The sequence below is a fragment of the Cupriavidus sp. C1SS-2L genome (assembly GCF_057073735.1).
On record NZ_CP172709.1, the window covers coordinates 2717174 to 2774844 of the forward strand.

The following is a 57671-nucleotide window of genomic DNA, read 5'->3' on the forward strand; positions in this document are numbered from 1 at the left end:
CTCCTCCGGTTTCCCTCTCCAGCCGCTGGCGCGATGTCCCCAACGGTCACGGCAAAGCCCCCTGGGATCATTCACCGGACCGCCCCTCTGCCTAGAATCGGCACACATACCGGCACGGCGCATCGCGCCAAGCCTCCTCGATTTGCCGAATCCTGCAGGAGCCTGCATTGCCTCTCACCCGTGCCCTCGAACACGCGGCTTCCCCCGAACAGGTGGGACTGTCCACCCGGCGGTTGCAGTCGATCTCATCGGTGATCCATGCCGATGTCGACCGGCGCAAGATCCCCGGCGCAGTCGTGCTTGTGGCGCGCAAGGGCCGGATCGCCTGGTCCGAGGCGTTTGGCTTCGAGCAAGCCGATACGCCGTCGCGCCCGATGCAGCGCCATTCGGTCTTCCGCATTGCCGCGATGACGCGGCCCATTGTCGGCGTGGCGGCGCTGATATTGATGGAAGAAGGCCGGCTGTCCCTGAACGACCCGGTCGAACGCTACATCCCCGAGTTCGCCAGCCTCCAGGTCGGCGTCGAGTCGGTCGATGCGAATACCGGCGAACGCCGCCTCGCACTCGAACCCGTGCGCCGCGCCATGACCGTTCACGACCTGTTCCGGCACACGTCCGGCCTGACTTACGGGCAGTTCGGCGATTCGCTGGTGCAGCGTCAGTATCGCGAAAGCGGCCTCATGGACCCTGCACAGACCAATGCGGAGATGGTCGCGAAGCTGGCGGCCATCCCGCTGCAATGCCAGCCGGGCGAGGTATTCGAATATGGCATGTCCACCGACGTGCTGGGCCGCATCATCGAGATTGTCTCGGGCATGGACCTCGCCCGCTTCGTCGCGGAGCGCGTGACGCAGCCGCTGCGCATGCATGCCACGGGCTTCCACCTGATCAGGCAGGACGGTGCCGGGCTGGCACTGCCATCCGGCGCATCCGGAAAATCCACCGCGCTGTTCGACTACGACGAACACCACCCGCCGCGCTGGCATTCCGGTGGCGCCGGCCTGCTGTCCACGGCCGGCGACTATGCGCGCTTCTGCCAGATGCTGCTCAATGGCGGGGCGCTCGATGGCGTGCGCCTGCTTTCACGCAAGACCGTCGAACTGATGCTTGGCAACCACCTTCCGCAGTCCACGCGATTTGGCGGTTCGACAACCGGGCTCGGCATCAACGCGCCATTGCCTGATCTCGGCCAGGGCCATGGCCTGGCAGTGGGCGTACGCACCGCATCGGGCTTGAGCCCGGTACCCGGTTCCATCGGCGATTTTTACTGGGGCGGCGCGCTCGGGACCTATTTCTGGGCGGATCCGCAAGAGCAGCTGATCGCCATCCTGATGCTTCAGGAAAACGACCTGGCGACGCGCACCGGATACCGGTCCCTCTTGCGCAACATCGTATATGCCGCGCTGGAAGACTGAGCGGCGACGCTTTGCGGCGACTGGCAGTGCAGCACGCACACGGCGCCACGTACCAATTTTGGAGGAGCAAGCATGAAGACCATGAACCGGCGCTGGATCCTCAGGCAGCGCCCCGTCGGCGATATCGGCGACAACGATCTGCAGCTCGTGGAAGCACCGCTGCCTCGACCGGGCGACGGCGAGATCCTGGTGCGCAACATCTATCTCATGGTGGCACCGACCAACCGCGTGTGGATGAGCGAGATCGACCAGTACATGGCCCCGGTGGCACTTGGCGAGGTGATGCGCGGCGTCACCATGGGCGTGGTGACCGAGTCCCATCACCCGGACTTCAAGGCCGGTGACATCGTCGAAGGTGGCATGGCGTGGGAGGAGTATTCGGTCACGAAGACGGCCCGGCGTGTCCCGGTGGAGTACGGCCTGCCGCTGCATGCCTATGCGAGCGTGCTGGGCAACTCCGGCATGACCGCCTATTTCGGCATGCTTGACATTGCCCGGCCCAAGGCTGGCGAGACCATCGTGGTGTCGGCCGCCGCAGGCGGCGTCGGCTCGATCGCCGGCCAGATCGGCAAGATACTCGGCTGCCGGGTAGTCGGCGTTGCCGGCGGCCAGAACAAGTGCCGGCTCGTCAGGGAAGAGTTCGGCCTGGATGCCTGTGTCGACTACAAGGCCGGCAACGTGCTCGCCGATCTTCGCGCCGCCTGTCCGGACGGCATCGACGTCGATTTCGAGAACGTGGGCGGCGAAACCATGGATGCCGTGCTGGCGCTGATCAACCCGGGAGCGCGTATCGCGATGTGCGGGATGATCTCCACCTACAACGCGAGCGGCGACTGGTGGAGCCCGAAGATGTTCCGCAATGTCATCATGAAACGCGCCCGCATCGAAGGCTTCCTCATTGCCGACTACCGTTCTCGGTTCCACGAAGCCGTGGAAGTCATGGCGAAATGGGTCAGGGACGGCCAGCTCAAGTATCGGGTCGACATTGTCGAAGGCATCGAGCAGGCACCGGCCGCGCTGAACCGCTTGTTTACCGGCAAGAACATCGGCAAGCAGCTTGTGCGCCTGGCGCCGGAATCCGTCATCGGCTAAATGCCGCGACTCTCACCTGTCAATCTCCATGACTCAATCTGACTCCCGACCGCGCCTTCAGGATTTCGAGGGCAAGACGGCAATCATCACCGGCGCCGCGTCCGGCATCGGCCTGGCATTGGCCGAGGCACTGGCAGCGCGCGGTGCCGACCTTGCGCTGGCCGACATTGACGCACGCGGGCTTGACGCCGCGCGCAAGCGCCTCGCACCGACCGGCCGGCGCATCTGCACGCGCGTGCTGGACGTTTCCTCCGATGCGGACGTGCGCGACGCGGCGGCGGAGTTCGAAGCGACGCTCGGACGCATCCATCTGGTCTTCAATAACGCTGGCATCGATATGAGCGGCGAACTGGCGTCTCTGTCCGAGCAGGACTGGACGCGCGCGTTCGGCATCAATGTGTTTGGCGTCATTCACGGTATCCGCCATTTCCTGCCGCTGCTGCGCCGGCACGGCGAGCCCGCGCATTTCGTCAGCACGGCATCGGGCGCAGGCTTATGGGTGAACGGCGACTTCCCCATGGGCGCCTACGCGGCCACGAAATACAGCGTGGTGGCCCTCTCCGAGGCACTCGAGCAGGAGCTTCGCGGCACCGGCATTGGTGTATCCGTGCTTTGTCCTGGTCCGGTGAAGACGCCGATCGCCGAACGCTCGAACCATGCCAGCGAATCGTTCAGGGCCGCAGTGGCCACTGGCACGGCGCCAGAGCTGGTGGCCAGCCACACGCTGGAGGCGATGCGCGCGGGCGAGTTTTACATTTTCACGCCAACGCGCATGCGGCCGCGCCTGGAGGCGCGATTCGCGCGGATTCTCGATGCGCTGGAGCGCGCGCCCGCCGTCACAACCGGAATGGCCGCGACATGATCCACCTCATCTTCCTCAGCATGCGGCGCGCCGACGTGGACCGCCGGGAGTACCTGCGCGACTGGCGCGACGTTCAGGCGCCGCTGGTAGCCGGCCTGCCGGGTGTCCGGCGCTACGTTCAGAGCACCGTCCGCGCCGTCCCCGGCCAGGTCGCGCGCTACGATACCGTGGACGAGATCTGGGTCGATGATGCCGCCGCGCTCGATGCGCTGCTGCATAGCGCCGACTATGCCAGGTCGACGCTGGCAGGCGCCGGCAACCTGGTCGACCCGGAGCATTGCGTGCGTTTGCAGACAACGGATCACGTCGTGCACGCCGGCGCATCGATCGCCCGCGAGGAATCGTTGCCGAAGCGGATGACCTTTTTCCGGCGCAAGTCGAATCTCAGCCGGGAAGACATGCTGCGCTACTGGCGCGGCACGCACGGGCCGCTGGCTGCATCGGTGCCGGGACTACGCCGCTATGTGCAGAGTGCGATGCTGCCCGCTGTCGATGATCAAGGCCCAACCCACTTCGACGGCGCGGCGCAGATCTGGTTCGAAGATGATGCCTCGCTGCAGGCTGCAGTGTGCTCCCCACTCTTCCGCGAGTCAGTCAAGCCGGACGAAGCGAACTTCATCGATACTGACTCCGCCGTAACGCTCTCGATCGAAGCAGAGCACCGCATTGTCTGGCCGCAGATGGCCTGAGCAACGCCGTGCTACATGCGCTGCTCGGGGCTCGCCGCTAGCAGAGGTTGCCGCGGCACGGGCCGCGCCGGCTGCATGCCCTCGCTGCGCCATGCGCTGGGGCTGCAGCCAAAATGATCGCGGAACCAGCGCGAGAACGCGCTCTGCATCGAAAACCCGAGCAACACGGCCACGTAGCTGACCGGGCGCTCCAAGTGCCGCAGATACTGCAGCGCCAGCGTGGCACGGACCTCATCGAGAATGCTGCTGAAACTCGCGCCTTCCTGCAGCAGCTTGCGATGGACCGTGCGCCGGTCGACGCCAAGCTGGCTGGCGACGCGTTCCACGCTGCAGTTGCCCGAAGGGAGCAAGGACAGCACCATCCGCCGGACGTTTTCGGTCATGGACAGGGTCGCACGCGCCGACAGTGAATCCAGATAGGCATGCGCGTACTGCGCCAGCTCCGGGCGCGCGGCGCGCGGCATGGCGTCCATGTCCTTCAGCTCGCAAACGATGCCGTTGAAGTCGCAACCGAAATCGACGGCCCGACCGAACACGCGCAGATGGGATGCCAGGCTCCTTGGGGCCTCATGCGAAAGGCAGATCCGCCGCGCGCGCCATCCTGGCCCGATCAGTTCCTGAAGCATCCGGTAAAGCGACACCACGACCATCTCGTCGGCCTGGCGCGTCGAGCCGGCGTGCTCCACGATCAGCGACACGCGGATCACAAGCGCGCCCTCGCGTTCTTCCACGCCGAGGAACAGCGCCTCGCTGTGCAGCGTGATATAGCGCACCATCGCCCCCAGCGCATCGCGCAACGTCGGCGAGTCCCGCACTGCCATGCCGAGCGGCCCCAGTACCGACAATTGACGGCCCTCCCCCATGCGCAGGCCGAAGTCTTCGGCATCGGAATCGGCTGCGGACATTTCGAGCAGCCGGCAGACCGCGTTGGCGGAGACCAGGTTGTCGCCGGCGTCCAGGCAGGTTCTGGGCAGCCCGACTTCTGCCAGGATCCGCAATGGATCCAGCCCCACCGAGCGGGCCACCTCGGTATAGCGGGACAGCGTGGCACTGCGGACTAAACGGCTCATGGGCCTCCTTGCACGGGCGGCGGCTGCAAGGCATTGCAGCCTTCGGTTGTCGCGGGAATCAGGCGCGGCGCATCAGGCTGTAGCTCTGCGCGCTGGGGCCAACATCGGGCATGCCGGCCAGGAACAGCGCAAGCGGGACAACGTCCGCAGGATCCTTGAACCATTCGCCGGGCGGCACCGGAACATCGCGCGTCATGTCCGTCCGGACCGGACCCGGTATCAGCTCATTGACGCTGATGTTTTCCTCCTGCAGTTCCGTCGCCAGCGACTGCGTCAGCATCCACAGGCCGCTCTTGGAGCATGAGTACGCCGAGAACCCCGGGGCAGGCCGCTTGCGCTGGCCCGAACCGATCATGATGATCTTGCCGGCCCCGCGGCGGCGCAGATGGGCAATGGCGGCGTGGGCGGTGTGGTACGCACCGGTCAGGTTGATATCGATGGTCTTGCGCCAGAGCGCTGGATCGCCGTCAGCGATCCTGCGCTGCTCGAGCGCGACACCGGCATTGGCCACCACGATATCGACACCGCCGAAGGTATCGCTGGCTCGCTGGAACAGCGTCTTGACGCTCTCGTAGTCCGCCACGTCTGCAGTTTGGGCAATGGCCCTGCCACCCGCTTCGCGGATCATCGCAGCGGTCTGCGCGATGTCGGCCTCGCCACGGCCGCTGCATACCACCGCAGCACCGGCGCTGGCATAGGCCATTGCGATGGCGCGGCCGATGCCGCGGCCTGCGCCGGTGATTACGGCAACCTTGTCCTTGAGCAGGTTGGGGTCGATCTGGCTCATTGTCAGTGTCTCAGTCTGGTTTGCGTTGCAATGGGGAAGCATGAAGGGGCGTGCCGCTCAGAACGGGCGATCCCCGATCACCGTGGCACGGTCCATCCGGCGATGGCATGGCGGGTAGTCCATGACCGCGTAATGCTGGGTCGAGCGGTTGTCCCAGATCGCCACGCTGTTCGGCGTCCAGCGCCAGCGCACCTGGTACTCGGGAATGTAGGCCTGCGTAATCAGGTAGCGCAGCAGGTCGGCCGCGCCCGGGTTGAAGTCCTGCCCGAAGCGCACGTGCTCCGGCGTATGGAAGTTCGTGAAGTGGGTGGTGAAGCCGTTTACGAACAGCACCTTCTCGCCGGTGTCGGGATGCGTCCGGACCACAGGGTGCTCGGCGTCCGGAAACTGGGCCCTCAGGGCATGGCGTTTTTCGATCGGCATGGCCGCGCCGAAGCTGGCTTCGATGCTGTGGCGCGCGCGCAGTCCTGCGATCTGGTCCTTGATGTGCTGCGGCAGGTTCTCGTAGGCAAGCACCATATTGCTCCACATGGTGTCGCCGCCGACCGGCGGGCATTCGCGGCAGCGCAGGATGCTGGCGAGCGGCGGGGCCTCGCGCCAGGTCGCATCGGTGTGCCAGGAATTCTCGTAACGCGGAGTGGGCTCTTCGGGGCTCTTGTAGATGCGGACCAGCCCAGGGTGTTCGGGATCGCTGCCCGCGACCGGATGGTCTTCCAGTTCGCCAAAGCGGCGCGCAAAGGCGACGTGCTCGCCGGCGGTTATGTCCTGCCCGCGCACGAACAGGACACGATGTTTGAGCAGCGCTTCACGAATGCCGGCGAACAAGCCGTCATCGTGGATGGCATCGGCAAGGCTGACGCCGACCAGTTCAGCGCCGATGGAACAGGTAAGTGACTCGACACGCATTGCGACTCCGAAAGATTGTAGGTAGAGGCCGAAGCAAAAGGGTCGATGCAAGTATTGAAGAGCCGGCGCGCGATGCGTTGACATTCCGGGGCAGTGACTTTACATTTTGGGGCACCTGGGGGAACTCCTATGTCGACGCTGCTGCAACACGTGAACCTGACGGAGTTTGTTGACGTGGCCCGCCAACTCGGCCTGGACCCTTACCGTCAACTGCGGCAAGCAGGTATCCGGCCGACGGCGCTGGTCGACCCGGAAATGCGCGTGCCTGCGAAGTCGGTCATGCAGTTGCTGGAGGATTCGGCACAGCTTGCGGGCCTGGAGGACCTCGGGCTACGCGTCGCGGAAGCGCGTGAACTGACCACTCTGGGCCCGCTGTGGACGGTGATGCGCGAGGGCGCCACCCTGCGCAACGCGCTGGGGGCGATGGCGCGCTACCTGCATTTGCTCAACGAAGCACTCGATCTGCGCCTCGAGGAAGTCGGGGACACCGCGGTGGTCAGGCTTGAATTCCTGGTGTCCGTGGACGGTTCCATGCGGCAATCGACCGAGTTCATCATCTGCCTGTGGTTCCGGCTGTTCAAGCTGCTGTCGGGCGATGCATGGAAGCCGCGCAGCGTCTGCTTCACCCACGCCGCGCCGGCGAGCCTTGCCACGCATCGGCGCGTGTTCGGCGTACCGGTGCGATTCCACCAGGATTTCGATGGCATCCTGCTGTCCGCCGCGGATCTCGACGTGGCGGGCACGACGTCGGACACGGCGCTGGGCCGCCATGCGCGCGAATTTCTCGATACCAAGCTGGCACAGTCCGATTCCACCATGCCGGACAAGGTACGGAAACTGGTATTCGCGCTGCTGCCCACCGGCGAGTGCGGGGCCGAACAGGTGGCCCGGCAGCTTGGCATCGACCGCAAGACCATGCATCGCCATCTGGCAGCCTATGGTCAGAACTACCTGTCCGTCGTCGATGCGGTCAGGGTCGAGCTCGTCACGAGATACCTGAAGAACAACGAACGACCGTTGTCGGACGTGGCGATCCTGATGGGGTTTTCCTCGCTCAGCGCCTTCTCCAGGTGGTTTGCCACGCGCTACGGCTGCAGCGTGTCGGCATGGCGCCGCCAGCGGACAGCACCGGAAATCAGGCGCTAGGCGCCGCGCATCGCGCCTGGCCTGCTGACACAGTCCGGCCCCAGCTCCGTGAGCGCCGGGCAGCCGAGCAGGCCCAGCGTGCGATCGATCTCGGCACGCAGGATTGCCAGCGCGTGCGCAACCCCGGTCCTGCCGCCAGCCGCAAGGCCATACAGCGTCGCACGGCCCGACATTGCCGCATCGGCCCCGAGCGCGCGCGCCTTGACGAAATCGCCGCCGCGCCGCAGGCCGCTGTCGACGATCAGCGTCATGTCCGGGCCGACCGCAGCGCGGATCTCAGGAAGCACCTCGATCGGCGCCACGCAGCTGTCGAGTTGCCGCCCGCCGTGGTTGGTGATGACCAGCGCGTCGACACCAAGCGCGCGGGCGCGCAACGCATCGTCAGGCCGCACGATGCCCTTGAGGATGAGCTTGCGCGGCCACAAATCGCGCAGCCACTGCACGTCCTGCCAGTTCAGCGAGGGATCCATCTGCCGGGACAGGAAGGTGGCCGCATTGCGCGCATCGTCCTGGCCCGGTGGAAGGATGTCGCCGAGATTGCGGAAGTGCGGCATGCCGTGCGGCACCAGCACGTCCCACCACCACTTTGGCCGCAGGGCAACGTTGATCAGGTTGGCAACATCCAGCTTCATCGGGGCGCGATAGTTGCGCCGGTCCCACTCGCGGTTGCCAAGCACCGGCACGTCCGTCGTCACGACGATGGCTTCCGAGCCCGCCGCCTCGGCACGCCTGACGATCCCGGCGAGATTCTCGTGGTCCTTGAACGGATAGATCTGCATCCAGTGCCGTACGCCCGTTTCGGCAACGCGTTCGAGCGCAACCGTCGACACCATGCTCTGGCACATCGGGATGCCCGCATCACGCGCGGCATGCGCGAGCGCCAGGTCACCCTCGTGTGTGAGCAGTCCGTTGAAGCCGGTTGGCGCAATCACCGCCGGCATTTCAATGCGCTGGCCAAACAGCGTGCAGCCGGGATCGCGCACCGAGACGTCAACCAGCGTGCGCGGCGTGAAGGCGATGGCGTCATAACTGGCGCGGTTGCGGTGCAGCGTCAGTTCATCGTCCGCCCCGCCCTCCAGGTATTCCAGGCAAAAGTTGGGCAGCCGCGCTGACGCCATCGCGCGCAGCTCGGCAATGTTCTGGGCACGCCGCACCTCGCGGCCGCGATAGAGTCTGCGTTTCAGTGTCATGGGCACGAGTCGGTCCGGTTGGCGCACCGTGGTTGGGGCCTTCCGATTATCCGAAGCGCGCCGCCTCCTTCGCCCCCTGCGTGAAGGAGGGGGCGAAACTACCCGAAAGAGCGGGCACGAATGGACGGGACTACTCGAGACCTTCCAGCAGCCCCAGCAGCTGCGCGCGCCGTACGGCGTGCTTGCGCGTGCCGGCGCTGAGCTTGCCGAACAGGTTCTTCACATGCCACTTGGCCGTGACCTCGCCCACGCCGATGGCCTGCGCGATCTCCTTGTTGGAGAGATTGCGCGCCAGCAGTTCCAGGACTTCACGTTCCTTGGGCGTCAGCACCGTGCTGGCCACGGCGCGCGGCTCCGTCACCGCACGTTCGGCGCGGCGCGGCGTGCGCGCGACCGGCAGCGGCTGGCCGGCGCCCGGCTCCGTGGTCTCTTCCTCCACCAGGCGTCTGGCCCAGTCGGCCAGTGCCGGATGCGCGTCAGCAAAGGTGCGGGCCAGGCCATAGGTCTGCGCAAGATTCATGGCTTCCAGCATGAGCGTGCGGCTGTCCTCGCCCGCGCGATGACGCACGAACGCTTCCAGCGCCATGATCTCGATGCGCTTGCGCCCGAGCTTCATGGCCTCCGCCGCAGGCGCCGCGCGGCGCAGCGCATCGAGCGCAGACGACCAGTCCTGGGCCGCGATTGCCGCATTGGCGTGTGCCACGGCCTGCATCAGCACCACGTCGCGGCGCCACAGCGGGCCGTGGTCCGCCTCTGCCCCGGCAACGAGCTCATCAAGACGGACGATCAGGGCCCGGCACGTCTCGGCGCGGAAGCGTCCGGCGTGCATGCGCACCTGGTCCGCCAGGCTCGCCATGCAAAGCCGCGGCGTCCGGCGCGCAACGCCGACCGCATACAACGCTTCGAGCAGGTCCAGTGCGCGGTGCTCGACGCCCTGCAGGGCCGCCACGCGCGCCGCAGTCAGGTATGCCAGCAACGACGTCTCGGCCGTGCCCGACCGCTCCAGCACGTCGAGCCGGTTGGCGAGCAGCGCAGCGGCTTCGTCGACGCGTCCGTTCTCGTAGACCGCCGCAGCCAGCAGCGACGCGAGCATGCAGGAAAGCGGATGGCGGCGGCCGAGATCAGCTTCCGCGCTTGCCAGCGTAGGCCTCAGGATCGCTTGGCTCAGCATCATCTGCCCTTCCCGCAGGTAGCTGAGCCCGGTCACGAACTCGCCCCAGCGCGCCGCGTAGCGATGTCCTTCGCCCAGGTCGCCGCGTGGCGCGAGCTGCAGATGGCGCCGCGCATTGCCGGTCTGACCATGCAGGATCGCGGCCATTGCCATGCGGTTGGCATGCATCTGCGCGAGGCGTGGGTCGTGCGTGGCGGGCTGCTGCTGCCATGGCTCGAGCAGCGCCAGGCAACGGTCCGGCTGGTCCGCGTAGTAGGCCGCGATGCTCAGGATCAGCGCGCATTCATAGCGCAGCACAGTATCGTCGCCTGCCCCTTCGAGCATACGCGCGACCAGCGCCTCGGCCTCCGCATGGCGCTCGCCCAGCGCGAGCACCCACGCAGCGGCCAGGCGCAGGCCCGGGTAGCGGTCCAGTTCCGCGTCAGGCAGGCGTTCCAGCCATTCGAGCACGGTACCCAGCCGCCCCTGCATCACGGCGTCGTATAGCGAGCGTCCTGCCAGCTCGTAGGCCAGTGCATGCTGGCCCGCCGCGTGCGCGTGACGCGCGGCTTCCTCGGTGATCCCGCGCTCGGCAAGCCAGTGCAGCGCTCGCGCATGCAGTTCGGCCTGCTCATTGCGGGGCACCTCGGCCAGGCGAGCCTGCAGCGCGCCGCGCGCGAGCGCGTGGAGCCGGCACCAGTCGCTGCCGTCGCTGGAAACGAAGATCGGTGTTTCGCGGATCAGCCGCGCTAGATGTCCCGGCGCCTGCTCGTCGCCAGTCAGCGCGCGGCACAGGTCCGGATGGACGTGGTCGACGACGGCAATGCGCGTCAGGAACGCGACGTCGTCGGGCGTGAGCTTGGCAATCAGGCCACCGACCAGGTGCTCGCCCTCATCGGCCGGGCGGGCCGCCATGGTATCCACGACGCTGCGCGGATCGGCGCCCCGCTCCATGGCCGCCAGCACGAGTTGCAGGCCCAGCGGCCATCCGTCGGTCAACTCGTGCAGGCGCGCACAACGGTCGGCATCGACGCGGTCGCCGAAGCGGTTGCGCACCAGGGTCAGGGTCTCATCGAAGCGGAAACGCAGCGCTTGCGCGCCAATGCCGGCGCATTGGCCATACGCCGTGAGTTCGGCGACGGCGGTGTCGAACCCGCCGCGTGCCGCGACCACGATGCGCAGATTGGGCGGCGCGTTGTGCAGCAGGTAGAGCAATGCCGCAACGCCGTCCTGCGAGAGACGTTCGGCTTCGTCGACGATCAGCACGAGATCCAGCGAGGTCTGGGCCACCTCGGCAAGCCAGGCCGTGAGCCCTTCTGTGCTGCCGGGCGCCGCGGCCGCGCCTTCGAGCAGCGTGCGACCAAAGCCGGGCCGCGCGCCGCCGGCGCGGACAGCAAGCACCAGGCATTGCAGGAAATGCAGCGGATCGTCGTGCGTGTCAGCGGAAATCCAGGCCACGGCCGCACCGTGCGCCAGGTACTCGCGGCGCCATTGCGCCAGCAGCAGCGTCTTGCCGAAACCCGGCGGCGCCTGCACGACAATCGCGGGCCGGTCGCGCAGCGCCTCGCTGTCAAGGCTCAGGCGCGCGCGCGCAAGCAGGTGCCGCGGTGCACGCGGCGGCATGGTCTTGAGCGCAAGCTCGGAAAACGCGGCACCGGCGCCATGGTTCACGGAGGTCATCTGGCAGGTACTGGTTGGCTGGGGTGCGACGCTCGCCGGGGCCTGCGTGCCGGGCTGCGCGCGCGGCAATGCAGCGTCCGTGGCTTCGCGCTGCCGTTGGGGGCGGCGTGCCTGGCTCGGAATCTGGTGTCTCATTATAGGCACACGGCGCGCTTGGCGGGCAATCGCCCCCTCCTCCACGGAGGGGGCGTATCGGGCGTACCGGGGCTAGCATCCGTCCAGGTCGAAACGGAACCTGGGGGCATTCGATGCAGTACATGGACGTGTGCGCGCTGAAGCAGGGACGTAAGCGGGTCGGGGTGCCGGCATGAGCCGTCCTTGTCGCGATGCCGACGCCATCACGTGCCACCACCTGCTGGTGCCGCTCGACGAAGCGGACGCCTGCATGGCCACGGTCATCGGCGCCATCGAGCTGGCACGCATCGCCGCGGCACGGATCACGTTCGTCCATGTGCCGCCGCAGTCCGCAGTGCCGCGCGCCTCTATGGTTCGCGGCCGCGAACTGCTCGCCAAGGCCGAGTCAGTGGCGCGGGCACAAGGGGTCCCATGCGCGTCGGCTGGCCTGCTCGATGGCGACGCGCAAGCCGCCATCCCCGCAACCGCGCGAGAGGTTGGCTGTGACCTGGTCTTCATCGGCCCTCGTGGGCAAGAAGCGATGACAAGATCGCTCGTGCAGGCGGTGCTCGCGGCCGGTCTTCCGGTATTCGCCATGCCGGATCATGCTCCGGCAATGCCAGAGTCCGCCATCCGCGCGATCCGCGACGAGCACCGCGCTCTTAGTGCCGTACTGCGCGCCTGGCTGGACATGCTCACGGCTGCGAACGACCGCGACGCCGGTGCGGATGTGGTCGTGATGCGCGACATGATCCGGTTTATCGAGACCTTCCCGCTCGCTCGCCACCACCCGCGCAAGCAGGCCTGCCTCTACGACAGGTTGCGCCGGCGCACGGCCCGGGCCGACGCCGAGCTGGACGAACTGGAACGCCAGCATGAACGCGATGCGCAATGGGCCGGCGCGCTCGCCGAGGCCATTGAGCGGTTTGCAACAGGTGGCCCGCTTGCCGAGCTGCTGGGCAAGGTCGATCACTACACGCAGTTTGTCTGGGCGCGCATGGGACGCGAGGAAGGCGTCATCCTGCCGGCGGCGCAGCGCTACCTGACTGAAGCGGACTGGGACAAGGTCAACGCCGCGTACGGCTCAGCGAATCGCTGCAACGTGCCCGACGATGAGGATCGCGCGTTCGGCCCACTGCTTGCGTACCTTGCCGACTTTCCGGATGCCGACTGCGTAGCGCGCATCTGCGCGCAGGCAGAAGACGTATCGATGCGACACAGCTAAGCGCAGCCACGCGCATCGCGTCGTGGCCTTTGAATCAAAGACCGTCAAACGGGCGCCAATGAATGCGCCATTCACCATCAGGAGGAGACCATGCAATTTCTCGACGATTCGCTGCACCCGGAGAACCAGGACAAAGTGGTGATCACCGTAGCCCCGTATGGCCCTGAGTGGATGCCGCAGGACTTCCCGGAAGACATTCCGGTGACCATGGAAGAACAGGTGCAGAAGGCCGTGGATTGCTACAACGCGGGCGCCACCGTGCTGCACCTGCATGTTCGCGAACTCGACGGCAAGGGTTCCAAGCGCCTGTCCAAGTTCAATGAGCTGATCGCCGGCGTGCGCGCTGCCGTTCCGGACATGATCATCCAGGTCGGCGGCTCGATCTCGTTCGCGCCGGAAGACGAAGGCGAAGCCGCCAAGTGGCTGTCGGATGACACCCGCCATATGCTGGCCGAACTCACGCCGAAGCCAGACCAGGTGACGGTGGCGATCAACACCACCCAGATGAACATCATGGAGCTGCTCTATCCCGAGTACCTGAAGGGTACCTCGCTGGAGCAGCCCGCCTACCAGGCCGCCTACCGCGAAATGACCGTGCCAGCCGGCCCGGGCTGGGTCGAAGAGCACCTGCGCCGCTTGAGCAACGCCGGCATCCAGCCGCATTTCCAGCTCACCGGCATCCATGCAATGGAGACGCTGGAACGCCTGGTGCGCGCCGGCCACTACAAAGGCCCGCTGAACCTGACGTGGATCGGCATCGGCGGCGGCTTCGACGGCCCCAACCCGTTCAACTTCTTCAACTTCGTGCATCGCGCGCCGGACGGTTGCACGCTGACCGCCGAATCGCTGCTGAAGAACGTGCTGCCGTTCAACATGATGGCGATGGCCATGGGCCTGCACCCGCGCTGCGGCATCGAGGACACCATCATCGACCAGCATGGCAACCGCATGACTTCGGTGCAGCAGATCGAACAATGCGTGCGCGTGGCGAATGAACTGGGCCGCGAGATCGCCTCGGGCAAGGAAGCGCGCGAGATCTACCGCATCGGCACGTGGTACGACAGCGCCGAAGAAACGCTGGCCGCCCACGGCATGGCGCCCAACCGCCGGGCCGGCATCCGGAACCTGCCGCTGCGCGCTGCGTGATGCGCCAGGCCGCCCGTACTGCAGCGACCTGGCTGCGGCCAGGGCGGCCGCCTATCCAGTCCCTGACGGAGTCCGACATGTCCAATCACCCCGCCCTCTTCGCTTTCCGCAAGGCCGCCGCCGCAGTCATCCTGGCCGCCGCAATGCCTGCTGCCATGGCCTGGACCAGCAAACCGGTGCGCATGCTGGTGCCAGCGCCCGCCGGCGGCACCATGGACGTCATCGCGCGCGTGCTGGCCGAACAGCTCACAGTCGACCTGGGCCAGCCCGTGGTCGTCGACAACAAGCCAGGCGCCGGTGGCGGCATCGCCATCAATACCCTGCTGGCGGCGCCGGCTGACGGCCAGACCATCCTGGTCACCCTCACCAATGTCTTCACGGAAGTGCCCCAGGTAATGAAGGTTTCCTTCGATCCGGTGAAGGACGTGAAGCCCGTGGCCGCCGTCAGCAAGGTGACCATGGTGCTGGTCGGGTCGCCTGACCTGCCGGCCAAGGATCTGCCAGCCCTGATTCGCTACGTCAAGGCCAACCCCGGCAAGCTCAGCTTTGCGTCGCCCAGCGCCGGGACGGTGGGCCACTATGCCGGCATGATCATGAACCAGAAGGCGGGCATCGACCTGCAGCACGTGCCATTTGCCGGCTCTCCGCCAGCCTTGACCCAGGTAATGGGCGGGCAGATCGCCGTGATGTATGACGGCATGGTGACCTCATTGCCGATGATCAAGGCCGGCAAGCTGCGGCCCTACGCGCTTGCGGCGAAGCAGCGTTCGCCACTGTTGCCGCAGGTTCCGACCTTTGCGGAACTAGGCTATCCGGATATCGACTTCAGCAACTGGGGCGGTGTCTTCGTCTCCGCCAGGGTGCCTGCCGACGTCAGCCAGAAAATCCAGGCCGCGGTCTACAAGGCGGCATCCAAACCCCACGTGCAGGAACGGTTCGCGGCGCTCGGCATGGAGCCGGTGCCGGTCCAGGGCCTGCCGGAACTCAGTCAGGCACTGCGCACGGAATACGAGCGCAATGCCGGCATCGTCAAGACCTACCACATTCAGCCATGAGGTCCGCCCTTGCGGGCACCGGACCGGCATGAACTTTCTCCAGGAGACCTAAATGGCAAAAGCAATCCGCTTCTACGAAACCGGCAGCGCCGACGTCCTCAAGCTCGAGACCGTCGAAGTCGGTGATCCCGGCCCGGGCCAGGCCCGTGTGCGACACACCTATATCGCGGTCAATTTCATCGACATCTACTTCCGCACCGGCCACTATCCGCTGCAACTGCCCAACGGGCTGGGCTCCGATGCGGTTGGCGTGGTCGAGGCCGTCGGCCCGGGCGTGACCGATATCCGTGTCGGTGACCGGGTCGGTTACCTGCTTGGGCCGCAGGGCGCATACTCGGATGTACGCGTGATGCCTGCGGAAGTCCTGATCCCGCTGCCCGATGGCGTGTCCGACCGCACGGCCTCGACGCTCATCATGAAAGGCATGACGGCGCAGTACCTGTTCCGCCAGGTGTACCCGCTCAAGGGTGGCGAGACCATCCTCTATCACGCCGCAGCGGGCGGCGTCGGACTGATCGCATGCCAGTGGGCACGCGCGCTTGGCGTGACCATGATCGGCACGGTCAGCTCCGACGAAAAGGCCGAGGTCGCCAGGGCCAATGGCTGCACGCACACCATCGTCACGTCGCGCGAGAACATCGTCGAACGCGTGATGGAGATCACCGACGGCAAGAAGGTGCCGGTCGTCTTCGACTCGATCGGCAAGTCGACGCTGGACGCATCGCTGTCCTGCCTGCAGGTACGTGGCACCCTCGTCAGCAACGGCACGACTTCGGGTCCGGTGGAAATCGACAGCCGCACGCTGGCGGCCAAGGGGTCGCTGTGGGTCACGCGTCCGGCCATGGTGCACTACGCCACGCCGCGCTCGCACATGCTGGATATGGCGAAGGAAGTGTTCGACATGGTGCTGGCCGGCAAGATCACGAGCGAGCCCCGGCAGAGCTTCGCGCTGGCCGATGCCGCCGAGGCCCATCGCGCGCTCGAATCGAGGAAGACCAGCGGCGCTACCGTGCTGGTGCCGTAACCGTTGCGGGCTGGCGCGGGCACCGCCGCCAGTGCGCCAGCCGCATCACGATCAACGGGGCGACGTGTTTATGGCACGATCGCCCCAAAGCCATTGCTGGATATCGGAGAAATCATGGACCTGAAGTTGAAAGGCAAGCGTGCAATCGTGACCGGCGGCAGCCGCGGCATTGGCAAGACGATTGCGCTGCAACTCGCACAGGAAGGCGTGGATGTCGTGCTCGCTGCGCGCGGGAAAGACGCGCTGGAAGCGACCGCAGCGGAACTTGCGACGCTGACCGGCCGCCGGATTGTGCCGCTCTCGGTCGACACTGCCGACAAGGCTTCTGTCGACGCCATGGTGGAGCAAGCGATCGAAGCGCTGGGCGGCATCGACATCCTGGTCAACGCCGCGGCGCTGCCGGGCGGCATCTCGCCGGCCACGCAACTGGATCAGATCGTCGATGCGCAGGCACTCGAAGATATCGATATCAAGGTCATCGGCTATCTGCGCACCGCTCGGGCGCTGGCACCACATCTGGCCAGCAATGGCTGGGGCCGCATCATCAATATCGGTGGCCTGGCGATCTACCATACGGGCCGGCCCGTCGCCACGCTGCGCAATGTCGGCGTGGCGGCCATCACCAAGAACCTCGCTGATGAACTCGGCCCGAAGGGCATCAATGTCACGGCGGTCCATCCCGGACCGACACGCACCGAGAAGACCGATGCGGCAACCGAGGCGTGGGCGGCGACGAAGAGCAGCCTCGGCCGCATGGTCGATGCCAGCGAGGTTGCCTGCGTGGTGACTTTCCTCGCTTCACCGCTGAGCGTGGCCATCAACGGCGAGGCCATCCCGGTCGGCGGCGGAACCCCGGGCATCATCCACTACTGAACGTGCCCTGAACTGCTGACAGCAGCCTTGCCGCGCTGGCCCGCTTCAGAAGGGGCCAGGCCGGCGAGGCTGCCAGTTGCGCTGTACTCAGTGAGCCTGATCTTCCTGGAGCCGCTGGCGCAGCACCGCGCGCAGGTCCTCGCCATAGCCGGTAAGCGTGCCGCCATCCACGGCCAGCAACTGGCCAGTGATCATGTCCGCACGGTCGCTGGCAAGGAACGATACCGCTTCGCCGATTTCCTCGGGCTTGCAGAACCTGCCCAGCGGCACCGTGCGCCGGATCAGCGCCTCGCGCTTTTCCGCGCTCGCATACGCTTCGATGGCGGGCGTCAGGATACCGCCGGGGCACACCGCATTGACGTTGATGCGCTGGTCCGCAAGCTCCCATGCTAGATGCTGCGTCAGGCCCGTGACCGCGTGCTTGGATGCGGTGTAATCCACGCTGCTGAAGTAGGCCATCCGAATGCCGGCAATGGAGTCGATATTGACGATCTTGCCCTTGCCCTGCGCCTTCATGGCAGGGATGACCGCCTGGCAGCAGAACAGGATGCCCTTGGCGTTCACCCCCATCACGCGGTCCCAGTTCTCTTCCGTGACGTCGCACGCCAGCGCGGAGGCGCCGCCGACGCCTGCGTTGTTGACCAGGATGTCGATGGTGCCGAACGCCTCCAGCGTCTGGCGTGCCATGGCTTCCGTATCGGCCTTCTTGCTGATGTCGGCGCGGATGGCGATTGCACGTTTGCCATCCGGATCAATGCTCGAAGCAACGCGTGTCGCAGCGTCAACGTTCAGATCCACCACGGCAATCCTGGCTCCTTCACGTGCCAGCACGCGCGCAATGCCTTCCCCACCACCCTGCCCGCCACCCGTAATGATGGCAACCTTGTCCTTCAGCTCCATGCTCATCTCCTTGCGATCTTGCGTCGGATGTCGATACCGTTGGCCTTGGCCAATCTCATCAAGTATCCAGCAACAGCGCGGAGCGTTTTGACAATCCGGGGCACCAGATTGACATTTCGGGGCGGCAAGGGAAATCACGAACCTCCGGCGAAACAGCGGCGCCTGCCAAGAACGACAACACCGCCCCTGCCAACGAAGACAAAACCTTACGGATATCTCCGAACAATCGACTCCGCAATACAAACCGGCCTCTGCCCCCCTTCCCGCTCGACAATCATCTCTACCTTGGTTTGCGCCCCGCCGCCTTCCAGCGCTTCATACGACAGCAGCTTGAACTGCGCCCGCAGCCGGCTGTTCACCGGCACCGGCGCAGGGAAACGTACCTTGTCGAGCCCGTAGTTCACGCCCGAGCGGGTCTCATTGACACGATAGGCAAGATTGGTGAACTCGGGCAGCAGGCTCAGCGTCAGGAAGCCGTGCGCGATCGGCGTGCCGAACGGACCGGCCTTGGCGCGCTCCACGTCGACATGGATCCACTGATGGTCGCCCGTAGCGTCGGCAAACTGATTGATACGGCCTTGCTCGACACTCACCCAATCGCTCGTACCGATGATTTCGCCCACCAGAGGCTGCAGGTCGCTGATCTTTTCGTAGACTTTCATGCTCGTTCTCACTCCGTGGTCAGGGATTGCTGCAACGCCTGGGCGACCAGCGATTCATGCAGGTCGGCGTTGCCGAAGAGCGCATCGGCTACCACCGCGCGCTTGAAGTAGTGACCGACCGTGTATTCCTCGGTCATGCCGATGCCGCCGTGCAGCTGGATACCCTGGCCGCATACGTACTTGGCGGCGCGGCCAATCAGGGCCTTGGCCTGCGACATCGTGCGTTGCACCGTTTCCGGCGTGCCGGTTTCGACGGCGGCCAGCAGCGCGTACAGCATCGAGCGCGCGACTTCCATTTCGGCGGCCATGTCGGCCATGCGATGCTGCAGGGCCTGGAAGCTGCCGATGGGAACGCCGAACTGCTGGCGCACCTTCAGGTATTCGGACGTGATCTCGATGGTCTTTTCCATCGCGCCTACGATTTCCGCGCACAAGGCGGTGGTTCCGTGCAGCAGGCCCTGCTGCAGTGCGGCCAGACCGGTTCCCGGCTCGCCGAGCAGGGCATCAGCCTTGACGGCAACGCCGTCGAACGTCACTTCAGCAGCCCACGTACCGTCATGCAGCGGCAGGGCGCGGCGCTTGACGCCCGGTGCATCGGCGTCCACCACGAACAGGCGCAGTTCGCCACCATCATGGGCGCTGGCCGGCTCGGCGATCGGCGTCATGGCCGAGACGATGAACGCGTCGGCTTCGGTGCCGCCGAGCACGAGGGTCTTGACGCCGTTCAGCACGTAGCCGCCCGGCGCGGCGTCGGCATGCGTGGATACCGGCGCGGGCAGGCCGCGGGAGCCGGCTTCGCTGTACGCCAGCGCAATCTTGCGCGAGCCTTCCGCCACGGCCGGTAGCAGCGCATCGCGCTGGGCGGGCGTGGCGGCGGCCAGCAGCGTCTGTGCGGCAGCGACTGCGCAGCCGAGGTACGGCTCGATGACGAGGCCGCGGCCGAGCTGGCCCGCGATCAGCACGGTGTCGAGCAGCGTACCGCCGAGGCCGCCCTGCTCTTCCGGCAGCGCGGCGGCAAGCCAGCCGTTGTTGGCGAAGGTATTCCAGTGCTTCGCGTCGCAGCGCGAACCGGCCTTGACCAGCGCGGTGCGAGCCTCGAAGTCATAGTCCTTCTCGACGAAGCGGGCCACGCTGTCCTGCAGCATCTGCTGCTCGGAAGTGAGATTGAAGTTCATGATCGTTATGTGCCAGGAGACGCGCGTCGCGGCGTCAGAGTTGGAACAGGGCGCGGGCGATGATGCCGCGCTGGACTTCGCTGGTGCCGCCGTAAATGGTCGAGGCTCGGCGGAAGAACAGTTCGTTGGCCATGCCGCGCGCCACGTGCTGCATCGGCAGCGGTTCGCCGCTGGTATCGCCCTCGGGCGCGGCGTATGCCACCGGGCCGTAGTCGCCAAGCGCTTCCACGACAAAGGAGCTGATGCGCTGCTGCAGTTCCGTGCCGCGGACCTTCAGCATCGAACCCAGCGCATGCGCGGCGGGACTGTGGTCCTCGGCCTGCTCCAGCGCGGCCACGCGCTGCACCAGCATGGCAATGGCGTTCAGCTCGGCTTCGAAGCGGGCGACCTGCTGCGCGATATGCGGCCGCTCGATCAGTGCGCAGCCTTTGGCGTCGCGTTGCCGCGCCAGGCTGCCGAGCTGGCGCATATAGCGCCGCAGCATCGGCAAGTCGGCTGCGGCGGCGTGTTCGTTGTTCAGCAGGAACTTGGTGATCTTCCAGCCGTCGCCTTCGGCGCCGACGAGGTTCTTCACCGGCACGCGCACGTTGTCGAAGAAGGTCTCGTTCAGGTGATGGCAACCGTCGATCGTGTGGATCGAACGCACGGTGATGCCCGGCGTCTTCATGTCCACCAGCAGGAAGCTGATGCCGGCCTGCTTCTTGACTTCGGTGTTGGTGCGCACCAGCAGGAAGATCCAGTCGGCGCGGTGACCGTGGCTGGTCCAGATCTTCTGGCCATTGACCACGTACTCGTCGCCGTCGCGCACGGCCGCCGTGCGCAGCGACGCCAGGTCGGAGCCCGAGCCCGGCTCGGAAAAGCCCTGGCACCAGGTACGCGTGCCGCCGAAGATATGCGGCAGGTGCTCGGCCTTTTGCTCGGGTGTGGCGAACTCGTTTAGCACCGGTCCGAGCAGCTTCTGTGCGCCGACGTCCTGCGTCGGCGCGCCGGCCAACGTGCATTCTTCATCGAACGCCAGGCGCTCGAGCACATTCCATCCGGTACCGCCATGCGCTGTCGGCCAGTACGGCGCCCCCCAGCCCTGTTCGTTGAGGATGCGCTGCCAGCGCGACAGTTCCTCGCGCGGCGAGCGCGTGCCGATACGCGGACGGCCGGCCAGGTCGGCCGGCAGCTTGTCGCGCAGGAAGGCGCGCACGCTTTCGCGGAACGCCTCCAGGCTGAGGTCAGGCTGAAAATCCATGTCTCTTCCTTGTCATCCAACATGGTGGCCAGCCGCCCCCCAGCGGCCGGCCACCAGCTACTACCCCCGTGGCAATGCTCAGACCGGGTCCCAGGCGAACGCGTCGCGCGAGAGATCCAGCGGGAACAGCGAGGGACGGAACATCGGGATCGCGCGCTCCAGGCAACTCTCCACGGTCCAGCCCTGGTCGTTGTGGGCGGTGCGGATCGGGCGCGGCTGCGACATCAGGTAGATCTCGTTGCTGCGCACGCCGAAGATCTGGCCGTTGACATCCTTGGCCTGGTCGGTCAGCAGCGCCAGCGTGAACGGGGCGATCTTGCCCGGCTCCATGCGCATATGGATCTTCATGCGCTCCACGGCCTCCGGCGTGTTGGCCGGGATGCTGCCGACCATGCGCGTGAACGCGAACGGCGCGATGCAGTTCGAACGCACGTTGAACTTCTTCATGTCGAGCGCGATCGACTTAGACAGGCCGACGATGCCCATCTTCGCGGCGGCGTAGTTGGCCTGGCCCACGTTGCCGATCAGGCCCGACGTCGACGTCATGTGCACGTAGGCACCGCTTTCCTGCGCCTTGAAGTGCGGGGCGACGGCGCGCGACACGTTCCAGGTGCCCTTCAGGTGCACGCGGATCACGGAGTCGAATTCTTCCTCGCTCATCTTGTGGAACATGACGTCGCGCAGGTTGCCGGCGTTGTTCACCACGCCGTCGATGCGGCCGTACAGGTCCATGGCCTGCTGGGCGATCTTCTGGGCCGATTCCCAGTCCGCCACGCTGTCGGTGTTGGCCGCGGCTTCGCCGCCGAGCGCCTTGATCTCGTCCACGGTCTGCTGCGCGGGACCGGCGCTGCCGCCCGAGCCGTCGATGGCCACGCCGAGATCGTTCACGATCACGCGCGCGCCCTGGCGCGCCGCTTCCATGGCGATACCCTTGCCGACACCGGCGCCTGCGCCGGTCACAATGACAACCTTTCCTTCTAGCAAGCTCATGCTGTGTCTCCACTACTGTCAAAGAATTCTTCAGGAACCGGATTTCACAAGGCAGCGTCCGGACAGCACGGCCGGTGCCCCGCTGGCAGCGGCACCGGCGCGATGCCGGCCGCCACGGCGCCCGCGAGGTCATGCACGCCAGGCCGGGCGAACTGACCTGCGCCCGGCACGATGCAGCCGTACAGCGAGCCGTCATCGAGCAGCGGCGCCAGCGCCATCAATGCTCTGGTCGGTGCGATTGCCACCTGCACGCCGTTCACCACCGTCTGCCTTGCAATCTCCGCGCTGTCTTCAAACGCCGCGGACGCAATGGCCCTGGCGCTGCAACGGGCCACGGCATAAGTGGCAATGGCCGACGACTCACCGTCTTCCAGCATCAGCAGTACGTGATCGCCCGCGCGCACACCGAGCCGCTGCTGCATGTACCCGGCCAGCGCAAGGCTGGCGTCAAGCAGGTCGCGGTAGGTGGCGTTGCCCGTCGCGATGGTGTCCGGCTCCGCTTCCGCCTGCGCTTCCAGCTGGCGGAACAGCGCACAGCCGGTGACGCAGGCTGCGGGCGAATCGCCGGCTGGCAGGTGAACGGGGAGCGAAGAGTGGCTGGACATGACGCGATGGAACTCCGGGAATCCGGTACGGCTGCCTTGTTGAGTCCATCATCGCGGGCGGTGCGGTTGGGGGGTACTCCCCGACGCGGGTGGATGGCAGGAGTGGAACTTATGGCGGGACTTATTGCTGCTCTTGTAATGGACAAGCAAGGCCACGCCGTTGTGCGTATGCCATCCGTTCAGGCAGCCAACACACTTCCCCTCTCCTGCGTCGCAATATCCCGCAACCGCGCCGCCGCCCGCCCACGACCATTCACGCCCAACTTCGCGTAGATATTCTTCAGGTGCCACTTCACCGTTTCCGGCGACACGTTGAGCACGCTGGCGATCTTCTTGTTCGACATCGCCTGCGCGAGCAGACCGAGGATCTCGCGCTCGCGCTCGCTCAGCACGGCAATCGGTGCCGCTTCGTCCGCCGGACGCGAAATCGCAGCGCCGGATGCCACCGCGGCGGCCTGCAGCCGCCGTGCATAGAACGCCAGCACCGGCTCGTCGATGCCTTCCCCGGCAAGCTCCAGGAACACCTGCGGCGCCCCGCCCGTGACATCGAGCAGCGTGCGGATCAGGCCGGCCCCGTGACCCATGCGCAGCGCGCTCAGGAAGGCCGGCCGCGCGCCGCGCGTGTTGCCCGTGGCATGTCGCGCCAGCGCGAGTTGCAGCCATAGCGCGGCAATGCGCAGCGGCTTGGCGCCGGCTTCGCGGGCGAGCAAGGCTTCGAGGCGCGCGGCTGCGGTGGCGTAGTCCTGCGTATAGAGCGACATCTCGACCTCGGCCCGTGCCGCGGCCAATGCAATGTGCCGCGCCACCGTGCCGGTTTCGCCCGCATAGCGCTGGGCCAGTTGCTGTACCTGGCGGAACACCGTGTTGGCACGCTCCGTCTCGGCTTGCTGCAGGTGCCGGCGCAGCCGCAGCGTGAGGGCCTCGGTCTGCAGACGATCGAGGTTATTGCGTGCGGCGTAGGCTTCGAGCCGGTCCAGGCAGGCACTGGCCTGCGTACGCCTGCCCGCGAGCCAGTGCGCGTTCGACAGCAGCGTGAGCGCGCGCAGGACCACGTCCGGCAGGGACACGCGTTCCAGCATGCCGATGCGCGGCTCCAGCAACTGGCAGGCCCCTTCGTGATCGTTCAGTTCATACAGGATGTCGGCCAGCAGGCCTGCGGCCATGCAAGTGAGGCCAAGGAACGTCGCGCCCTGCCGCTCGGACTCGCGCAGCACTTCGCGCGCACTGCGGCCCGCGCGCTCGATCTCGCCTTCCATCACCAGGCTCATGGCCGTGATGTAGCGGCCGAACAGGCTGCTGCGCGGCACGCTGCTGCGGCGCTCGGTGTCGTCCTGCAGGCGGCGCGCCTCGTCGAACTCGCCGCGCAGGATGAAGAGCCACGACAGCACATTGCGGCGCGCGGTCCACCACAGGTCATCCGCCTCTGGCGGAATCGCCCACAAAGCCGGCAGCATGCCGAGCACGGTGTCGGGATCGTCGACCTGTACGGCGTGGCCCGCGCGCAGCAGGCAGACGACGTACTGGTGCACGGCGTTGCTGCGGTCGCACAGCGGATCCAGGCGCTCCAGGCTCCGGCCCAGGCCGTCGACATCGCGCATATAGAGCTGCAGGAACGAAACCAGAGCGAGAAGCCCGAAGCGGTTCTGCAACTGCTCACGGGGCAGCCGGCGCACCAGCCCCAGCAGCTGGGGCAGCTCGCCGCGCTTGAGCAGCGCATGCCCGCATCCCTCGACCATGGTCGCGGCGGCGTCGGCATCGCCGGCGCGCACCGCGTGGTAGACGGCATCATCAAGGTGGCCACGCCGGTCGAACCAGCGCCACGCCGCAGCATGGAGTTCGCGCGCCGTGCCATGCGCACAGGGCTCGTCGTTCGCCCGGCTGGCGTCGGCCATATCGTTCGGCGTTTCGGCAGTGTCTGGGTCTGACATGTCGACCGCATCGGCCGCATCGTCCTTGTCTGTTTCCAGCCTGGCCAGCAGCGTTTCACGCAGCAGCGGATGGATGCGGTACCACACATCACGGTCGTGCGTGTCCACCTGCGTGATGAACAGGTTATCCGCTTCAAGCCGCGCCAGGCGGTCGCCGATGCGCGATGGCGTCTCGGTCTCGCCCGGCATGGCCGTGCACAGGTCCGCGCAGAAGCGGTGGCAGGTAGACATGCGGGTGAGCAGCGCAAGGTCGTCCGGCGCCAGCAGGCCCAGGACCTCGCGCTCGAAAAACGCCGCGAAGGTGCGCGGATCCCGCACCTTCGTGAGCGGATAGTCGGCGCTGCGGCGTGCACGCAGGTCCACCGCGAACAGTTGCAGCCCGGCCACCCAGCCATCGGTCAGCGCATGCAGCGCGGCGGCGTCGCGCGGGGCGATGGTGCCAAGCTGCTCTTCCAGGAAGCGCGCGGATTCCTCGGCCGTGAAGCGCAGGTCGCGCATGTCGATCTCGGTCAGCAGGCCTTGCGCGCGCAGTGCCTCCAGCGCCAGCGGCAGTGCGCTGCGCGAGCTGAACGCCAGATGCAGATGCGGGGGCGCGTAGTCGAGCAAACGCTGCAGCGCGCGGTAAATGCGTGCGTCGGTGATGTGGTGCAGGTCGTCGATCATCAGCACCAGCTCGCGTTCACGCGGGCCGAGCGCCTGCACGAGCGCGATCACCCATTGCTCGATGGCGTCGTCGTCCTCCGCGCCACCGACCTGCATGGCGGCATCGCGCGCCATGGCGGGATCGATCTCGGCGAGGCTCGCGAGCAGGCAGTCAAAAAAGCGCGTCGGCTCGTTGTCCTCGGCGGCCAGCGACAGCCAGCTCACATCGAAGCCGAGCGAGATCAGCGCCTTGCGCCACGCCATAAGCGTGCTGGTCTTGCCCGCCCCGGCCTGGCCCTGGATCACCACGCAGCGCTGGCGGCGCGCGTCGAGCAATCGGTTCATCAGGCCCTCGCGCGGCAGCAGCTTGCGCGCGTGCCGGGGCGGCAGCAACTTCGCGCTCGCCACCGGCTGCAGCGGACGCATCGGCCCGGGGCGCGTATCGAGTGCCGGCACGAGCGAGAGGAAGGGCTGTGCCGGCAATGCGGAGAATTGCCTTGGCAGCCCCGGTTCTGCGGACGGTAACGTGGCCACCGAGTCGAATTCGGTACCCGTGAAAGCCTCGAACGAACGGCCGGCAGACTTACCCGCGAAAGTGGACGGAGCAAATGCTGCCTGCGCGGTGAGGGCGCGCGGCACAGCCCCCTGCCCTTGCGCATAGCCTGCGTCGCCTGCGCTGCGAATCCATTGGAACGGTCCGCGCGCATGCTCGCCGATCACGGCCAGCACTTGTGGAATTCCTGCAGGCAGGCCGTCCGCATCGCGCAGCAGGCTCTGCACCGCACGCATCCATGCCGCCTGTCCGGCGGCGAAGCTGACGGTCCAGGGCTGACCGGCGATGACGTCCCGCACCTCGGGGTCGTTGTGCGAGACCGGGTTGTCCGCAAGGATCAGCAGTGGACGCCCCGCAGGTTGATGCTCCGCCAGCGCGTGGAGAAAGCCTTGCCAGCCGGACGCCCGCCCGGCCTGAAACGCCGTCGCCGTCCCGCTATGGATGACCTTGAGCGCCGTCATGAATGAGGCGGCCAGCGTACGGCGGTAGGTGGCGCTGTTGCGCGCGGCGGCGTCCAATGCCGGAGCCATGCCGGCAGGACCGGGATCGGCCTCGAGCGCCACAACGATGGCATGTTCCGGCTCGGCAATATAGAGACCGACGATCTCGGCGGCACGCACAGTGACGCCACCAGAGGCCGGCTGTTTATCCGCAAGGGCCACGCCCCGCCGGGGCGGCAGCCCGCTCGCACGCCAGTGGCGCGAGACGCTGGCGGGGCTGACGCCGAGTTCGGCGGCAAGCTGGCGCGTACTGAGCGCCCCCGGGCCGCCGTCGCGGGCCAGCGCCACCAGGCGGGCCACGTCGGTGCGCACGGGCGGCGCGCCGCGCGGCAGGTCCTGCTCGATGCCCGCCAGCCGCGATGCGGCATACCGGTCACGCCATCGCGCGACTTGCACGCGGCCGACGCCGACCTGCGCGGCGATGTCCTTGTTTTGCCAGCCGGCGGCAGCCAGCAGGATCATCCGCGCGCGCTGCGCCAGGCGCAGGTTGCCCGCAGTGGCGGCGGACAAGGCCTCCAGTTCGGTCCGTTCTGTCTCACTCAGGACGATGCGGGATGCGATGCGCATAGTGGTTCCCCTTGCTGGCGGATCGGAGACCGTACGAGCAGTCGGACAAACCGTGGCAGGGTCCGGTCGCAAACGCTGCGACGCAGTCGCCACCGGCAATCGCCCGGCAAATGGCTGTCTCCGATTTTTCTATTGACTACGAAACTACGTATGATGCTACCATACCTCGTAGACAATCGGCGGTTGGGACTTACCCGGCGCCCCGGGTGCGGTTCCCGTGGCAGAACGGATATCCACCATCGCGGAGGACCTCCGACGCCACAATCAGGCGCTTCGACGCTTCCGCCAACGGGCACGCCCCCGCCGCCGCCAACCCTTTTCGATAGTCGTCATGCCGCAGCACTCAACGCCCCCGATGGAAGGACTGATGGACCTGCTCCACGAAGTCCGGCAGTTCAGCCGCGACCTGCAGCAGTCCGCCAGGCGTTCGACATCGGGCGAGGCTTATCCGCAGGCGCTCCGGGCGCTGGTCGACAGCCGCATGCAGGCGGCCGATCCGCATGCGCGCATCGTCTGCTATGCCTCGGCGGTGGAACTCGGGGTGCCGGTGGATCTTCCGACCGAGCATTGCCGGCAGGCCATGGCAGGCGGCCTCGGCTTTCCGTTGCGCGTGCTGTTCTGGGCCGCGCACCGGCGCATGCAAGGCGGACGGCAGCGGCCGGGTGCCTGGCCAAGCCCGAACTGACAGCGCATGCGGCAAGCACGAGCACGCTGACCGGCGGCGACAGACCGAAGAAACCGGCACAGGAGACACAACACAATGACCCTTCCCAACCGCAAGCCCGTACACACGCGCCACATCACGTGCAACGGCTACCTGCGCGATGACGGCCTGCTGGACGTCGAAGCGGAACTCGAGGACATCTCGCCAGACGGCACCGACCTGCTGTTCAAGATCGTGCCGCCCGGCGGCGTGATCCATCACATGCGCGTGACGGTGACGGTGAGCATCGACGACATGGTGATCCGCGACGTCTGCGCGCGCACGCTGACCGGGCCGACCGACTTCTGCCGCGAAATCGAAAGCGCCTATGACGCGCTCAAGGGCCTCACGCTGCGTCGTGGTTTCCGGCAGGCCGTGAAGGCACGCGTGGGCGGCGTGGGCGGTTGCACGCACCTGACCGAACTACTGGGTCCGCTGGCCACCACGGCCATACAAAGCGGCTTCGCGGTCGGCCGTGCGCTGCGCAACGGCCGTCGCCCGGCGGACGAACAAGGCCCCATGCAAAAGCCGGCCGTCATCGGCACATGCCACACCTATCGCCCCGAAAGCGTGGTGGTGGACGTCCTGTGGCCGCCGCACCGGCGCGTCGCCAGCGAAGAACCGACCGGCGCGACCGGCTGACAAGGCGCCTCGCCAACCCCTATTGCGCAAGCCTGTCCAGACAGATTCGCCAGGCCTGCACTCGCCCGAGGACTGGCCGTACGCGACAGGCTCCCCTTACCCAAACCAACCTTTCGACCCAAGGAATCACCCATGAGCATCAAAGGCAAGGCATATATCGTCGGGGCCTACGAACACCCGACCCGCAAGGCGCCGGACAAGTCGGTCGCGCAGCTGCACGCGGAAAGCGCCAAGGGCGCGCTGGAAGACGCCGGCCTCACGCTGGCCGACGTCGACGGCTACTTCTGCGCCGGCGACGCGCCGGGCCTCGGCGTGCTCAATATGGTCGACTACCTCGGTCTCAAGCTGCGCCATGTCGATTCCACCGAGACCGGCGGCTCGTCGTATCTCGTGCATGTGTCGCACGCCGCGCAGGCCATTGCCGCAGGCAAGTGCAACGTCGCGCTGATCACACTGGCCGGCCGCCCGCGCTCCGAAGGCTCCAGCGGCACCAAGCCGCGCGCCTGGGGTGCGGGCGTTCCCGACCAGGCCTTCGAGGCGCCCTTCAGCCCGATGACCGTCAACTCGTACGCCATGGTCGCCATGCGCCATATGTACGAATACGGCACCACGGCCGAACAGCTCGCCTGGATCAAGGTCGCCGCATCGCACCACGCGCAGCACAACCCGAACGCGATGCTGCGTGATGTCGTGACGGTGGAAGACGTGCTGAACGCGCCGATGATCTCGGACCCGCTGCGCAAGCTCGACTGCTGCGTGGTGTCCGACGGCGGCGGCGCCCTGATCGTCGCGCGCCCGGAAATCGCCGCGAAGCTCAACCGTCCGAAGATCAAGGTGCTGGGCGCCGGCGAATATGTGAAGGGCCAGATGGGCGGTCATGTCGACCTGACGTGGTCCGGCGCGAAATTCTCTGGCGCAGCGGCGTTCGCCGAAGCTGGCGTGACGCCGGCCGACATCAAATACGCCTCGATCTACGACAGCTTCACGATCACCGTGCTGATGCAGCTGGAAGATCTCGGCTTCTGCAAGAAGGGCGAAGGCGGCAAGTTCGTGATGGACGGCAATCTGATCTCAGGCGTCGGCAAGCTGCCGTTCAACACCGATGGCGGTGGCCTGTGCAACAACCACCCGGCCAACCGCGGCGGCATCACCAAGGTGATCGAAGCGGTGCGCCAGCTGCGTGGCGAGGCGCATCCGGCGGTGCAGGTGAAGAACTGCGACATCGCCCTGGCCCAGGGTACCGGCGGCCTGCTCGGCTCGCGCCACGGCAGCGCCACCCTGATCCTCGAGCGCGAGTAAGGCGCACCAGGCATCCCATACCGAATCACCGAGACCTCATCATGAGCACTCCTTTCACCCCGCAAGTCCTGACGGCGCCTGAAGAGCTGCCCGACAACACCGAGTTCTGGAACGCCGCCCGCGAAGGCCGCCTGCTCGTTCGCCACTGCAACGACTGCGGCAAGCCGCACTGGTATCCGCGCACGCTGTGCCCGTTCTGCATGGGCGAGACCACGTGGAAAGCCTCGGCCGGCCGCGGCACCGTCTATTCGTACAGCGTCACGCGCCGTGCCGGCCCGACGCCGTTCTGCATGGCCTACGTCACGCTCGACGAAGGCGTCACGATGATGACGCGCATTGTCGACTGCGATCTCGACACCGTGCATATCGGACAGCGGGTCGAGCTGACCTTCACGCCGACTGATAACGGGCCGCCAGTGCCGACGTTCCGGCCGCTCTGACGGCATGACAAGCCGCACCCGGTGCCGGCCATGGTCCGGCGCCGGCTTTGCGGCCACTACACCGCTACACCATAGGATCCAACAAGACAATCCACCGCCATGAACACCACACCCACTGCTATTCCGGACTGCCTGCTCAATCCCCGCTCGGTCGCCATCATCGGCGCATCCGATGAGCCGACCCGCATCGGCGGCCGCCCGATTTCGTCGATGCTGGCCAAGGGCTATGCCGGCCGCATCATGCCCGTCAATCCGAACCGGTCCACGGTGCAGGGCCTGCCGGCCTATGCATCGGTTGCCGACCTGCCGGAAGTCCCCGACGTCGCCATCATCGCCGTCCCTGCCCAGCACGCGCTGCAGGCAGTCAAGGCCCTGGCCGAGCGTGGCACCAAGGCCGCGATCCTGTTCACCGCCGGCTTTGCCGAAGTCAGCGAGGAAGGCGCCGCCATGCAGGCCGAAATGGTCGCCATCGCACGCCGCGGCGGCATGCGCCTGCTGGGTCCGAATACGCTGGGCATGGTCAACATGCACAACGGCTTCGTCGGCAGCTTCTCGACGTTCTCGTCGCTGGGCGTCTCGCGCCCGGGCCGCGTTGGCATCGTCAGCCAGTCCGGCGCCTATGGCAGCCACCTGGTCAGCTCGGCGATGGAAGCGGGCGTCTATCCGTCGAGCATCGTCATGACCGGCAACGAAGCCGACCTGAACGTCAGCGACATCGTGCGCCTGTTCGCCGCCGACCCGATGACCGACGTGATCGCAGTCTATGCAGAAGGCATCAGCGATGGCCCGGGCCTGGTTGATGCGCTGAAGGCTGCCCATGCCGCCGGCAAGCCGGTGGTGATGATGAAGGTGGGCCGCAGCGAAGTGGGTGGCGCGGCCGCGCGCTCGCATACCGCTTCCATCGCAGGCGACGACGCGGTGGTCAGCGCGGTGCTGGATGAGCTTGGCGTGGTGCGCGTGCGCACCACCGAGGAAATGCTCGACATCCTGCGCCTGGCCTCGCGCCGCGTGTTCCCCGCCGACAATACGCTGGGCGTGGTGACCATCAGCGGCGGCGCTGGCGTGATCATTTCCGATGCCGCCGAAGACCTCGGCATCCCCATGCCCGAGATGCCGGCCGCGGCCCAGGCCCGCATGCTGGAAAAGCTGCCGATCTGCGCGCCGCGCAACCCGGTGGACGTGACCGCCCAGTTCATCAACGACACGACCCTGGTCACGCCGTTTACCGAGGCCATGATGGGCGAAGGCGGCTACGGCACGCTGCTCGCGTTCTTCAGCTATGCGGCCTCTTACCACACCGTGGCAGACACGCTGCTGCAGCAACTCGCCGACGTGCGCAAGCGCTACCCGGACCGCCTCTACGTGATGGTGGGGCGCGGTGACCCGACCGTCCTGGCACGCTACGAGGAAGCCGGCTTCACGGTATTCGGCGACCCGAGCCGCGCCGTAGCCGCCATCGCCGCGATGGGCCGCTTCGGCCGCGCCCTTGCCGGCAAGACCACTGCGCCGGCACCCCAGGTCCCCGCCGTCACCTTGCCCTCGGCAACGCCCACCGAGGCCGAAGCCAAGGCGCTGCTCGCCGAAGCCGGTATTCCGAGCGCACCGGAACGTGCCTGCGCCGATGAAGAAGCCGCGGTACGCGCCGCGCGCGAGATCGGCTTCCCGCTCGTGCTCAAGATCCTGTCGCCGGACATCCTGCACAAGTCGGAGATCGGCGGCGTGCTGCTGAACGTGAACAGCGAAGGTGCTGTGCGCGAAGGCTTCGCGCTGCTGCTCGAACGCGCGCGCAAGGCCGTGCCCGATGCGCGCATCGAAGGCGTGCTGGTGGCAAAACAGCTCGTTGGCGGCGTGGAATGCATTATGGGCATCAACCGTGATCCGGTGTTCGGGCCGATCGCCATGTTTGGTCTTGGCGGTGTGTTTGTGGAAATCCTCAAGGACGTGGTGTTCCATCGCTGCCCGTTCGGGCCGGATGTTGCCGAAGAGATGATTCGTTCGATCAAGGGAGCGCCGCTGCTGCTGGGCGCTCGCGGGCGGCCGGTTACGGATATTCCTGCGCTGGCGCGTACGCTGTCGCAGCTCTCCGCCTTTGCTGTGGCCGCCGGGCCGCGGTTGCAGTCGATTGATCTGAATCCGGTGCTGGCGATGCCGGAGGGTCAAGGGGCTTATGCGGTGGATGCGGTGATTGAGGTTGGGGAATAAGGTATGGGGGTGGCGTTGATCGGCCCATCGTGCTTGGCCGGCGCCGCCTTTTTTTGCCGGCCTTGCCGACGGGTTCTGGTTGAGACCGGGTTATCGCTCTTGGCCAGCGCCGCTGTTTCGCCGGCGTAGCCGGCGACCTACTCTTTTGTCCAAGCGACAAAAGAGATAGGTAGAAAAACGTGTCGTTGCCGCTGGCATCAATGCCACGGCGGCAGTGGTTCCAACGGCTTTGGACGCCTGTCACGGTGGTCGGCCGTTCGAACCTGCTAACGCTATGTGAGTCAGAACCTGTGCCTGCGCGGCACGGCTTTTGGACAATCCCCAAGTCGGACTCGGGTACAGCGTTTCAACCAGGTCAGTGGTGGGACGCCTTCGGCTGCGCTGCGCGCACGTCGTAGTCTGGGCGCATGCTCATCAGCGTTGCTGGCAGTCGAGTCCCGATTTCCTGTCTCTACGCGCATGCAATGCGCTCAGAGCCTCGTTACTGAGGCGACATTCGGGTTAGAAGTCAAACGCCGAACGCCCCCGAGCCCTCCCAGGCCCGGGGGCGCCTGCCCTATCCCCTATCCCATCAACGCTTCAAACTCGGGGTAACAATCCCAAATGAGGGGTCAAACGTAGTCATCATCCCCATCAGCTCACCAAGCTTGCCGCCGTCTCCTTCAACCTTGACATCGCCCTGCGCCAGCGCGGTTTTCAAATCCACCTGCCGCAGGTTAATGCGATCCAGCGTAGGCTTGGTCATGGTCACCGTGACATCGGCCTTCGGATTTCGCATGCCTTCCCGATAGGTCAGCACGCCATTCCGCAGCGTCACCGCAAAGGGCGTCTTCAGATCCGAGAACACCCAGTTCAGCGTCATGTCGTGCCCTTGCGCCTTCTCCGAATCCAGCCGTACGCCCAAGAAGTCGAAGAACATCGACGGCTCCAAGGCGCGGACCATGTCGGCCGCATTGCGGCCCGGTAGCGGCCGCGTGCCGTTGCGCAATTCGGATGCACCCATCAGGTACATGTTCCGCCAGAGGGAACTCTCCGCTTGATAGCCAAGCTGCTCGAGCGCATCGGCCTGTGCGTCGCGTGCGACCTTGTTGTCCGGGTCCGCGAAGACGAGATGATTGCCGATCTCGGCCGCCCACCGGTAGTCGCCCTTCTGCATGGCTGCCTGCATCTGTTTGACCACGTTGTCCGCACCACCCATGGCTTCGACATAGCGCTTCCCGCCTTCAACCGGCGGCAGCGGATTCAGGTGTGCCGGGTTGCCGTCGTAGAAGCCGAGGTAACGCTGGTACACGGCCCGCGAATTGAAGCTGAGCGATCCGTAGTACCCGCGCGTGTACCACTTCTTCTCCAGATTGCCCGGCAGCTTCTGCATGGCCTCGGAGATCTCCATCGGTGTCTTGCCTTCGTTCAGCAGATGCAGCGTGCGGTCGTTCAGGTACGTGTACATGTCGCGCTGATCGGCCAGCAGGTTGCGGATGTTCTCGCCACCCCATGTCGGCCAGTTGTGCTGCGCTACCAGCACGTCGGCACGGTCGCCGTAACGCACCAGGCTTTCGTCGAGGAACTTGCCCCAGGCCTTCGGATCGCGCACCAGTGCACCCCGCGGCGTCAGGATGTTGTGCATGGTGCGCGTGGCGTTCTCTGCCATGCACAGCACGCGCATCTGCGGCAGGTAGAAGTTCATTTCGGCCGGCGCTTCGGTGCCCGGCGTGAACTGGAACTCGACTTCGACGCCATCGATGCGGCGCGTCTCGTAAGGCTTGGTGATCAGCACCGTCGGTGGGATCAGGCTGAGGGTGCCGCCGATCGAGCCCGACTTGCCGATGCCGGTGTCAAGCTGGCCGCGCTCGTTCCTCGGCACCCCGCTTCCGGCCTGATAGCGCGCGCGGCGGAACATCGCATTGCCCGCGAACACGTTCTCGCTTGCGGCCTCGTGCATGAAGCCGTCCGGCGCGTAGATGGCCACTTTTCCTGACTTCACGTCGGCTTCGTCCACCACGCCGCGCACGCCGCCAAAGTGGTCGGCATGCGAATGGGTGTAGACCACCGCGACAACCGGCTTGCGCGGACGGTTGGCGTAGTAGAGGTCAAGCGCCGCCTTTGCGGTCTCGGCGCTGGTCAGCGTATCGACCACGATGATGCCGCGCTGTCCCTCGATGATCGTCATGTTCGCGAGATCGAATCCGCGCACCTGGTAGACGCGGTCGGCGACGCGGAACAGGCCCGCATAGTTGTTGAGCTGCGACTGGCGCCACAGGCTGGGGTTGACGCTGTCGGGCACCTTCGCCTGCGGGTTGGCCTGCACCTGCGGCTTCTGGTCTGTTACGCGCATCAGTCCGCCATTCTGGCCGGAGCCTGCCGCACCACTAGCCGTCCAGGGTGTCTGCTGGAAGTCATAGGTGGCGGTATCCCACACCACCCGCCCCTTGGCATCGTGGATCTGTCCACGGAATGGCGCGACCAGGCCACGCTGCGCGGCCTCGTAGTCGTCGCGGTCGTCGAACGGCAGTTGCTGGAGGACGGCGGCGTTGGCAGCGGCGGTGATGGCGCTGGCGGGCTTCTGCTGCGCAGCCTCAAGCGCGTCCGCTGCTTGCGTGGATGCTGCCAGCGCCAGTCCGGCGGCCAGTACGGCCAACCGCTGATGACCGGTGCGAGCAGCGGGAGCGACCGCTTCGGGCCTCGCCGACTGTGCGGCAGGCTGCGACGCAGCGGCGCGCGGCTGGACGAAGACGCCGTCGCCAGCGCGCTCGATGCCGCGTACGAGGTCAGCGGCCTTCTCGCCGATCATGATTGCGGTCGCATTAGTGTTGCCGCCGATCAGCGTCGGCATGATCGACGCGTCGGCCACGCGCAGGCCCTCGACACCGCGCACGCGCAGTTGCGGATCGACCACCGAAGCGGCGTCGCTGCCCATGCGACAGGTACCGACCGGATGGAAGACGATGTCGGTGCGCGCGCGGATGAACTCGCGCACCGCGGCGTCGTCGGAACCGTCGAAGCGCACGCCTGCGTAGTTATGCGGCCGGCCGCCCAGGCGCCGGAACGGCTGCTGGTCGAGGATGCGGCCCACGACGCGCAGGCCCGCGAGCATGCTTTCGACATCACGCGCGTCGGCCAGCAGGTTCTGGTCGATGCGCGGTGCCTGCCGCGCGTCAGCCGATGCCAGCAAAACCTGACCACGGCTGTGGGGGCGCAGCACGCACACATGCAAGCTGTAGCCATGTACGCTGCGCGCGTTGGGATCGCTCAGTGCGGTGGAGAAATGAAGCTGCAGATCCGGGTCGGCAAGCGAAGGATCGCTCTTGATGAACGCTCCGGTCTCCGCGATGTTCGATGCGAACATGCCGAAGCGCTCACGCTTGTAGCGGCGCCACTCGCCGTACAGCCGGATTGCGCCGCGCACGCTGAACGCGTACAGGTCGGTGCTGAACACGCGCTCCTGCACCTTGAGGTTCGGATGCTCCTGCAGATTCTGGCCAACGCCGGGCGCATCATGCACCACGGCGATGCCGTGCGAACGCAGATGCGCGGCGGGGCCGATGCCCGAAACCATCAGCAGTTGCGCGGAACCGAAGGTGCCGCCACTGAGGATGACTTCACGGCGCGCGCGCAGCGTGACCTGCTCACCGCCGCGCTCGACCAGCACGCCCACCGCGCGCTTGCCTTCAAATACGATACGCAGGGCCTGCGTGTCGGTCAGCACGGCCAGGTTGTCACGGCCGCCATGGATCGATTGCTTGTTGCCCTGGTGCAGGTAGGCGCGCGCGGCATTCCAGCGCTCGCCGTCGCGTTGCGTACGCTGGTAAAAGCCGACGCCCTCCTGCTCGGCACCGTTGAAATCCGGGTTGTAGCGCAGGCCAGCGCATTGGGCAGCCTGCAGGAAGCGGCGGTCGAACGGATTGATCGAACGCGTATCGACCACATCCAGCGGACCCTTGCCACCGTGCCAGGCGTCTTCGGCCTGGCCACCGAGTCGCTCGTTGCGCTCGGAACGCTTGAAATACGGCAGTACATCTTCCCAGCCCCACCCGTCGCAACCTTCCGCGGCCCAGCGTTCGTAGTCCGACGGGACACCGCGGATGTAGATCATGCCGTTGATCGACGAACTGCCGCCCAGGCCCCTGCCGCGGGGCTGGTAGCCGACGCGCCCGTTGAGCCCCGGCTGTGGCTCCGTGGCGTAGCCATAGTTGAACGGCCCCGGCTTCGGTACCGTCGAGGCGATGCCGATGGGAATCGTGATCGCGGAGTTGAAGTCGTGGCCGCCGGCTTCCAGCAGGGCGACGCTGCCCGCGCGGCTGTCCGCGAGGCGGGCTGCTACGGCGCAGCCGGCGGAACCCGCACCAATCACGATGTAATCGTACTGCTCTTGCATGTCTGTCTCTCGTTGGAATCTTGAATGACGGCCTACGCCGTCTCTTGCTCTTCGCGCACGCCGGTCACGCATGTCGCGACGACCTGCGGGGGCGCCATCGCCATCACTCGGGCTAACTTCGCCGCGCGCATTGCGCCTGCGCCGTGTCGCGATTCGTACAGAGTTGCCGCTCAGTCGTTGCTGCCGCAACCATTTGCATGCATGGCGGATGGAAGCCTTCAGGCAGCCATGGTCATCCCCGCCCCAGAACTTCGCCCCACCCAACGCGGGGAGCTGGACGGCCGATGTCCAGAAGGCGTGTTTCAAATGAAACGGCACATCGTGTTGATCCGCGGCGGGCCGAGTCCGGTGCATACCCGGCATCGCAGCGGGCCTGCGCCTTCCGGCACATCCGGATCGTTTGACGATATGACTTTGTACGTACAAATGTGGAGTGAATGAGACACCGTCGATCGATCAGAATGGAACTTAACTCACAAAAAATTTGCGTGCGCCTTCAAGGTTTCTTGCAAATCCCCTTTAATCCACTCCATACTATGTACGTACATAGTGCCAGAACAATGGGCAACCAGAGACCGGAGACGGAAGGAGCAAAGGTGCAGAAACTGACCGAAGAACGCCGCATGATCCAGGAGGCCGCGCGCCAGTTCACGATGGAGCGCGTGCTGCCCATCGCCAACAAGCTGGACCCCGAGAAAGGCAAGATCCCGCGCGAGCTGATCGACGAGATGGCCGAACTCGGCTACTTCGGCATCCTGATTCCCGAGGAATACGGCGGCCTGGGCCTGGGCGCCTATGAGTACTGCCTGGTCGCCGAGCAGCTTTCGCGTGGCTGGATGAGCGTCGGCAGCCTGATCGCACGCGGCAATGGCCTGATCGGCGCGCTCAAGGGCCTGTCGCCAGAGCGCAAGGCCGAATACCTGCCGCGCATGACGCGCGGTGAATTCCTCGGCGCGTTCTCGCTGTCCGAGCCCAATGCCGGCTCCGACGTGGCCAATATCTCGTGCCGCGCGGTGCGCGATGGCGACGACTGGCTCATCACCGGCAGCAAGTACTGGTGCACGTTTGCCGACGAGGCCGACTTCATCCTGGTCATCTGCCGTACCGATCCGGTCATCGACCCGAAGGCGCGCCACAAGGGCCTGTCGGCCTTCATGGTGGAAAAGCCCCGCGGCGAACTCCCCGAGGGCGTCAAGGGCAGCGTGATTCCCAAGATCGGCTACCACGGCTGGACCACGTGGGAACTCGCGTTCGACGGCTGCCGTGTGCCGCATTCGAAGATGGTCGGTGAGGAAGGCAAGGCGTTCTACCTGACCACGGCCGGGCTTGAGACTGCACGGGCCCATACGGCCGCGCGCTCGATCGGCCTCGCACAAGGCAGTCTCGAGGACTCCATTCAATACGCGAAGGACCGCAACCAGTTCGGCAACCCGATCGGCAACTTCCAGGCGATTCGCTTTAAGATCGCCGACATGGCCACGCAGATCGAGGCCTCGCGCGCGCTGCTCTACACGGTGTGCGAGAAGATCGACGAAGGCGTGCGTGCCGACACCGAAGCGTCGATGGTCAAGCTGTTTGCGAGCGAGATGTGCGAGCGCGTGACCAGCGAAGGCCTGCAGATCCACGGCGGCGCGGGCTACACCACGCACTTCGCGGCCGAACGCTACTGGCGCGATGCGCGCCTGACCAAGATCTTCGAAGGTACCTCTGAAATCCAGATGCGCATCATCTCCGATGCGATGCTGGGCAAGATCGCGGCCTGAACGGGAGCACGAAGTGCAGACTCAAGCCAAACCCGCCGGGGCGCTTGCCGGCCTGCGCGTGATCGACCTCACGCAGATGCTGGCCGGCCCCTTTTGCACGCAGATCCTCGCTGACCACGGGGCGGATGTCATCAAGGTCGAAGCGATGACGGGCGACGGCACGCGTGTGACCGGCCCGTTCTGCCCCGACGACGCGCTGCGCGACTTCGGCGGCTATTTCCAGAGCGTCAACCGCAACAAGCGCTCCATCGCCGTCGACCTGAAGACAGAGGCGGGTCGTGCAGTCCTGCGCGCGCTGATCGACAAGGCCGACATCGTCGTCGAAAACTTCCGAGCAGGCGTGATGGAGCGCCTGGGCTTTGCCTACGAAACGCTGCGCCAGACCAACCCGCGGCTGATCTACGGCACGGTGCGCGGCTTTGGCGATCCGCGGAGCGGCGAAAGCCCGTATGCGCAATGGCCGGCGTACGACGTGGTTTCGCAGGCTATGGGCGGCATGATGGGCATCACCGGCCCGGATCGTTGCACACCGACCAAGATCGGTCCCGGCGTGGGGGACACCATTCCGGCGCTGATGCTGTGCATCGGCATCCTCGCGGCCGTCAATCGCGTGCGCGAAACCGGTCAGGGCCAGTTCGTCGACGTGGCCATGACCGACGCGGTGCTGGCCATGTGCGAGCGCATCGTCTACCAGAACTCGTACACCGGCGAAGTGGCCGCACCGGAAGGCAACCGCCACCCGCTGCTGTGCCCGTTCGGCTTGTTCCGTGCGCGCGATGGCCATGTCTCGATTGCCTGCGCGACCGATGCGTTCTGGGAAAAGCTCGCCGTGGCGATCGGCCGCCCCGACATGGCGCAGGACCCGGACTTCGCGACCAATGCCGCGCGCGTGCAGCATCAGCAGCAGGTGATCGAGGCGATCGAAGCCTTTACCTCGGTGCGAACCAAGGAAGAGATTGCCATCGTGCTGGGCGGCAAGGTGCCCTTCGGCCCCGTCTACACCTCGGCCGAGATATTCGCGGACAGGCACTACGCGGTGCGCGACATGATCGTCGAAGTGGAGCAACCGGGATCGGCCACTCCGGTCAAGATCGCCGGCGTACCGATCAAGCTCAGCGAAACCCCGGGCGCGGTGCGCACGCGCGCGCCAATGCTGGGCGAGCACACCGAAGAGATTTTGTTCGGTGCCGGGTATGTGGAGGACGATATTCGCCGTCTGCGGCAGGAGGGCGCGGTGCGGTAAGGCAGCACTGAAGTGAAAGCGGCGCTGCGGGCGGTCTGACGGGTTGTTGCAGCCGGGAGGCCGCCGGCAACTCAGTCGCGTGGCTGTGGAGCGTTTAAGGTGCAGGTCGGGCGGTGACCCGAGCGCCGTCAGATTCTCGGCTACGTCCTTCCCAGCCGCCCGTCAGGGCCGTAGCATCTACGTTTCCCGCATTTTCGCGGCCCCGCGCCTTCGCCTCCTATGCCAGATCCCCGAGCGGCCACCGCGGCCTACAGAGAATCCGTTCCCGCGCTGCAGCGCATCGGCGCACATCTTGACGACCTGCTGCTCTTCATCCACGTGGTCGATGCCGGCGGATTCAGCGCCGCCGAGCGGCAGACCGGCATCGCCAAGTCGCGGCTGTCCCGCCGGGTGGCGACACTCGAGCGCGCGCTCGGCGTGCGACTGCTGCATCGGTCGGGGCAAGTCTTCGGCCTCACGCCGGTTGGCGAGGCGGTGCTCGCGCACGCGCGGGAGGCGGCCACGCACGTCGACAAGATCGGCGCCCTCACGCGCAGCGCCGTGGCAGAGCCATCGGGGGTGATCCACCTCCATACCTCCATGCTGATCGCCGAGACCACGCTCCCTCCAATCCTGGCCGAGTTTGCGCGCGCTCACCCGGGCGTGCAGGTGCAGTTGACGCTCTCGAATCGCTTTGTCGACCTGGCTGAGGAGCGACTGGACCTGGTCATCCGCGCGGCCGTTGTGCCGCTCGCCTCGGAGGACGTGATCGCCGTACCGGTGGCGACGTCGGCGTCGATCGTCGTGGCCCATCCGTCGTTGCTGGAAGCCGACGGCCCGCCAGCGCGCCTCGACGAGTTGGCGGGCTACCCCTGCCTCGCGCAGGGCACACTGACAAATCCGCGGCCATGGCAGTTCATCGACGCAGACGACAAGCCGATCGATATTGCTGTCACGCCGGGCATTGCCGTGGATAACCTGCTGGCCATCCGCGAACTCGCACTGCGCGGCGCCGGCATGGCACAGTTGCCGTCTTATCTATGCCAGGACGCCATCGATGCCGGCATGCTGGTGCCCGTGCTGCAAGGCGTGCGTTCGCGCCCCGCCACGCTGTACGCGATGTACCCGAGCCGGCGCGGCATGACGTCCGCCGTGCGTGTGTTCCTCGACCTGGTACGCACAAGGTGGCCGTCCGATCCGGCTACCGCCTGATCCCTAGTGTCCGGCGGGCCCGTTCCAGTTCCGCAACGCCCTGTTGCAAACCACCGGCTTCCCCCCACCCGGGGCGAGCCGATAACGTTCCCCGCATCGACGGGCTTTCTTCTCGCCCGCACCTTCACTGTTCGTCAGTAAGATGCCATGGCAATCTCGTTATGGCTCACGTCAACAACCAAAAGTCATATATTGCTTAAATGGAGGAAGCCAGATCATGAACAAGCAGATTTTCATCAACCTGCCGGTGACAGACCTCTCGCGATCCAAGGCCTTCTACGAAGCCATTGGCGCGGTCAACAACCCCGCGTTCACTGATGAAACCGCGGCATGCATGGTGATCTCCGAGACGATCTACGCCATGCTGCTTACCCACGACAAATGGCGGCAGTTCACGGGGAAGCGAATCGTCGACGCGCACACGGAGGCACAGGTATTGCTGTGCCTGTCAGCGGGCGGACGGGTAGAGGTGTCTGACCTCGTGCAGAAGGCGACTGACGCCGGCGGCAAGGCGGACCCCACGCCTGTCCAAGATTTCGGCTTCATGTACGGACGCAGCTTCGAGGATCCGGACGGCCATATCTGGGAGGTGATGTGGATGGACCCGGAGGCCGTTCCGCCTCACGCTTAAAGGGCTGACGACTCGACGTCGAACCCTCACGCGTGCGCATCTTTCAGCGTCGTCTGGTATTGCTCCAGAACAGCCACGGCAGTCATCTGGCCCCCGACATCGAAGCCACGATTCAAGACTCAGCGGAGATTCAGGTGGACGCGGTCGCCTATGGCCTTTCCGCGATGGGTGACCCCGTCTAGGTGTTCGACATCCTGGCGGGGGGCAGCGTCAGGGGATGGCCCTCTGTCCGAAGGCCGGGTTACCAGCGGACTTCCGGCAGTTTGCCTGATGGGCAGAGACCGGCCAGAAGCGGCCATTGCGTAGTTGACTGAGACTTGTGTGTTCTGCGACACATTCTCAGCTTAGCCGCAGCGAGTAACCTCTGTGATCGCGGTCGCTAGTTGTTTGATCGTTCGGCAAACACCCAGCGAATGCCAGTGCGGCTGCGATAGGAGCTTGGGGAGACCATGAATGAGGTTTGAATACGAAGAGACTACACGGTCAGACCGTTGACCGCGAGAACAACATCAAGGTCTGGCAGTCGTCAAAGTTCTTCGATACCGATCATCTGAACTTTGAATACGCAGACGATCAGCTTGAGTTCGCTTTTGCCGCGTTCGAGGCCAGGGAGCGGTGCATCATTACCGTTGATGGATCCGCGATGGAGTCCCTTGTACCGATAGCAATGTATGTGGTGGAGCTTACCGTAAAGCAAGGTGCACGCGTTTGGCCGACCCCGATACCAAGTAGGCAGGCAAGATATCCTGAGGTTCGCCGCGCTGTGGAACATGGAATGTTCGCACTATGCACAAAGGGGGGGCGACTTCTGAAAACGGTTCCCAACTACCGTGTTGAATACATCCCCGATTTTTCGAACATACCGCAACTTCGATTCTGACAAACTCGGGAAAAGGTTCCTTCTCCCTTTACGATATCCGTCCAGTGCTTATGGGTCGGAAGTCGCCTCTGGCTCAAGGAGGCCCGTACATGGATACGCCGAGGGCAGAGATCGGCCAAATCCGCACATTCGACGCCACGACTCAGGTAGTTGACAATGTGAGGAATCTGCAGGGTGCCAAACCACGCCGGGGTTACGACATGAAATTGCTTTCTCCTTCCGAATGTTCGGTATGGCTGAAGAGTGAGGATTGTTGCGAAACGCCATACGGGCGAGCGGGAAGCAGCGCGGACTCGCATTTACAGTTTGCCATTCCGAAAACCAGTGCGGGAGTCGCCCGCATGGTCGATGGCATCCGTACATTTCTTGGGTCACCGCGAACCTGCCTGTTCCAGGTTAGTGACTGGTCGCGATATTCGCAACTTGAGAATTCGATACTGAGTGAGCTGGAATCGGCAAGCTCCGGCGAGCTGCAGCCGTTCGATACCTTTGGCATATTATTTGACCCCGGTGAAGCGGATGAAATGTTTGAATGCTGCATCAGGGTGGTCAATTGCGGTATGAGCGCGTACTTATACGCACCGCGAAGCGCCACCTTTCTTATTTGGGAGGGAGATCTTGTCGATGTCTGGACGAACGGATCTGAGCTGCGAAATCGGCTGGCGCAATGGTTGAGAGGGCAACAGTTTCGCCTTACAAGTTTTTAGCTGGCGACCCTGCCAGGGCACTTGAGTATCGCTAGGTTACACAGTGAATGGCCGCTCACGCCGAGTGCGACTGCCCGTTATGGGGTCGAAAACCGCCGGCGGACCACACCTCAACTAGCCGCGGTGCCTCCTGCAAATCTCACATCTATGATGTTTCCCCTTGCCTATCCCTCGATACTGTATATATTTACAGTACCTGTATGGATAAACAGTGTGAGGGAAGCCATGGAACATCTGATCCGCGTTCACAACGACTATGACCGCCAGGTGCTGGCCTGGCTGCGCGTGCGCATTGGCGATGCGGCGCTGCAGTCCGCCGCGGCCCGGCTCGCTGATGCGCGCAAGCCCTACCTGTCCACTATCTGCCGCAGCCTGGGAATCCGCCCGCCGACCCGGCGCGAATTTGCGCGCGAATCGGCACGGGAATCGGCTTGTGCCCACCGTGCGGTCGGGGACCACTACCTGGCGCGCATCCGCGCCATTCTTGCCGCGTCCGCCGGTGCTCAGCATTGATCCGGATGTTTGCGGTGGGTGCGCAGTGACTATCATCTATCACGACGCTGCGGGCGGCGCCCCCCCGCGTCAACGTCACCACGCCACCATGCCATCGCAACCCAGCGGACAAGACATGAACCGGATCGGATTCATCGGAATGCGCAGCCCCCGCTGCGACCGTGTCGCACGGGTCAAGGCCATTGCGCATCGTTCCTGGTTCTCGCGAGGCCACACGCTTGCAGAGTGAACCGGTGCACGCCGCCCGTCCTGCCATGCCCGGCGCGCGCGTAGGCCTGCTGACAGCGCTGGCCATGCTGGCCTTTGCCGGCAATTCGATCCTGTGCCGGCTCGCGCTCAAGGGCACGGCTATTGATGCGGCTTCCTTCACGCTGCTCCGCATTGGCAGCGCGGCGGCGGCCTTGTGGCTGATCCTGATGGTTCGCCATGGTCCGCGCCGGCTGCCAGGTGGCGGGAGCTGGTTGTCGGCGCTGGCGTTGTTCGTGTACGCGGCGGCGTTTTCGTTTGCGTACCTGCATCTTTCGGCTGCCACGGGGGCGCTGTTGCTGTTCGGCGCCGTGCAGGCCACCATGACCGGCTACGGATTGTACGTGGGCGAGCGCCTGCGCTCCGGGCAATGGCTAGGCCTTGCACTGGCGTTGGGCGGGCTCGTGTGGCTGGTGCTCCCGGGGCTCGCCGCCCCGCCGCCGGGCTCATCGCTGCTGATGGTGATGGCTGGCATCGCATGGGGCGTCTATTCACTGCGCGGCAGAGGCGCGGCCGACGCCACTGCGACCACCGCGGGCAACTTCATGCGCGCCGTGCTGCCTGCGCTTGCGTTGGCGTTGGCGTGGGGGATGCATACGCAGCGCAGCGTGGACGGCAGCGGGCTGGCGAGCGCGCTGGTGTCCGGGGCGCTGACTTCCGGCCTCGGTTACGTGGTCTGGTACGCCGTGGTGCCACGGCTTCGCGCGGCGACCGCCGCGACCGTCCAGCTCAGCGTGCCGGTGATCGCGGCGGTGGGCGGCATCGCGCTGCTTGGCGAGGCGATGTCGATACGGCTGGCCGTCAGCGCCGCCGCGGTGCTCGGCGGCATCGCGCTGGTCATTGCCGGGAAGACGCGCTGATTTCCGCAAAGCCGCCGGCATGGAATACCAGTGGCTTGCTCTGTCCGACCTGCTGCGCGCGGTGCAACTGAGCGGTGCCGTCTGTCTCAACGGGGTGACTTCAAGGCGCCCTGGTGCCTGATCTCCGAGCCGACAGGGTTACTCAAGAGCCCGCTACCGCGCATTGATGCGCGACTGGTAGCGCAGGCACGACAGACGACAGGGGTCCGCAAAGGGCCCCTGTCGTCTTGTCAGCATGGCACGGGCGGCCCGCTGGCTTACATCTTCTGCTTGGTGTTTTCCGCGGCGCCTTGCATTTTCTCGCCGCCGCGCTCGACATCCTTGCCGGCGCCCGCAATCGTATTGCAGCCTGTGATGACCAGCATGCCCGCAAGGGCAAATAGTGCGCATAGCTTTCTCATGACGATCTCCTTGCTTCGTGTGGATGCGGACATGCGCCGCAGCAGGAATAAAGGGGCCGGACTGGCAGATTGAGCGTAGCAATCAGCGAACCGTGCGGGCAGTCCGCATTCGTCCTACAACGGTGTCAGCGGGCAGCGCAAACGCAAGGCACGACCCGGGCTCGGAAGATGCGCAATACGTCATTGCGCGGCGTGCATTGAGTCAGGTCAAGCGGCTGACGACCGACAGGCGCAAGGCGGCCGGGCGTTGTCCATACTGGTATCAGCAAAGCGCGCAGGTTGTGGACCGGCAAGAGGACGAATGCACAAGCCGGCCTGTAACGCTGCCGATACATTCTTCCAATACGACAGACAACACCATGCCTTTCAGCCTCCGGTTCAGCCCCCACGACATCTACCCCGACGCGCTCGAGGCCCGCCTGGCCGAGCTGCACGAGATCGCCGAAGACGTACAGCGCGCCCAGGAACGCCGCTGGCGCAAGTACGGCACGCTGCTTCCGCAGGGCGTGCCGTCACAGGGCAATCCGCACACCCGTCACTGATCGCGCATGCAGGCCTGCTGCCAATAGCGCGCGGCTGGCGCAGCGTGACTCGGGTTGGGGGACTTCGCTCCTCGTGCGGATGCCGTTGTGCCCGGGAGCACCGCCTGCGATGCGTACCCGCCGGCTTTGTCGACCCCGGCCTGAGGCGGTAGCGACTAGCACGGCAAAGACAGCGGAAAAATGGGACATATCGGACATTTCCGACAAGCGGCCGCAATCCGACGCCAATTGTGAACAACTGTGATATCCGATTGGCAAGGCGCGGGGGCTCCGGAAGAATGGGCAGTTCAATGCGGCGCGGTTACAGCAGAACCCGGCCGCCGGGCAGATTCTTCCGACGTAGCCACCATGAAACGACCAACCCGGGAATGTGTACTCGCGCTGATCGCCTGCTTGCGACATGCTGGCCCCATGCGGCGCGACCATCTTGCCAGCGCCTGCAGGCTGACGGCTTCGGAACTCACGCGCGCGCTGAAATCCGCACGGCAGATGGGTGTGGTCGAAGACCTTCCGGCCGCTGACGACATTGCGCAAACCGAGCGGCTGTTTGGCCTGACCGGCCGGGCCCTCCCCCCCGCCCGCCGCGTTCCCGCGCGCGGCGCCGAAGCCGGCCCGAGCTTTCAGCCATTGCTGGATGCATGGGGCATTGCCCGCCCAAGCAACCGGCGCGGCACCCACGCTTCATGACGGCGCGCATCAGTGTGCGGCAAATCGGAAACGGCTTGGTCCGCCTCGCGCGGCCCGAGTGTCAGCGCACGCGCCGGTAACTGGCGCTCATGAATTGCGTCCACTCGCCGTCCGAACCCTGGACATGCGACGTCAGCGTGCGATGGTCGTCGTCGATGAAGCAGATGACGTCGCGATACTTCGCCATCTTGCCGCTGCCAGTGTTGTCCGGCCCCTCGGCGCGCAGCGTGAGTACCTGTCCGTCGGGATCGAGATCGCCTTCATAGGTCCATAGGTAGGTCATCATCGAACCGATGAACGTACCCACGAAATGCTTGCGCGAGGGATCGTAGCCCAGCGTCATCACCGTGGTGGCGGGCCCGCAGCCGGGCATCTCGCCTTCGCTCACGCACTGCACCCACAAGTCCCCCACGCGGCCGACGCGCTCTGGGATTTCCCATTTCACGGGCGGCTGGTCCGCACTCATCAGGGCCTCGCCTGTCGCCATCCACTCCCCCACCAGCCGTTGCAGCCAGCGATGTTCGTTGAGCGCCTCGGTATGCATGGCCTACCTCCTGTCACCTGGCAGTGCGCAGCCACATTTGTGGATGCCGTACACATACACTAGCAAACAGCCTGGACAGTGTCCACATCAACGTCGGCGCCCGGTCGCGCTTAGCTTATTCCGGCAGCCGGACCTTGGTGACGACGAACCTGTCGCCGGGGGCCCGGATCACGTCGCACTGGATCTTTGCCTTGCGCTGGGCACCGTCCGTGCCAAGGTATTCCACATCCGCGACAACGCTGTAGGCATCTTCGGCGACTTTGCGGTACGTGCTGCCATCCCACTTGAAGTGATCGGGATTCGGAAGCTTTGTCTTCACCGCCTTCCTGCACGCGACTGGCGCGCCAGGCGCTTCGTCCTTGCCACGCGGCCTGGGCATTTCGAGGTCGTCGGCGAGTGCCGCACCCGCAGCCAGCAGCAGTCCGGCTGCCGCAATGGCTGCACGGGTTCGGCGGGACAAGGCAAGCGTCATAAAGATCTCCTGGACAGATGGGGGCGTCACATTTTACGCGGGCGGGGCCGCTCATGCCGTCGATCAGGCATCTCCGCGGGCTGGCCGGGCCGCGAGCACCGCCATATTGCGCAGTACGAAGGCGGCGAGCAGTACGCCTGCCGTGCCCCACGCGATGGATGGCAGCCAGGGCAACAGGCCGGCCAGCGCCGGTTGCCTGGCGACGCCGGATGCGACCATGGCAATCCGCACGCAAGCCGCCAGCGCCGCCAGGGCGAACAGAATGCCTGTCAGCCTGCCTTCGCGACCGACATGCCCCGCGTCGATGGCGGCACCGGCCGCAGCACAGAAGACCACGCCCCACAAGAGTCCGACCGCGCACTGGGCCGCCAACAGTACCGTCAGTGAAGGTGCATGGGCAATGCCGGCCAGGACCAGCGCACCCAGCGTCGCAGCGGCCGTCAGTGCGCCATGGTGAAGGAAGCGTCCACGCGGCAGTCGCGCGGGCAATAGGACGCCCATCGCAAAGCCAATCCAGAAAGCTGGCATGACGCGCACGAGTTCGCCGGGCTTCACAAATCTCAGATAGGCCGGCGCGCTGTTCACGCTGCTATGGACCTGGAAGCCGAATGCCAGCAGGAACACGGCGGCCAGCAGCAGCCACGCCATGGCCATGCCGCCAGCGCGTACGGTCGCTGATGCCGCAACAGGTAGCGGCCCCGCGTGGGCTTCCACCCACTGCAAGGCGAGAACCGCGGCCAACAGGCCCAGGCTTGCCAACAGAAACGGCAGTGCCGGCGCTTGGCCACGCATCCACGCCGTGAGCAAGGGCGCCAGCGCGGAGGCCACCCCTACGCCGAGCATGGAGCACCCGACCAGGAATCGCGGAGCTGACTCCCGCAGCCGGCGGGCAATGATCACCATGGGCGGTGCGCGCAGCGCCGACGATGTGGCGGCCCAGCACACGGTCAGAAACAGCATCATCTGGGGCGAAGCCGATTTCGCGAGCAGGGCGAACGCGACAGCCGACACCACGCTGGCAGCGAGTATCCAAGTGCCAACCCGGTGCAAGGCATCGGCTACGCGGTCTGCGGCAATGCCCAGCAAACTGTCCATCACGACGAAGATGGCCTGGTCCATCAGGAGGATCCAGGCCACCTGCGCTGCCGGCAGGCCCGCCTGAGCGGCCAGTGCGGGCAGGAACGCCGTATAGAGCGTCCATGTCACCGCCAGCATGAACTGCACGGAGAACAAGGCCAATGGCTGCATGTCTGCCTGCCGGTATCCGGTATTCGGTCAGCCGCGCAAGGTCGCCGTGCGGCGCTCCGGCGGCATGTACCTGCGCACTAGCCGGCATGGCGGGCGGCCGGCCGCCATGCCTAAACAATAGTTGCTGGCACGTCTCAGAAGCGCGCCGAGTACTGGAGCAGGACGAAATTGATGCCCGGGTTGGGTTCCTTGATGCCCGCGTTCGAATAGTGCTGCAGACGCAGGGCCAGTTCCGAATCGAGCGTATCGCCGAAACGGTACCCCACGGCCACGCGATCGCCAAACTGGAAGGCCGTGGAAAAGACCTTGTCGTCGGATAGCCGCGTGCGCGACAGCACGTGGACGCCGACGCCGGCTTCGACGAAGACGCCGCTGCGGCCCGCGCCCTGCAGGCGCAGGATCGGCGTCAGGCCAAGATCGCCAAGCGCATTCCCGCCGCTGCCATGGGGATTCCACACGCCACCCGAGACTTCTAACCCGAGGCGCAGGCGAACGGATTGCGAGGACGTCGCCCATAAATCCTGCTTCAGATCCCAGCGCGCTTCGAGCCGCGCCATCGCGGCATCCTTGCCGGCCCCAGCGGACACGCCGAGGCGCACGGGCTCGAACCATGGCTCGGCATGCAACAGGCCGCTGATAAGCGCGCCAGACAAGGCAATGGCAGCCAGTACGGAACGGCGAACGACTCGGCTGGATGGAAAGCGATACAGGGACAGATGGCTAGGCATGACAGCGTGGCAGGCGTGACAGCGTGGCAGGAGGGACGACGACGAGCATGGCAACGGCGGCTTCGGATGGCTGCCGGAATCCCGCTCTGGCGCGGCATTATGCAGCGTTCGCCGCATCGCAAGAAGTCACGTGGATTGCACACTGTGTTCCGTTTTTGGAACAATTCTTGGAATGCTATTGGGCCGTATGGAACAGCCCGTTTGATCTGCCTTTGCGCGCGCAGGCGAAAAACCAAAAAAAAGCCCTCCTTGCGGAGGGCTGAAGTCGGGGGGTGTAGCAAGATGCCACGTGACAGATTCTAAGGATTGGGCCTCGGAGCAAAGCCCCGAATAGTTGCGGCCGGCTTGCCATATTCACGCCTTTGTGACGGCATGCGATGGCTATGCCGGGACACGGCTCAGAAGGAATGCCAATCGTTGTCGGCCTCATCGCCAACACGCGGGGCCCGTGCAGGCTGAGCGGCCGGGGGCGGCCTGCGCACGGCCTGCAAGCCCGGTTGCGTGCCGCTGAATCCGCGTGCGACGGACACCGATGGCGCGCCCTGCACACGGCTCCCTCCCTCCCCCGCGATCCGGAATACCGAAACCGCATCGGCCATGGCATTGGCCTGCTCTTCCAGCGACTTCGCCGCCGCGGCGGACTGTTCGACCAGCGCAGCATTCTGCTGGGTGCCTGAATCGATCTGGCTGATCGCGAGGTGCACCTGTTCCACGCCCTGGCTCTGCTCGCCGGACGCCACGGAGATCTCGCCCATGATGTCCGACACCTGCTGGATCGCGCGGATCACCTCACCCATGGTCTGGCCGACCTCCCCCGCTTGCCGCGAACCGTCCTGGACCATGTCCGCGGAGGACTCGATCAGCTCCTTGATTTCCTTGGCGGCCGCCGAAGAGCGCTGCGCCAGCGCCCGCACCTCGCCCGCCACGACCGCGAATCCGCGCCCCTGCTCGCCGGCACGTGCGGCCTCCACCGCCGCGTTCAGCGCCAGGATATTGGTCTGGAAGGCAATGCCCTCGATCAGGCTGGTGATGTCCGAGATCCGCCCCGAACTGCCGCTGATCCGAGCCATCGTCTGCACCATGGCCTGCACCGCCGCGTTGCCGGCATGCGCAAGGTCTCGCGCACTGCCGGCCAGCGTGTTGGCCTGGGACGCGTTGTCAGCGTTCATGCGCACGGTCTGGGAGATCTCCGTCATGCTGGCCGCGGTCTCCTGGAGCGACGCCGCCTGTTGCTCCGTGCGCGCGGACAAATCCATATTGCCGCTGGCGATTTCACGCGATGCCACACGCACGGCCTCGCTGGATACCTGGATGCCGCGGACCGTTTGCGCAAGCTGGCTGCTCATGCGCGCCATGGCACCAAACAGCAGGCCGAACTCGTCGCGCGAGCGAATCTCGATCTGCTGGTCCAGGCGGCCTCCGGCGATCTCGTCGGCGATTTCCACGGAGCGGCGAAGCTGGCGCGTAATGGTTCGCAGCAGATAGTGCGACGCCCCCAGCGAAACGAGCAACCCAAGCACCACCAGCACCGCGGTCGTCCACAGCGCTGAACGCGCCTCCGTGAGACTCCGGCGATGGTAGTCACCGGCCTGGTTCAGGTTGACTTCCACACCGCGCGTGATGAGCTCGCCGACCTTGTCGCCGGCCGCACCGAGATCGCTTTCCTGCAGACGGGCTGCCGCGGCCCGGTCACCGGCTTCGAGCAGGTGCAGCTCCTGTGCGACAAGATCCGCGAAGCGCGCCAGCGCCGTGTCAAGCTGATCCGCCATGTCCCGCTCGCGCGGCGACGTGACCCGCGTGGGGTAATAGGCTTGCCAGCCCTTCTTCATTTTTGCCTGGTATTCGCGCACCAGGGCCATGTCCGCACTGCCTTCGTCCTCCGAAGTCGCCTGGATTTTCCACAGCAGCCGGCGGATATGGAGTTGTGCCACGCGGACGTCCGCCAGCTCGCCGATGGCCACGGTGTTCTGCTCGTAGGCGTCGTGCATGTTCTCGTTCAGGCTCGAGATGGTTTGCAAGGCGAAAAGCCCGATCGCCAGCATCAGCGCGATACAAACACTGAACACCAGGAGGATCCTGAACTTGATCGTATGGATGAACTGACTCATTGTGGAAATTCGATTGCAGGCTGGGTGAAACCCCCGATACTCGCGGCCGGCATGCCTGTGCGGACGCGGTCTGCGTCGGCACAATGGCCAGGCGCGGTTTTCCCGGCCTTAACGGCAGGGCTCCGGCGGACGTGATGTCCGCCGCCAGGATCGTTGATGCGCCGCAAACAATGAAGGTGCGACAAGATGGCGCCATGTACCGCCCCAATCGAATGAAGGGCCGCCAGTGTCGGCTAGCGAACAGTCCGCGATTGCCGCCGCCATCAAGATGCGCATAACCGCCTCCGGGTGCCCATGACGCCAGGCCGCGGTGCTCGTCACGGAGGCCCGCCATGTTCAGGAAAACCATGCTGACCGGCAAGCCGCAGGCTTGCACGGTAAACGCCGCGGTGCCGGCCCATGAGGCGGCCACGCCTGACGCTGTTCCCGACCAGCTTTCGCGCAGCCTCAAGACGCAGGGCGACGCCATGGTGCAGTACGGCGCGCGCCTGCTGGTGCTGCGCGAGTTCCTGGCTGCCCTGTGTGCGGGGATGTCTGCGGAACGCCGCGACAGCGTTGAGGGCGCCTTCCGCAAGCGTGTCGATGACCTGCTGTGCCTGACCGACGACCGGCAGTTGCCCGAAGCCTTTCACGCCACGCTTCTTGCCGAAATCAACTACTACCTGGGCGAGCTGAAGCGCCGCTGAGCGACGTGCTGACCGGCCCCCGGCCGTACCAGAGCCTCGCGCGGCACAGATCACCCTTGCCATCCGGCCAGCCGCGCCTATTGTTCCCGTGAAGAGCGCACCTCAGCGCGCCAGACCACCGGGACGCCATGCCGCATCGTTCCAGCCGCCCGCCCCACGGCACATGGCCAGCCACGGTGCTCGCCGTGGCGCTCGGCCTGCGCCCCGATGTCGCGCTCGCCGCCTGTGATCTCGCCGCCCCTGCCGACGGGCAGACCGCCACATGCACGCCGCTGGCGCCCAATCCCGCCACCACTCCCATCGTCGCGCAGCCGGGCAGCAGCCGGGTCACGGTGACCATTGAGCCGAATGCCGAACTGGCGGTGGCGGCAGGCAGCGCAGTCGTCGTCCGCGAGCAAAGCCTGGTGGACAATGGCGGCACCTTGCGAGGAACGGGTGACGCGGCCCCCACCGTGCTCATGCAAGGCACCGGCAACACGCTCGACAACCGCGGCACGATCATTGCCACGGGCACGGCGTCGCACGCCGTCTTCGTGGACGGGAACGCGCCTGCCACGGTACGCAACAGCGGCACGCTTCTCGCCACGGGAACGGACAGCTCCGGGTTGCAGGGCGGCACGGCGCTGACCGTGACCAACACCGCCGCCGGGCGCATCCTGAGCGATCAGTCCAACGCCATCTTCGCCAACCATGGCATCACGCTGGACAATGCCGGCCTGATCCACTCGGACGCGACCAGCATCATCGTCAACAACGGCCCCAGCTCGATCGACAATACCGGCACGATCGAATCGTTGAGTGGAAACGCCATCGGCGCGACAAGAGCGGCTGTCGTCATTACCAACCGCGGCACGATCTCCGGCGGCTTCCGCGCGATTGACCTGGACGTCGGCAATGACGTCGTGAACATGCTCGGCGGCACCATCCGCGGCGCAATCGTGCTGCGTGAGGGGGATGACCGCTTCGAGATGTCCGGCGGGCAAGTCGATGCCGTGGACATGGGTCCGGGCCGCGACACCGTCGTCATCTCCGGTGGCCAGGTGAATGGCGCCGTCGCGCTCGGCGACGACAGCGATGCCGCCACGTTGCGCGGGCTGACCGATGCCAACCTGGCTGGCATGCCACGTCTGGATGGCGGCAGCGGCCTGGACAGCCTGACCCTCGACCAGAGCCGTCTCTCCGGCGTGGCCCGCCTGGTCGGCTTTGAAGCAGTAAACCTGACCAACCACAGCACGCTTGTCATGGACGGCGACCTGGTACTCGGCGACCCGGCCCTGCAAGCGCCTGCGGCCCTTGGCTTGCAGCGCCCACTCGCTGTTACCGCGCCAACGGCCGGCACGCTGGACATCGACAGCACCAGCACGCTGCAGATCGGCCCCGCCGGCAACGCGGCCATTGTGGCAGCAGCCGCGGGACAACTGGCAGCGGTCAACAATGCCGGCGTCATCGACCTGACTACGGGCTCCACGCCGGCAGCGAGCCGCCTGCAGATCGTCGGTCACTACACGGGCAACGGCGGGCAACTGCTGCTGCGCAGCATACTGGGCGCGGACAACTCGCCCTCTGACCGGCTTGGCGTCTCGCAAGGCACGGTTTCCGGAAGCACCACGATCGCGCTGGCCAATGCCGGCGGCAATGGCGGGCTGACCGTAGTGGACGGGATCCCGCTCGTTGTGGTCACCGACGGCGGCACCTCGACGCCATCCGCGTTCCGGCTCGCGGGAGGCCAGATCCAGGCCGGCGCATACGTCTATGTGCTGTACCGCGGTGGCGTCAGCAACGGTACGGCCGATAGCTGGTTCCTGCGATCCAGCCTTGCCCCGGCTTCGTCAGTGTCCCCGGCACCGCCGTCCGCCGCGCCCCAGCCGGTACTGTCACCACAACCGGCGGCAGGCAGCCCCGCCCTGCCGCCCGCGCCGGCAGCCGATGCGTCGCCGGTCCCACTCTACCGGCCGGCAGTGCCCGTCTATGCGGCCATTGCAGGCGTCGCCCGACAGCTGGGCGTCGACCAGATCGCCACCTTCCATGAACGCCAGGGCGAGCAGGCCCTGCTGACCGAACGCGGCGCGCTCGGTGCTGCCTGGGCCCGGGCCTGGGGCAGCAACGGCCATCAGTCCCAAGGCGGCGAGGTACACCCGGATATCAGCGGCACGCTCGCCGGCCTGCAAGTCGGGCAAGACTTGTACGCCATGGCGGGCGATGGCCCCGGTGGCCATCGCGATCATTTCGGTGCCTATTTCGGCTACGCGCGGGCGGCGGGCGACATTGCCGGCTTCGCGCTTGGCTTTCCCGGCTATGCGGCCGGCAAGCTCGATATCAACGCGTACAGCGTAGGCGCATACTGGAGCCATATCGGACCCGGCAACTGGTACACCGATACGGTGCTGCAGTACAGCACGCTGACGATCGATCCGAGCACCCATACCGGCACGGGCGCCACAACACATGGCAACGCACTGGCGCTATCCGCAGAGGGCGGCATGCCGCTCCAGTTGTCGCCCACCGTGACACTGGAGCCGCAAGTGCAGCTTGTGTGGCAGCACCTTTCCCTCAATGACCTGCAGGACCAGGTCAGCACCGTGACTTTCCGCAATGCCGACAGCACGCTCGCACGTGCCGGTGTCCGGCTCCAGAAAGTGCTGGAGTACCGCGGCGTGCGCTGGCAGCCCTGGCTGCGCACGGATATCCTGCACGCCTTCGGGGGCACGGACCAGACTACCTTTGCAGCCACGACCTCGATCCCTACCAGCCAGGCCTACACGGCTGCGCGTTTCGAGGCGGGGATCGCCGGAAAGGCTGGCCCGCGCGGCAGCGTCTACGGCACCGTCGGCTACCTGACCAGCCTGGACGGCGTGCCACGCAGCGCGTGGTTCGGTAATATCGGCGCACGCTGGTCCTGGTAACGCGCCCGGTCGCGGGTCCTATCGCCGGGCAGCAGTCGGGAGTCGGTCTGCAAGCCTGCGCTACAAGTGCTACCCTGCCGGCCACTACACGCTTGCGGCACCGGTCGACGGTGCACGCGTTGCGCCGACGTCGCATCGATATGCCGCCGGGAACACCATAAACCGGCACTCGATGCCGTCCAGTTGAAGATCGCCATGACCGTCCAGTCGACCACCGGCGGGGCCACCGCTTCCGGCACACGCCCGGCGCAGCCACCGCAATCCGTCCCCGCATGGGTGACGCCGCTGCTTGCCGCAGCCTGTGGCGTGACCGTCGCCAACCTGTACTTCGCCCAGCCGCTGGTCGGCCCGATTGCCACAGCGCTGCAATTGTCGCCGGGCGCGGCCGGCCTGATCATCACGCTGGTCCAGGCCGGCTACTGCCTCGGGCTGTTGTTGCTGGTACCGCTGGCCGACCTGGTGGAGAACCGGCGCCTTGTATGCCGGCTGCTGGCCGGCAACGCGGTGGCTCTTGCCGGTGCCGCCTTTGCAACGCACGCGGCCACGTTCCTGCTCGCCGCCTGGCTGATCGGGTTCTGTTCCGTGGCCGTGCAGGTGCTGGTGCCGTTTGCCGCCCACCTGGCGCCCGAGCATGCGCGCGGACGCGCCGTCGGCAATGTCACGAGCGGGTTGCTGCTCGGCATCATGCTGGCGCGGCCGATCTCAAGCCTGGTGGCCGATCTCTGGGGCTGGCATGCCATCTTCGCGCTGTCGTCGGTGGTCATGGCCTTGCTGGCCCTGGTCCTGTCACGGCGCCTGCCGCAGCGCGCGCCGGCACCCGGCGGGCGCTATGCGGAGATGCTGGCCTCCATGTGGCATTTGCTGCGCACGCAGCCGGTGCTGCGCCGGCGTGCGGCCTACCAGGCCAGCATGTTCGGCGCCTTCAGCCTGTTCTGGACCACCGTCCCGCTGTACCTGTCCGGACCGGATTTCGGGCTGTCGCAGCGAGGCATCGCGCTGTTCGCACTGGCCGGCGTGGCTGGCGCCATCGCCGCGCCCATCGCCGGCCGACTGGCCGACCGCGGGCGCGGCCGCCGCATGACGGCCATTGCCTTGTTGCTTGGCGCGGGGTCGATGCTGATCGGGCTGGCCGGCACGCCCGGATCGGCGATCGCCCTGGCAATGCTGACCGTCGCCGCGATCGTGCTCGATTTCGGCGTCTCGGCGAGCCTGGTCGTCGGGCAGCGGGCGATCTTTTCGCTGAGCGCGGAGCACCGCGGCCGGCTCAACGGCGTGTTCATGGCCGTGTTCTTCGTTGGCGGAGCGCTCGGTTCTGCACTGGGGGGCTGGGCCTACGCGCACGGCGGCTGGCCGCTGGCCAGCGGCATCGGCTTCGCGCTGCCGATCCTGGCACTGCTTTTCTTCGCCACGGAGCGGCGCTGAAGCCATCTCATGCATGGTGTCATGAACTGAAACAGGCTCCGCGTGCTTGCGGGGCAAAAGTCTTGAGCGCGCCTGCCGTTATTGTTCCTGCCTGGCAGCTGTCCCCCACGATTTCCCCGGTCAGGCACCCCTATCCCCGGAAGGCCAGCCATGTCATTTGTCACTAAGACCGTCGAAGTCCAGTACCGCCAGAAAGGCCACAAGTCGGTTGTCACCTCCACCGAAGCCGTCGCACTGTCCGACCGCCACGCGGAAGACCCGAAGGCGATCCTCGCCACGCTGCGGCTGCTGCATCCGCAGTGGGAGGACATCAAGGTGATGTCCGTGTCGTAAGACACAACGCACTGTTCAGGCAAAGAAGAAAGGCGCTCCGCGCACCGCGCGAAGCGCCTTTTGTCGTCGGGCCGGCGACCTCAGCTCACCGCATCAGACCGGCACATCCTTGGTCGGATCCGCCTTGCGGTCGTCAAACCAGCGGTACAACGTCGGCACCATCACGAGCGTGAGCAGTGTCGACGTGATCAGCCCGCCGATCACCACCACCGCCAGCGGTCGCTGCACTTCCGAGCCCGGGCCGGACGAGAACAGGAACGGCACCAGGCCAAGCATCGCAATCGTGGCCGTCATCATTACCGGCCGGAAGCGCTGGGTCGCCCCCTGCACCACCGCCTCCGTCACGGACAGGCCCGAATCGCGCAGCGTGCGGATGTACGACACCAGCACCACGCCGTTGAGCACAGCCATGCCCCACAGCGCGATAAAGCCCACCGATGCCGGCACCGACAGATACTCGCCCGTGACGAACAGCCCGATGATCCCCCCGATCGATGCGAACGGCAGCACCGTGATGATCAGCGTGGCGAAGCGCAGCGAGTTGAACAGCAGGAACAGCAGGAAGAAGATCGCGGCGATGGTCACCGGCACGATGATCTTCAGGTGGCCCATGGCGCGCTCCATATTCTGGAACTGGCCGCCCCACTCGAGGTAGTAGCCTTCCGGCAGCTTGACCTTGGCGCCCGCCGCCTGCTGCAACTCGGCCACGAAGCCGCCGA

General features: G+C 65.9%; 50 protein-coding genes (1 of these 50 cut by a window edge). 30 read left to right on the plus strand and 20 right to left on the minus strand.

The features are described from left to right. Window positions 1–167: 167 nt before the first annotated feature. The 4 genes from ACIGJG_RS30255 to ACIGJG_RS30270 all read left to right on the plus strand — a co-directional run bounded on the left by ACIGJG_RS30255 (window position 168) and on the right by ACIGJG_RS30270 (window position 4058). Window positions 168–1415 (plus strand): serine hydrolase domain-containing protein, encoded by a 1248-nt coding sequence (locus ACIGJG_RS30255; RefSeq protein WP_220630428.1) that lies wholly within the window; start codon window positions 168–170, stop codon window positions 1413–1415. A 72-nt stretch (window positions 1416–1487) separates the two neighbouring features. Next, window positions 1488–2507, plus strand: coding sequence for an NADP-dependent oxidoreductase (locus ACIGJG_RS30260; protein WP_220630429.1), 1020 nt, complete (start codon window positions 1488–1490; stop codon window positions 2505–2507). Between the two features lie 28 nt (window positions 2508–2535). Beyond that, entirely contained in the window at window positions 2536–3369 is an 834-nt protein-coding gene (locus ACIGJG_RS30265) for an SDR family NAD(P)-dependent oxidoreductase (protein WP_011299976.1), read from the plus strand. After that, on the plus strand, window positions 3366–4058 hold the full coding sequence (locus tag ACIGJG_RS30270; RefSeq protein ID WP_220630430.1) for an EthD family reductase: 693 nt from the start codon (window positions 3366–3368) through the stop codon (window positions 4056–4058). The genes ACIGJG_RS30265 and ACIGJG_RS30270 overlap by 4 nt, the downstream gene beginning before the upstream one ends. An 11-nt stretch (window positions 4059–4069) precedes the next feature. Here ACIGJG_RS30270 and ACIGJG_RS30275 read toward each other — a convergent pair whose 3' ends face one another. The 3 genes from ACIGJG_RS30275 to ACIGJG_RS30285 are packed head-to-tail and all read right to left on the minus strand — an operon-like array spanning window position 4070 to window position 6821. Next, window positions 4070–5128: an AraC family transcriptional regulator gene (locus ACIGJG_RS30275; RefSeq protein WP_011299974.1), complete on the minus strand. Its 1059-nt coding sequence runs from the start codon at window positions 5126–5128 to the stop codon at window positions 4070–4072. Window positions 5129–5186: 58 nt separating this feature from the next. Next, the gene (locus ACIGJG_RS30280; RefSeq protein WP_483673659.1) at window positions 5187–5915 is read right to left on the minus strand and encodes an SDR family NAD(P)-dependent oxidoreductase; all 729 of its coding nucleotides are present in this window, start codon (window positions 5913–5915) and stop codon (window positions 5187–5189) included. Window positions 5916–5972: 57 nt separating this feature from the next. Then, a complete protein-coding gene (locus ACIGJG_RS30285; RefSeq protein WP_483673660.1) occupies window positions 5973–6821 on the minus strand; it encodes a TauD/TfdA dioxygenase family protein in 849 nt (282 codons plus the stop codon). 129 nt (window positions 6822–6950) lie between these two features. Between ACIGJG_RS30285 and ACIGJG_RS30290 the strand changes: the two genes are divergently transcribed. Further along, on the plus strand, window positions 6951–7967 hold the full coding sequence (locus ACIGJG_RS30290) for an AraC family transcriptional regulator (protein ID WP_011299971.1): 1017 nt from the start codon (window positions 6951–6953) through the stop codon (window positions 7965–7967). On the opposite strand, the gene ACIGJG_RS30295 is transcribed toward ACIGJG_RS30290, so the two are convergent. Further along, on the minus strand, window positions 7964–9157 hold the full coding sequence (locus ACIGJG_RS30295; protein WP_483673661.1) for an alpha-hydroxy acid oxidase: 1194 nt from the start codon (window positions 9155–9157) through the stop codon (window positions 7964–7966). The two genes, ACIGJG_RS30290 and ACIGJG_RS30295, sit on opposite strands and share 4 nt — an antisense overlap. A 130-nt stretch (window positions 9158–9287) precedes the next feature. After that, window positions 9288–11987, minus strand: a complete 2700-nt coding sequence (locus tag ACIGJG_RS30300) for a winged helix-turn-helix domain-containing protein (RefSeq protein WP_483674060.1) — start codon at window positions 11985–11987, stop codon at window positions 9288–9290. 307 nt (window positions 11988–12294) lie between these two features. Between ACIGJG_RS30300 and ACIGJG_RS30305 the strand changes: the two genes are divergently transcribed. The 5 genes from ACIGJG_RS30305 (at window position 12295) to ACIGJG_RS30325 (ending at window position 17424) form a co-directional block, all read left to right on the plus strand. Beyond that, window positions 12295–13326 (plus strand): hemerythrin domain-containing protein, encoded by a 1032-nt coding sequence (locus ACIGJG_RS30305; protein ID WP_483673662.1) that lies wholly within the window; start codon window positions 12295–12297, stop codon window positions 13324–13326. 90 nt (window positions 13327–13416) lie between these two features. Continuing rightward, on the plus strand, window positions 13417–14472 hold the full coding sequence (locus tag ACIGJG_RS30310; protein ID WP_483673663.1) for a beta-keto acid cleavage family enzyme: 1056 nt from the start codon (window positions 13417–13419) through the stop codon (window positions 14470–14472). 77 nt (window positions 14473–14549) lie between these two features. Further along, window positions 14550–15527: a tripartite tricarboxylate transporter substrate binding protein gene (locus ACIGJG_RS30315; RefSeq protein WP_041680138.1), complete on the plus strand. Its 978-nt coding sequence runs from the start codon at window positions 14550–14552 to the stop codon at window positions 15525–15527. A 52-nt stretch (window positions 15528–15579) separates the two neighbouring features. Further along, a complete protein-coding gene (locus tag ACIGJG_RS30320; protein WP_011299965.1) occupies window positions 15580–16551 on the plus strand; it encodes a quinone oxidoreductase family protein in 972 nt (323 codons plus the stop codon). Between the two features lie 114 nt (window positions 16552–16665). After that, window positions 16666–17424, plus strand: coding sequence for an SDR family NAD(P)-dependent oxidoreductase (locus ACIGJG_RS30325; protein WP_483673664.1), 759 nt, complete (start codon window positions 16666–16668; stop codon window positions 17422–17424). Window positions 17425–17511: 87 nt separating this feature from the next. On the opposite strand, the gene ACIGJG_RS30330 is transcribed toward ACIGJG_RS30325, so the two are convergent. The 7 genes from ACIGJG_RS30330 to ACIGJG_RS30360 form a co-directional block, all read right to left on the minus strand. Continuing rightward, on the minus strand, window positions 17512–18324 hold the full coding sequence (locus tag ACIGJG_RS30330) for an SDR family NAD(P)-dependent oxidoreductase (protein WP_041680137.1): 813 nt from the start codon (window positions 18322–18324) through the stop codon (window positions 17512–17514). Between the two features lie 206 nt (window positions 18325–18530). After that, window positions 18531–18986, minus strand: a complete 456-nt coding sequence (locus ACIGJG_RS30335) for a MaoC family dehydratase (protein WP_011299962.1) — start codon at window positions 18984–18986, stop codon at window positions 18531–18533. A gap of 8 nt (window positions 18987–18994) precedes the next feature. Then, the gene (locus ACIGJG_RS30340; protein WP_011299961.1) at window positions 18995–20161 is read right to left on the minus strand and encodes an acyl-CoA dehydrogenase family protein; all 1167 of its coding nucleotides are present in this window, start codon (window positions 20159–20161) and stop codon (window positions 18995–18997) included. A gap of 34 nt (window positions 20162–20195) precedes the next feature. Further along, window positions 20196–21401 (minus strand): acyl-CoA dehydrogenase family protein, encoded by a 1206-nt coding sequence (locus ACIGJG_RS30345; RefSeq protein WP_011299960.1) that lies wholly within the window; start codon window positions 21399–21401, stop codon window positions 20196–20198. Between the two features lie 78 nt (window positions 21402–21479). Next, on the minus strand, window positions 21480–22391 hold the full coding sequence (locus ACIGJG_RS30350) for an SDR family NAD(P)-dependent oxidoreductase (protein WP_011299959.1): 912 nt from the start codon (window positions 22389–22391) through the stop codon (window positions 21480–21482). Between the two features lie 44 nt (window positions 22392–22435). Beyond that, a complete protein-coding gene (locus tag ACIGJG_RS30355; RefSeq protein ID WP_011299958.1) occupies window positions 22436–22996 on the minus strand; it encodes an AMP-binding protein in 561 nt (186 codons plus the stop codon). A gap of 179 nt (window positions 22997–23175) precedes the next feature. Continuing rightward, window positions 23176–27186 carry a LuxR C-terminal-related transcriptional regulator gene (locus tag ACIGJG_RS30360; RefSeq protein WP_483673665.1) on the minus strand — a complete coding sequence of 1337 codons (4011 nt, stop codon included), beginning with the start codon at window positions 27184–27186 and terminating at the stop codon, window positions 23176–23178. Between the two features lie 331 nt (window positions 27187–27517). Between ACIGJG_RS30360 and ACIGJG_RS30365 the strand changes: the two genes are divergently transcribed. From ACIGJG_RS30365 to ACIGJG_RS30385, 5 genes are all read left to right on the plus strand, one after another. Continuing rightward, on the plus strand, window positions 27518–27871 hold the full coding sequence (locus ACIGJG_RS30365) for a hypothetical protein (RefSeq protein ID WP_011299956.1): 354 nt from the start codon (window positions 27518–27520) through the stop codon (window positions 27869–27871). A gap of 75 nt (window positions 27872–27946) precedes the next feature. Continuing rightward, window positions 27947–28531 carry a DUF2889 domain-containing protein gene (locus ACIGJG_RS30370; protein WP_011299955.1) on the plus strand — a complete coding sequence of 195 codons (585 nt, stop codon included), beginning with the start codon at window positions 27947–27949 and terminating at the stop codon, window positions 28529–28531. Window positions 28532–28663: 132 nt separating this feature from the next. Continuing rightward, complete coding sequence (locus ACIGJG_RS30375) at window positions 28664–29830, plus strand: thiolase domain-containing protein (protein WP_011299954.1); 1167 nt, start codon at window positions 28664–28666, stop codon at window positions 29828–29830. Window positions 29831–29871: 41 nt separating this feature from the next. Continuing rightward, on the plus strand, window positions 29872–30270 hold the full coding sequence (locus ACIGJG_RS30380; protein WP_011299953.1) for a Zn-ribbon domain-containing OB-fold protein: 399 nt from the start codon (window positions 29872–29874) through the stop codon (window positions 30268–30270). Window positions 30271–30369: 99 nt separating this feature from the next. Further along, window positions 30370–32472: an acetate--CoA ligase family protein gene (locus ACIGJG_RS30385; RefSeq protein WP_483673667.1), complete on the plus strand. Its 2103-nt coding sequence runs from the start codon at window positions 30370–30372 to the stop codon at window positions 32470–32472. Between the two features lie 571 nt (window positions 32473–33043). On the opposite strand, the gene ACIGJG_RS30390 is transcribed toward ACIGJG_RS30385, so the two are convergent. After that, window positions 33044–36844 carry an alkyl sulfatase dimerization domain-containing protein gene (locus ACIGJG_RS30390; protein WP_084791940.1) on the minus strand — a complete coding sequence of 1267 codons (3801 nt, stop codon included), beginning with the start codon at window positions 36842–36844 and terminating at the stop codon, window positions 33044–33046. A 596-nt stretch (window positions 36845–37440) separates the two neighbouring features. Between ACIGJG_RS30390 and ACIGJG_RS30395 the strand changes: the two genes are divergently transcribed. The 8 genes from ACIGJG_RS30395 to ACIGJG_RS30430 all read left to right on the plus strand — a co-directional run bounded on the left by ACIGJG_RS30395 (window position 37441) and on the right by ACIGJG_RS30430 (window position 44878). Next, window positions 37441–38607: an acyl-CoA dehydrogenase family protein gene (locus ACIGJG_RS30395; protein WP_483673668.1), complete on the plus strand. Its 1167-nt coding sequence runs from the start codon at window positions 37441–37443 to the stop codon at window positions 38605–38607. Then, entirely contained in the window at window positions 38579–39850 is a 1272-nt protein-coding gene (locus tag ACIGJG_RS30400; protein WP_181184427.1) for a CaiB/BaiF CoA transferase family protein, read from the plus strand. Before ACIGJG_RS30395 ends, ACIGJG_RS30400 begins: the two co-directional genes overlap by 29 nt. A gap of 219 nt (window positions 39851–40069) precedes the next feature. After that, window positions 40070–41041 (plus strand): LysR family transcriptional regulator, encoded by a 972-nt coding sequence (locus tag ACIGJG_RS30405; protein ID WP_140950319.1) that lies wholly within the window; start codon window positions 40070–40072, stop codon window positions 41039–41041. Window positions 41042–41258: 217 nt separating this feature from the next. Next, window positions 41259–41672 (plus strand): VOC family protein, encoded by a 414-nt coding sequence (locus ACIGJG_RS30410; RefSeq protein ID WP_011299947.1) that lies wholly within the window; start codon window positions 41259–41261, stop codon window positions 41670–41672. A gap of 460 nt (window positions 41673–42132) precedes the next feature. Further along, a complete protein-coding gene (locus ACIGJG_RS30415; RefSeq protein WP_483673670.1) occupies window positions 42133–42552 on the plus strand; it encodes a hypothetical protein in 420 nt (139 codons plus the stop codon). A gap of 89 nt (window positions 42553–42641) precedes the next feature. Beyond that, entirely contained in the window at window positions 42642–43259 is a 618-nt protein-coding gene (locus tag ACIGJG_RS30420) for a hypothetical protein (RefSeq protein WP_483673671.1), read from the plus strand. 225 nt (window positions 43260–43484) lie between these two features. After that, the gene (locus tag ACIGJG_RS30425) at window positions 43485–43772 is read left to right on the plus strand and encodes a CppA family protein (protein ID WP_011299942.1); all 288 of its coding nucleotides are present in this window, start codon (window positions 43485–43487) and stop codon (window positions 43770–43772) included. Window positions 43773–44026: 254 nt separating this feature from the next. Then, window positions 44027–44878 carry a DMT family transporter gene (locus ACIGJG_RS30430; protein WP_041680133.1) on the plus strand — a complete coding sequence of 284 codons (852 nt, stop codon included), beginning with the start codon at window positions 44027–44029 and terminating at the stop codon, window positions 44876–44878. 257 nt (window positions 44879–45135) lie between these two features. On the opposite strand, the gene ACIGJG_RS30435 is transcribed toward ACIGJG_RS30430, so the two are convergent. Further along, entirely contained in the window at window positions 45136–45279 is a 144-nt protein-coding gene (locus ACIGJG_RS30435; protein ID WP_041680132.1) for an entericidin A/B family lipoprotein, read from the minus strand. A gap of 359 nt (window positions 45280–45638) precedes the next feature. Here ACIGJG_RS30435 and ACIGJG_RS30440 point away from each other — a divergent pair, with 359 nt between their 5' ends. Then, window positions 45639–45821 (plus strand): hypothetical protein, encoded by a 183-nt coding sequence (locus ACIGJG_RS30440; RefSeq protein WP_011299939.1) that lies wholly within the window; start codon window positions 45639–45641, stop codon window positions 45819–45821. Window positions 45822–46169: 348 nt separating this feature from the next. Beyond that, window positions 46170–46508, plus strand: a complete 339-nt coding sequence (locus ACIGJG_RS30445) for a hypothetical protein (protein ID WP_041680131.1) — start codon at window positions 46170–46172, stop codon at window positions 46506–46508. A 61-nt stretch (window positions 46509–46569) separates the two neighbouring features. Here the strand turns inward: ACIGJG_RS30445 and ACIGJG_RS30450 are convergent, their stop codons facing one another. The 4 genes from ACIGJG_RS30450 to ACIGJG_RS30465 form a co-directional block, all read right to left on the minus strand. Further along, window positions 46570–47052 carry a DUF1579 domain-containing protein gene (locus ACIGJG_RS30450; protein ID WP_011299937.1) on the minus strand — a complete coding sequence of 161 codons (483 nt, stop codon included), beginning with the start codon at window positions 47050–47052 and terminating at the stop codon, window positions 46570–46572. Window positions 47053–47167: 115 nt separating this feature from the next. Continuing rightward, a complete protein-coding gene (locus ACIGJG_RS30455) occupies window positions 47168–47524 on the minus strand; it encodes a DUF2880 domain-containing protein (RefSeq protein ID WP_011299936.1) in 357 nt (118 codons plus the stop codon). A gap of 63 nt (window positions 47525–47587) precedes the next feature. Next, on the minus strand, window positions 47588–48772 hold the full coding sequence (locus tag ACIGJG_RS30460) for an MFS transporter (protein WP_483673672.1): 1185 nt from the start codon (window positions 48770–48772) through the stop codon (window positions 47588–47590). Window positions 48773–48906: 134 nt separating this feature from the next. Then, complete coding sequence (locus ACIGJG_RS30465; protein WP_140950334.1) at window positions 48907–49500, minus strand: acyloxyacyl hydrolase; 594 nt, start codon at window positions 49498–49500, stop codon at window positions 48907–48909. Between the two features lie 47 nt (window positions 49501–49547). On the opposite strand from ACIGJG_RS30465, the gene ACIGJG_RS30470 reads away from it, so the two are divergent. After that, on the plus strand, window positions 49548–49763 hold the full coding sequence (locus ACIGJG_RS30470) for a hypothetical protein (protein WP_140950335.1): 216 nt from the start codon (window positions 49548–49550) through the stop codon (window positions 49761–49763). 135 nt (window positions 49764–49898) lie between these two features. Here the strand turns inward: ACIGJG_RS30470 and ACIGJG_RS30475 are convergent, their stop codons facing one another. Continuing rightward, window positions 49899–51608, minus strand: coding sequence for a methyl-accepting chemotaxis protein (locus ACIGJG_RS30475; protein WP_011299933.1), 1710 nt, complete (start codon window positions 51606–51608; stop codon window positions 49899–49901). Between the two features lie 332 nt (window positions 51609–51940). Here ACIGJG_RS30475 and ACIGJG_RS30480 point away from each other — a divergent pair, with 332 nt between their 5' ends. From ACIGJG_RS30480 to ACIGJG_RS30495, 4 genes are all read left to right on the plus strand, one after another. Next, a complete protein-coding gene (locus tag ACIGJG_RS30480) occupies window positions 51941–52294 on the plus strand; it encodes a hypothetical protein (RefSeq protein WP_011299932.1) in 354 nt (117 codons plus the stop codon). A 128-nt stretch (window positions 52295–52422) separates the two neighbouring features. Next, on the plus strand, window positions 52423–55197 hold the full coding sequence (locus ACIGJG_RS30485; protein WP_483673673.1) for an autotransporter family protein: 2775 nt from the start codon (window positions 52423–52425) through the stop codon (window positions 55195–55197). A 195-nt stretch (window positions 55198–55392) separates the two neighbouring features. Next, on the plus strand, window positions 55393–56619 hold the full coding sequence (locus ACIGJG_RS30490; protein ID WP_245001825.1) for an MFS transporter: 1227 nt from the start codon (window positions 55393–55395) through the stop codon (window positions 56617–56619). Window positions 56620–56769: 150 nt separating this feature from the next. Then, a complete protein-coding gene (locus ACIGJG_RS30495) occupies window positions 56770–56952 on the plus strand; it encodes a hypothetical protein (RefSeq protein WP_041680130.1) in 183 nt (60 codons plus the stop codon). A gap of 93 nt (window positions 56953–57045) precedes the next feature. Here the strand turns inward: ACIGJG_RS30495 and ACIGJG_RS30500 are convergent, their stop codons facing one another. Continuing rightward, window positions 57046–57671: the final stretch of an efflux RND transporter permease subunit gene (locus ACIGJG_RS30500; RefSeq protein WP_011299929.1), read on the minus strand. The gene runs 2491 nt beyond the window's last position; the window shows 626 of its 3117 coding nt (coding positions 2492–3117); its start codon lies off the right edge, out of view; the stop codon is at window positions 57046–57048.

Bases quoted from the DNA above. Each gene is read 5' to 3' on its own strand.
- ACIGJG_RS30260 (WP_220630429.1), top strand. From the start codon at position 1,488: ATGAAGACCATGAACCGGCGCTGGATCCTCAGGCAGCGCCCCGTCGGC.
- ACIGJG_RS30265 (WP_011299976.1), top strand. From the start codon at position 2,536: ATGACTCAATCTGACTCCCGACCGCGCCTTCAGGATTTCGAGGGCAAG.
- ACIGJG_RS30270 (WP_220630430.1), top strand. From the start codon at position 3,366: ATGATCCACCTCATCTTCCTCAGCATGCGGCGCGCCGACGTGGACCGC.
- ACIGJG_RS30275 (WP_011299974.1), bottom strand. From the start codon at position 5,128: ATGAGCCGTTTAGTCCGCAGTGCCACGCTGTCCCGCTATACCGAGGTG.
- ACIGJG_RS30280 (WP_483673659.1), bottom strand. From the start codon at position 5,915: ATGAGCCAGATCGACCCCAACCTGCTCAAGGACAAGGTTGCCGTAATC.
- ACIGJG_RS30285 (WP_483673660.1), bottom strand. From the start codon at position 6,821: ATGCGTGTCGAGTCACTTACCTGTTCCATCGGCGCTGAACTGGTCGGC.
- ACIGJG_RS30290 (WP_011299971.1), top strand. From the start codon at position 6,951: ATGTCGACGCTGCTGCAACACGTGAACCTGACGGAGTTTGTTGACGTG.
- ACIGJG_RS30295 (WP_483673661.1), bottom strand. From the start codon at position 9,157: ATGACACTGAAACGCAGACTCTATCGCGGCCGCGAGGTGCGGCGTGCC.
- ACIGJG_RS30300 (WP_483674060.1), bottom strand. From the start codon at position 11,987: ATGACCTCCGTGAACCATGGCGCCGGTGCCGCGTTTTCCGAGCTTGCG.
- ACIGJG_RS30305 (WP_483673662.1), top strand. From the start codon at position 12,295: ATGAGCCGTCCTTGTCGCGATGCCGACGCCATCACGTGCCACCACCTG.
- ACIGJG_RS30310 (WP_483673663.1), top strand. From the start codon at position 13,417: ATGCAATTTCTCGACGATTCGCTGCACCCGGAGAACCAGGACAAAGTG.
- ACIGJG_RS30315 (WP_041680138.1), top strand. From the start codon at position 14,550: ATGTCCAATCACCCCGCCCTCTTCGCTTTCCGCAAGGCCGCCGCCGCA.
- ACIGJG_RS30320 (WP_011299965.1), top strand. From the start codon at position 15,580: ATGGCAAAAGCAATCCGCTTCTACGAAACCGGCAGCGCCGACGTCCTC.
- ACIGJG_RS30325 (WP_483673664.1), top strand. From the start codon at position 16,666: ATGGACCTGAAGTTGAAAGGCAAGCGTGCAATCGTGACCGGCGGCAGC.
- ACIGJG_RS30330 (WP_041680137.1), bottom strand. From the start codon at position 18,324: ATGGAGCTGAAGGACAAGGTTGCCATCATTACGGGTGGCGGGCAGGGT.
- ACIGJG_RS30335 (WP_011299962.1), bottom strand. From the start codon at position 18,986: ATGAAAGTCTACGAAAAGATCAGCGACCTGCAGCCTCTGGTGGGCGAA.
- ACIGJG_RS30340 (WP_011299961.1), bottom strand. From the start codon at position 20,161: ATGAACTTCAATCTCACTTCCGAGCAGCAGATGCTGCAGGACAGCGTG.
- ACIGJG_RS30345 (WP_011299960.1), bottom strand. From the start codon at position 21,401: ATGGATTTTCAGCCTGACCTCAGCCTGGAGGCGTTCCGCGAAAGCGTG.
- ACIGJG_RS30350 (WP_011299959.1), bottom strand. From the start codon at position 22,391: ATGAGCTTGCTAGAAGGAAAGGTTGTCATTGTGACCGGCGCAGGCGCC.
- ACIGJG_RS30355 (WP_011299958.1), bottom strand. From the start codon at position 22,996: ATGTCCAGCCACTCTTCGCTCCCCGTTCACCTGCCAGCCGGCGATTCG.
- ACIGJG_RS30360 (WP_483673665.1), bottom strand. From the start codon at position 27,186: ATGCGCATCGCATCCCGCATCGTCCTGAGTGAGACAGAACGGACCGAA.
- ACIGJG_RS30365 (WP_011299956.1), top strand. From the start codon at position 27,518: ATGCCGCAGCACTCAACGCCCCCGATGGAAGGACTGATGGACCTGCTC.
- ACIGJG_RS30370 (WP_011299955.1), top strand. From the start codon at position 27,947: ATGACCCTTCCCAACCGCAAGCCCGTACACACGCGCCACATCACGTGC.
- ACIGJG_RS30375 (WP_011299954.1), top strand. From the start codon at position 28,664: ATGAGCATCAAAGGCAAGGCATATATCGTCGGGGCCTACGAACACCCG.
- ACIGJG_RS30380 (WP_011299953.1), top strand. From the start codon at position 29,872: ATGAGCACTCCTTTCACCCCGCAAGTCCTGACGGCGCCTGAAGAGCTG.
- ACIGJG_RS30385 (WP_483673667.1), top strand. From the start codon at position 30,370: ATGAACACCACACCCACTGCTATTCCGGACTGCCTGCTCAATCCCCGC.
- ACIGJG_RS30390 (WP_084791940.1), bottom strand. From the start codon at position 36,844: ATGCAAGAGCAGTACGATTACATCGTGATTGGTGCGGGTTCCGCCGGC.
- ACIGJG_RS30400 (WP_181184427.1), top strand. From the start codon at position 38,579: ATGCGATGCTGGGCAAGATCGCGGCCTGAACGGGAGCACGAAGTGCAG.
- ACIGJG_RS30405 (WP_140950319.1), top strand. From the start codon at position 40,070: ATGCCAGATCCCCGAGCGGCCACCGCGGCCTACAGAGAATCCGTTCCC.
- ACIGJG_RS30410 (WP_011299947.1), top strand. From the start codon at position 41,259: ATGAACAAGCAGATTTTCATCAACCTGCCGGTGACAGACCTCTCGCGA.
- ACIGJG_RS30420 (WP_483673671.1), top strand. From the start codon at position 42,642: ATGGATACGCCGAGGGCAGAGATCGGCCAAATCCGCACATTCGACGCC.
- ACIGJG_RS30425 (WP_011299942.1), top strand. From the start codon at position 43,485: ATGGAACATCTGATCCGCGTTCACAACGACTATGACCGCCAGGTGCTG.
- ACIGJG_RS30430 (WP_041680133.1), top strand. From the start codon at position 44,027: ATGCCCGGCGCGCGCGTAGGCCTGCTGACAGCGCTGGCCATGCTGGCC.
- ACIGJG_RS30435 (WP_041680132.1), bottom strand. From the start codon at position 45,279: ATGAGAAAGCTATGCGCACTATTTGCCCTTGCGGGCATGCTGGTCATC.
- ACIGJG_RS30440 (WP_011299939.1), top strand. From the start codon at position 45,639: ATGCCTTTCAGCCTCCGGTTCAGCCCCCACGACATCTACCCCGACGCG.
- ACIGJG_RS30445 (WP_041680131.1), top strand. From the start codon at position 46,170: ATGAAACGACCAACCCGGGAATGTGTACTCGCGCTGATCGCCTGCTTG.
- ACIGJG_RS30450 (WP_011299937.1), bottom strand. From the start codon at position 47,052: ATGCATACCGAGGCGCTCAACGAACATCGCTGGCTGCAACGGCTGGTG.
- ACIGJG_RS30455 (WP_011299936.1), bottom strand. From the start codon at position 47,524: ATGACGCTTGCCTTGTCCCGCCGAACCCGTGCAGCCATTGCGGCAGCC.
- ACIGJG_RS30460 (WP_483673672.1), bottom strand. From the start codon at position 48,772: ATGCAGCCATTGGCCTTGTTCTCCGTGCAGTTCATGCTGGCGGTGACA.
- ACIGJG_RS30465 (WP_140950334.1), bottom strand. From the start codon at position 49,500: ATGCCTAGCCATCTGTCCCTGTATCGCTTTCCATCCAGCCGAGTCGTT.
- ACIGJG_RS30470 (WP_140950335.1), top strand. From the start codon at position 49,548: ATGGCAACGGCGGCTTCGGATGGCTGCCGGAATCCCGCTCTGGCGCGG.
- ACIGJG_RS30475 (WP_011299933.1), bottom strand. From the start codon at position 51,608: ATGAGTCAGTTCATCCATACGATCAAGTTCAGGATCCTCCTGGTGTTC.
- ACIGJG_RS30480 (WP_011299932.1), top strand. From the start codon at position 51,941: ATGTTCAGGAAAACCATGCTGACCGGCAAGCCGCAGGCTTGCACGGTA.
- ACIGJG_RS30485 (WP_483673673.1), top strand. From the start codon at position 52,423: ATGCCGCATCGTTCCAGCCGCCCGCCCCACGGCACATGGCCAGCCACG.
- ACIGJG_RS30490 (WP_245001825.1), top strand. From the start codon at position 55,393: ATGACCGTCCAGTCGACCACCGGCGGGGCCACCGCTTCCGGCACACGC.
- ACIGJG_RS30495 (WP_041680130.1), top strand. From the start codon at position 56,770: ATGTCATTTGTCACTAAGACCGTCGAAGTCCAGTACCGCCAGAAAGGC.